The 55,870-nt window shown below is 70.3% G+C and carries 56 protein-coding genes and 1 tRNA gene (2 of these 57 running past the window's edge); 18 read left to right on the top strand and 39 right to left on the bottom strand.

The genetic code is table 11. The annotated features are described in order from the left end of the window. Together CXQ97_RS07040 and CXQ97_RS07045 are read right to left on the bottom strand one after the other, a co-directional pair. A protein-coding gene (locus CXQ97_RS07040) for a PhoH family protein (protein WP_258062390.1) crosses the window boundary here: on the bottom strand, positions 1–500 show its beginning. It extends 829 nt beyond the left edge of the window; the window shows 500 of its 1,329 coding nt (coding positions 1–500); it begins with the start codon at positions 498–500; its stop codon lies beyond the left edge, outside the window. Between the two features lie 222 nt (positions 501–722). Beyond that, positions 723–1,484, bottom strand: coding sequence for an isoprenyl transferase (locus CXQ97_RS07045; RefSeq protein WP_104180130.1), 762 nt, complete (start codon positions 1,482–1,484; stop codon positions 723–725). Positions 1,485–1,804: 320 nt separating this feature from the next. Here CXQ97_RS07045 and CXQ97_RS07050 point away from each other — a divergent pair, with 320 nt between their 5' ends. Continuing rightward, positions 1,805–2,446, top strand: a complete 642-nt coding sequence (locus tag CXQ97_RS07050; RefSeq protein ID WP_258062423.1) for a hemolysin III family protein — start codon at positions 1,805–1,807, stop codon at positions 2,444–2,446. Positions 2,447–2,517: 71 nt separating this feature from the next. Here the strand turns inward: CXQ97_RS07050 and CXQ97_RS07055 are convergent, their stop codons facing one another. Together CXQ97_RS07055 and mca are read right to left on the bottom strand one after the other, a co-directional pair. Next, on the bottom strand, positions 2,518–2,862 hold the full coding sequence (locus CXQ97_RS07055; protein WP_104180132.1) for a hypothetical protein: 345 nt from the start codon (positions 2,860–2,862) through the stop codon (positions 2,518–2,520). A gap of 83 nt (positions 2,863–2,945) precedes the next feature. Beyond that, entirely contained in the window at positions 2,946–3,881 is a 936-nt protein-coding gene (gene mca / locus CXQ97_RS07060) for a mycothiol conjugate amidase Mca (protein ID WP_104180133.1), read from the bottom strand. Positions 3,882–3,961: 80 nt separating this feature from the next. Here mca and CXQ97_RS07065 point away from each other — a divergent pair, with 80 nt between their 5' ends. Continuing rightward, positions 3,962–4,393, top strand: a complete 432-nt coding sequence (locus tag CXQ97_RS07065) for a DUF4307 domain-containing protein (RefSeq protein ID WP_258062391.1) — start codon at positions 3,962–3,964, stop codon at positions 4,391–4,393. Positions 4,394–4,596: 203 nt separating this feature from the next. Continuing rightward, the gene (greA, locus tag CXQ97_RS07070; RefSeq protein ID WP_104180134.1) at positions 4,597–5,088 is read left to right on the top strand and encodes a transcription elongation factor GreA; all 492 of its coding nucleotides are present in this window, start codon (positions 4,597–4,599) and stop codon (positions 5,086–5,088) included. 16 nt (positions 5,089–5,104) lie between these two features. Here the strand turns inward: greA and CXQ97_RS07075 are convergent, their stop codons facing one another. The 4 genes from CXQ97_RS07075 to CXQ97_RS07090 form a co-directional block, all read right to left on the bottom strand. Further along, positions 5,105–5,701 (bottom strand): rhomboid family intramembrane serine protease, encoded by a 597-nt coding sequence (locus CXQ97_RS07075; protein WP_104180135.1) that lies wholly within the window; start codon positions 5,699–5,701, stop codon positions 5,105–5,107. Positions 5,702–5,703: 2 nt separating this feature from the next. After that, entirely contained in the window at positions 5,704–6,933 is a 1,230-nt protein-coding gene (gene ilvA, locus CXQ97_RS07080; RefSeq protein WP_104180136.1) for a threonine ammonia-lyase, read from the bottom strand. Between the two features lie 95 nt (positions 6,934–7,028). Then, positions 7,029–8,231, bottom strand: coding sequence for an AI-2E family transporter (locus CXQ97_RS07085; protein ID WP_104180333.1), 1,203 nt, complete (start codon positions 8,229–8,231; stop codon positions 7,029–7,031). A gap of 178 nt (positions 8,232–8,409) precedes the next feature. Next, positions 8,410–9,324, bottom strand: coding sequence for an aldose 1-epimerase family protein (locus CXQ97_RS07090; protein ID WP_104180137.1), 915 nt, complete (start codon positions 9,322–9,324; stop codon positions 8,410–8,412). 133 nt (positions 9,325–9,457) lie between these two features. On the opposite strand from CXQ97_RS07090, the gene CXQ97_RS07095 reads away from it, so the two are divergent. Genes CXQ97_RS07095 through galK form a run of 3 tightly spaced genes read left to right on the top strand, consistent with a single transcriptional unit; the run spans position 9,458 to position 12,536 of the window. Next, positions 9,458–10,258, top strand: a complete 801-nt coding sequence (locus CXQ97_RS07095) for a DeoR/GlpR family DNA-binding transcription regulator (protein WP_104180138.1) — start codon at positions 9,458–9,460, stop codon at positions 10,256–10,258. Beyond that, positions 10,255–11,382, top strand: a complete 1,128-nt coding sequence (gene galT / locus CXQ97_RS07100) for a galactose-1-phosphate uridylyltransferase (protein WP_104180139.1) — start codon at positions 10,255–10,257, stop codon at positions 11,380–11,382. The genes CXQ97_RS07095 and galT overlap by 4 nt, the downstream gene beginning before the upstream one ends. Then, complete coding sequence (gene galK / locus CXQ97_RS07105; RefSeq protein ID WP_104180140.1) at positions 11,379–12,536, top strand: galactokinase; 1,158 nt, start codon at positions 11,379–11,381, stop codon at positions 12,534–12,536. The genes galT and galK overlap by 4 nt, the downstream gene beginning before the upstream one ends. An 86-nt stretch (positions 12,537–12,622) precedes the next feature. On the opposite strand, the gene CXQ97_RS07110 is transcribed toward galK, so the two are convergent. Then, positions 12,623–13,477, bottom strand: coding sequence for a Bax inhibitor-1/YccA family protein (locus CXQ97_RS07110; RefSeq protein ID WP_104180141.1), 855 nt, complete (start codon positions 13,475–13,477; stop codon positions 12,623–12,625). A gap of 298 nt (positions 13,478–13,775) precedes the next feature. Between CXQ97_RS07110 and CXQ97_RS07115 the strand changes: the two genes are divergently transcribed. The 5 genes from CXQ97_RS07115 to CXQ97_RS07135 all read left to right on the top strand — a co-directional run bounded on the left by CXQ97_RS07115 (position 13,776) and on the right by CXQ97_RS07135 (position 18,876). Next, the gene (locus CXQ97_RS07115; protein WP_104180334.1) at positions 13,776–15,128 is read left to right on the top strand and encodes a branched-chain amino acid ABC transporter permease; all 1,353 of its coding nucleotides are present in this window, start codon (positions 13,776–13,778) and stop codon (positions 15,126–15,128) included. A 9-nt stretch (positions 15,129–15,137) separates the two neighbouring features. After that, the gene (locus CXQ97_RS07120) at positions 15,138–16,118 is read left to right on the top strand and encodes a branched-chain amino acid ABC transporter permease (protein ID WP_104180142.1); all 981 of its coding nucleotides are present in this window, start codon (positions 15,138–15,140) and stop codon (positions 16,116–16,118) included. Between the two features lie 158 nt (positions 16,119–16,276). After that, the gene (locus tag CXQ97_RS07125) at positions 16,277–17,260 is read left to right on the top strand and encodes an ABC transporter ATP-binding protein (protein ID WP_104180335.1); all 984 of its coding nucleotides are present in this window, start codon (positions 16,277–16,279) and stop codon (positions 17,258–17,260) included. Then, positions 17,260–18,000: an ABC transporter ATP-binding protein gene (locus CXQ97_RS07130; protein WP_104180143.1), complete on the top strand. Its 741-nt coding sequence runs from the start codon at positions 17,260–17,262 to the stop codon at positions 17,998–18,000. Before CXQ97_RS07125 ends, CXQ97_RS07130 begins: the two co-directional genes overlap by 1 nt. Positions 18,001–18,165: 165 nt before the next feature. Continuing rightward, positions 18,166–18,876 (top strand): hypothetical protein, encoded by a 711-nt coding sequence (locus CXQ97_RS07135; RefSeq protein WP_258062393.1) that lies wholly within the window; start codon positions 18,166–18,168, stop codon positions 18,874–18,876. A 100-nt stretch (positions 18,877–18,976) separates the two neighbouring features. Here the strand turns inward: CXQ97_RS07135 and CXQ97_RS07140 are convergent, their stop codons facing one another. The 19 genes from CXQ97_RS07140 to CXQ97_RS07230 all read right to left on the bottom strand — a co-directional run bounded on the left by CXQ97_RS07140 (position 18,977) and on the right by CXQ97_RS07230 (position 40,636). Then, the gene (locus tag CXQ97_RS07140) at positions 18,977–20,380 is read right to left on the bottom strand and encodes an ABC transporter substrate-binding protein (RefSeq protein ID WP_104180144.1); all 1,404 of its coding nucleotides are present in this window, start codon (positions 20,378–20,380) and stop codon (positions 18,977–18,979) included. Between the two features lie 211 nt (positions 20,381–20,591). Further along, positions 20,592–20,664, bottom strand: a tRNA-Leu gene (locus CXQ97_RS07145). Between the two features lie 106 nt (positions 20,665–20,770). Further along, the gene (locus tag CXQ97_RS07150; protein WP_104180145.1) at positions 20,771–22,210 is read right to left on the bottom strand and encodes an NAD(P)/FAD-dependent oxidoreductase; all 1,440 of its coding nucleotides are present in this window, start codon (positions 22,208–22,210) and stop codon (positions 20,771–20,773) included. Between the two features lie 79 nt (positions 22,211–22,289). Next, a complete protein-coding gene (locus tag CXQ97_RS07155) occupies positions 22,290–23,729 on the bottom strand; it encodes a S8 family serine peptidase (protein ID WP_104180146.1) in 1,440 nt (479 codons plus the stop codon). A 4-nt stretch (positions 23,730–23,733) separates the two neighbouring features. Further along, positions 23,734–24,681: a Ppx/GppA phosphatase family protein gene (locus CXQ97_RS07160; RefSeq protein WP_104180337.1), complete on the bottom strand. Its 948-nt coding sequence runs from the start codon at positions 24,679–24,681 to the stop codon at positions 23,734–23,736. Further along, positions 24,678–25,334, bottom strand: coding sequence for a DUF501 domain-containing protein (locus CXQ97_RS07165; protein ID WP_258062424.1), 657 nt, complete (start codon positions 25,332–25,334; stop codon positions 24,678–24,680). Before CXQ97_RS07165 ends, CXQ97_RS07160 begins: the two co-directional genes overlap by 4 nt. Before the next feature lie 169 nt (positions 25,335–25,503). Then, positions 25,504–26,286: a septum formation initiator family protein gene (locus tag CXQ97_RS19415; RefSeq protein ID WP_146069592.1), complete on the bottom strand. Its 783-nt coding sequence runs from the start codon at positions 26,284–26,286 to the stop codon at positions 25,504–25,506. Positions 26,287–26,383: 97 nt separating this feature from the next. Then, positions 26,384–27,664: a phosphopyruvate hydratase gene (gene eno / locus CXQ97_RS07175; protein ID WP_104180148.1), complete on the bottom strand. Its 1,281-nt coding sequence runs from the start codon at positions 27,662–27,664 to the stop codon at positions 26,384–26,386. A 141-nt stretch (positions 27,665–27,805) separates the two neighbouring features. Beyond that, positions 27,806–28,474: a MazG nucleotide pyrophosphohydrolase domain-containing protein gene (locus CXQ97_RS07180; RefSeq protein WP_104180149.1), complete on the bottom strand. Its 669-nt coding sequence runs from the start codon at positions 28,472–28,474 to the stop codon at positions 27,806–27,808. 8 nt (positions 28,475–28,482) lie between these two features. Further along, complete coding sequence (locus tag CXQ97_RS07185; protein ID WP_104180150.1) at positions 28,483–29,640, bottom strand: adenosine deaminase; 1,158 nt, start codon at positions 29,638–29,640, stop codon at positions 28,483–28,485. A 23-nt stretch (positions 29,641–29,663) separates the two neighbouring features. Continuing rightward, positions 29,664–30,350: a DedA family protein gene (locus tag CXQ97_RS07190; RefSeq protein ID WP_104180339.1), complete on the bottom strand. Its 687-nt coding sequence runs from the start codon at positions 30,348–30,350 to the stop codon at positions 29,664–29,666. A 289-nt stretch (positions 30,351–30,639) separates the two neighbouring features. Further along, positions 30,640–31,926 carry a thymidine phosphorylase gene (locus CXQ97_RS07195; RefSeq protein WP_104180151.1) on the bottom strand — a complete coding sequence of 429 codons (1,287 nt, stop codon included), beginning with the start codon at positions 31,924–31,926 and terminating at the stop codon, positions 30,640–30,642. Between the two features lie 91 nt (positions 31,927–32,017). Next, the gene (locus CXQ97_RS07200) at positions 32,018–32,413 is read right to left on the bottom strand and encodes a cytidine deaminase (protein WP_104180152.1); all 396 of its coding nucleotides are present in this window, start codon (positions 32,411–32,413) and stop codon (positions 32,018–32,020) included. Positions 32,414–32,424: 11 nt separating this feature from the next. Next, positions 32,425–33,726: an ABC transporter permease gene (locus CXQ97_RS07205; RefSeq protein ID WP_104180153.1), complete on the bottom strand. Its 1,302-nt coding sequence runs from the start codon at positions 33,724–33,726 to the stop codon at positions 32,425–32,427. Next, positions 33,723–34,916 carry an ABC transporter permease gene (locus CXQ97_RS07210; protein WP_104180340.1) on the bottom strand — a complete coding sequence of 398 codons (1,194 nt, stop codon included), beginning with the start codon at positions 34,914–34,916 and terminating at the stop codon, positions 33,723–33,725. Before CXQ97_RS07210 ends, CXQ97_RS07205 begins: the two co-directional genes overlap by 4 nt. Positions 34,917–35,116: 200 nt before the next feature. Continuing rightward, the gene (locus CXQ97_RS07215; protein WP_104180154.1) at positions 35,117–36,661 is read right to left on the bottom strand and encodes an ABC transporter ATP-binding protein; all 1,545 of its coding nucleotides are present in this window, start codon (positions 36,659–36,661) and stop codon (positions 35,117–35,119) included. 176 nt (positions 36,662–36,837) lie between these two features. Then, positions 36,838–37,950, bottom strand: a complete 1,113-nt coding sequence (locus CXQ97_RS07220; RefSeq protein WP_104180155.1) for a BMP family protein — start codon at positions 37,948–37,950, stop codon at positions 36,838–36,840. Between the two features lie 248 nt (positions 37,951–38,198). After that, positions 38,199–39,404 carry an amidohydrolase gene (locus CXQ97_RS07225; protein ID WP_104180156.1) on the bottom strand — a complete coding sequence of 402 codons (1,206 nt, stop codon included), beginning with the start codon at positions 39,402–39,404 and terminating at the stop codon, positions 38,199–38,201. A gap of 92 nt (positions 39,405–39,496) precedes the next feature. After that, positions 39,497–40,636, bottom strand: a complete 1,140-nt coding sequence (locus CXQ97_RS07230) for a mannose-1-phosphate guanylyltransferase (protein WP_104180157.1) — start codon at positions 40,634–40,636, stop codon at positions 39,497–39,499. A gap of 213 nt (positions 40,637–40,849) precedes the next feature. Between CXQ97_RS07230 and sdhC the strand changes: the two genes are divergently transcribed. The 4 genes from sdhC to CXQ97_RS07250 all read left to right on the top strand — a co-directional run bounded on the left by sdhC (position 40,850) and on the right by CXQ97_RS07250 (position 44,387). Next, positions 40,850–41,233, top strand: a complete 384-nt coding sequence (gene sdhC, locus CXQ97_RS07235) for a succinate dehydrogenase, cytochrome b556 subunit (RefSeq protein ID WP_104180158.1) — start codon at positions 40,850–40,852, stop codon at positions 41,231–41,233. A gap of 5 nt (positions 41,234–41,238) precedes the next feature. Then, entirely contained in the window at positions 41,239–41,706 is a 468-nt protein-coding gene (locus tag CXQ97_RS07240) for a succinate dehydrogenase hydrophobic membrane anchor subunit (RefSeq protein ID WP_104180159.1), read from the top strand. Positions 41,707–41,820: 114 nt separating this feature from the next. After that, on the top strand, positions 41,821–43,599 hold the full coding sequence (sdhA, locus tag CXQ97_RS07245; RefSeq protein WP_104180160.1) for a succinate dehydrogenase flavoprotein subunit: 1,779 nt from the start codon (positions 41,821–41,823) through the stop codon (positions 43,597–43,599). Continuing rightward, positions 43,599–44,387: a succinate dehydrogenase iron-sulfur subunit gene (locus CXQ97_RS07250; RefSeq protein WP_104180161.1), complete on the top strand. Its 789-nt coding sequence runs from the start codon at positions 43,599–43,601 to the stop codon at positions 44,385–44,387. The genes sdhA and CXQ97_RS07250 overlap by 1 nt, the downstream gene beginning before the upstream one ends. 93 nt (positions 44,388–44,480) lie before the next feature. Here CXQ97_RS07250 and CXQ97_RS07255 read toward each other — a convergent pair whose 3' ends face one another. Genes CXQ97_RS07255 through CXQ97_RS07275 form a run of 5 tightly spaced genes read right to left on the bottom strand, consistent with a single transcriptional unit; the run spans position 44,481 to position 48,577 of the window. Beyond that, positions 44,481–45,587 carry a YihY/virulence factor BrkB family protein gene (locus tag CXQ97_RS07255; RefSeq protein ID WP_104180162.1) on the bottom strand — a complete coding sequence of 369 codons (1,107 nt, stop codon included), beginning with the start codon at positions 45,585–45,587 and terminating at the stop codon, positions 44,481–44,483. Then, positions 45,547–46,146 carry a 2'-5' RNA ligase family protein gene (locus CXQ97_RS07260; RefSeq protein WP_104180163.1) on the bottom strand — a complete coding sequence of 200 codons (600 nt, stop codon included), beginning with the start codon at positions 46,144–46,146 and terminating at the stop codon, positions 45,547–45,549. Before CXQ97_RS07260 ends, CXQ97_RS07255 begins: the two co-directional genes overlap by 41 nt. A gap of 3 nt (positions 46,147–46,149) precedes the next feature. Beyond that, positions 46,150–47,193, bottom strand: a complete 1,044-nt coding sequence (trpS, locus tag CXQ97_RS07265; RefSeq protein ID WP_104180164.1) for a tryptophan--tRNA ligase — start codon at positions 47,191–47,193, stop codon at positions 46,150–46,152. Between the two features lie 17 nt (positions 47,194–47,210). Continuing rightward, positions 47,211–48,035: an exodeoxyribonuclease III gene (locus CXQ97_RS07270; protein ID WP_104180165.1), complete on the bottom strand. Its 825-nt coding sequence runs from the start codon at positions 48,033–48,035 to the stop codon at positions 47,211–47,213. A 53-nt stretch (positions 48,036–48,088) separates the two neighbouring features. Beyond that, positions 48,089–48,577, bottom strand: coding sequence for a hypothetical protein (locus tag CXQ97_RS07275; protein WP_104180166.1), 489 nt, complete (start codon positions 48,575–48,577; stop codon positions 48,089–48,091). Between the two features lie 172 nt (positions 48,578–48,749). Between CXQ97_RS07275 and CXQ97_RS07280 the strand changes: the two genes are divergently transcribed. Further along, the gene (locus CXQ97_RS07280; protein WP_104180167.1) at positions 48,750–49,526 is read left to right on the top strand and encodes a CHRD domain-containing protein; all 777 of its coding nucleotides are present in this window, start codon (positions 48,750–48,752) and stop codon (positions 49,524–49,526) included. Between the two features lie 12 nt (positions 49,527–49,538). Further along, positions 49,539–50,219: a class F sortase gene (locus tag CXQ97_RS07285; protein WP_104180168.1), complete on the top strand. Its 681-nt coding sequence runs from the start codon at positions 49,539–49,541 to the stop codon at positions 50,217–50,219. Positions 50,220–50,250: 31 nt separating this feature from the next. On the opposite strand, the gene CXQ97_RS07290 is transcribed toward CXQ97_RS07285, so the two are convergent. The 6 genes from CXQ97_RS07290 to glyA are packed head-to-tail and all read right to left on the bottom strand — an operon-like array spanning position 50,251 to position 55,267. Further along, positions 50,251–51,081 (bottom strand): ABC transporter permease, encoded by an 831-nt coding sequence (locus CXQ97_RS07290; RefSeq protein ID WP_104180169.1) that lies wholly within the window; start codon positions 51,079–51,081, stop codon positions 50,251–50,253. Beyond that, entirely contained in the window at positions 51,078–51,947 is an 870-nt protein-coding gene (locus CXQ97_RS07295) for an ABC transporter permease (RefSeq protein ID WP_258062398.1), read from the bottom strand. Before CXQ97_RS07295 ends, CXQ97_RS07290 begins: the two co-directional genes overlap by 4 nt. Further along, a complete protein-coding gene (locus tag CXQ97_RS07300) occupies positions 51,940–52,881 on the bottom strand; it encodes an ABC transporter ATP-binding protein (protein ID WP_104180170.1) in 942 nt (313 codons plus the stop codon). The genes CXQ97_RS07295 and CXQ97_RS07300 overlap by 8 nt, the downstream gene beginning before the upstream one ends. A 19-nt stretch (positions 52,882–52,900) precedes the next feature. Further along, positions 52,901–53,794: a bifunctional methylenetetrahydrofolate dehydrogenase/methenyltetrahydrofolate cyclohydrolase gene (locus tag CXQ97_RS07305; protein ID WP_104180171.1), complete on the bottom strand. Its 894-nt coding sequence runs from the start codon at positions 53,792–53,794 to the stop codon at positions 52,901–52,903. Next, positions 53,769–53,966, bottom strand: a complete 198-nt coding sequence (locus CXQ97_RS07310; RefSeq protein WP_104180172.1) for a hypothetical protein — start codon at positions 53,964–53,966, stop codon at positions 53,769–53,771. Before CXQ97_RS07310 ends, CXQ97_RS07305 begins: the two co-directional genes overlap by 26 nt. Further along, a complete protein-coding gene (gene glyA / locus CXQ97_RS07315) occupies positions 53,960–55,267 on the bottom strand; it encodes a serine hydroxymethyltransferase (protein ID WP_306739571.1) in 1,308 nt (435 codons plus the stop codon). Before glyA ends, CXQ97_RS07310 begins: the two co-directional genes overlap by 7 nt. Positions 55,268–55,600: 333 nt before the next feature. Between glyA and CXQ97_RS07320 the strand changes: the two genes are divergently transcribed. Beyond that, positions 55,601–55,870, top strand: the 5' portion of a protein-coding gene (locus CXQ97_RS07320; protein WP_104180343.1) for an FAD-dependent oxidoreductase. It continues 867 nt past the right edge of the window; 270 of the gene's 1,137 nt are visible here — the first part of the coding sequence; its start codon is at positions 55,601–55,603; its stop codon lies beyond the right edge, outside the window.

The following is a 55,870-nucleotide window of genomic DNA, read 5'->3' on the forward strand; positions in this document are numbered from 1 at the left end:
CCCGTCCAGCCCGAGTCCTTCACGAACTCGTTGCGGTACTCGTCGGCCTGCAGGCCCATGGCCGAGGCTTTCACGCGCATCGGCAGGTCCTTGGAGACCACGGTGACGTCGCGCCCGCCGACCGCGAGGTTCTTCGCGACGGCGAGGACCCGGGAGTCGTTGTCGCCGCTGCGGAAGCCGACGGGCAGCACCTCGGGTGACACGTGGTTCAGTTCCACGCGGAGCGTCCCGCCCTCGTCCCCGAGCGGGACGTCGGTGTCGAGCCCGCCGTTCTCCACCCTGAGGTCGTCCAGCAGCCGCAGGGCCTTCCGTGCGAAGTAGCCGAGTTCCGGGTCGTGCCGCTTCCCCTCGAGTTCGGTGATGACGACGATGGGGAGGATCACTTCGTGCTCCGCGAACCGCAGGATGGCGCGGGGATCGGACAGGAGCACCGACGTGTCGATGACGTAGCTGCGTCGCCCGTCGGCGGCGTCCTGGTGGGAGGTGCTGGTTGTAGCCACGTGAACTCCGCTCCGGGGTGGGTGCACCCCGAGTTCGTAGGGGGGCGTTCCGGCCGAGAGGCCGGGCGGCCTCCCCGACTCGTACGAGGTGCCTGGCACCATCGGCGTCATCAGCGGCCTTCCGTCGGCGGATCCGGCGTCCGTCGATGGGTAGACCCTACGCCGTCGGTCCGCGGAGTGCAGGCCTCCCCGTCGTGTCGTGCATGAAGGGCGGGTGAACAGTCAGGACCCGAAGCGGCGCTGCCTGCGACCGTAGTCGCGGAGCGCGCGGAGGAAGTCGACGCGGCGGAAATCGGGCCAGAGCGCCTCGCAGAAGTAGAACTCGCTATAGGCGCTCTGCCACATGAGGAAACCGGACAGCCGCTGCTCCCCGGAGGTGCGGATGACGAGGTCCGGGTCCTGCTGCCCGCGCGTGTAGAGAAAGGAGGAGATGTGCTGGTCGGTCAGCTCCTCGGCGAGTGTCTCGAGGGACATCCCCCGCCCTGCCGCGTCCCGCATCAGCTCCTTGACGGCGTCCACGATCTCCCGCCGCCCCCCGTACCCCACCGCCACGTTGACGTGGAGGCCGTCGATCTTCTCGGTGGACGCCGCCAAGTCCTTGAGCTTCTCGCCCAGGTCGTCGGGCAGGAGGTCGAGGGCGCCGACGGGCTGGACCCTCACGCGGTTGCTCTCCCCGAGGCGGTCCAGGGTGTTGGCGATGATGTCGAGGAGCTGGTCGATCTCCTCCTGGGGCCGGCCCATGTTGTCCGTGGACAACATGTAGAGCGTGACGACGTCGACGCCGAGTTCCTCGCACCACCCGAGGAACTCGTGGATCTTGTCAGCGCCCGCCTGGTGCCCGTGGCTCGTGGGTGCGCCCGCGAGCTTGGCCCACCGCCGGTTCCCGTCGACCATGACGCCGATATGGTGCGGGATGCGCTCGGGCGCGAGGTTCCGCTGCAGCCTGCGCTCGTAGAAGCTGTAGCCGACTCCGGGGAACTTCAAGCTCACGCCCGGCTGCCCTCCCCTGGTTTCCGCTCCGGCCCGGGCCGGAGGCACTCTCGACCCGGGACGCCTGCGCCCCGGATACCTTGTCCTACCGTATTCCTACCGTACCGGCTGTCGCCGGGCAAAGGCCCCGATGCACGTCGGGACGGTCCTCGGACCCGTCGTCGCGACAGGTGGCGTCCAGGAGCGTCGGCTAGAATTCCGGCATGACCCCGCGCTATCCGGCTCCCCTTCCGGGCCCTACGGATCCCGCCGGCAGCCGCGACAGCACGTTCCAGGACGCCGTGTCCTCGGTGGCCGGACCGCTCGCGGATGCGATGGCGGCCAAGCCGCTCTGGCGGGGGTGGATCCACGCCGTGGCCACGCCGCTGGCCGTCGCCGCGGGCATCGTCCTCGTGGCCCTGGCACCGACCACGGGGCTCCGCGTCGCGTCGGCCATCTACGCCTTCACCGGCGTGCTGCTCTTCGGCGTGAGCGCGGTGTACCACAGGGGCGACTGGAGCCTGGGCGTGAAGGTCGTGCTCAAGCGCCTGGACCACACCAACATCATGCTCGTGATCGCGGGGTCCTACACGCCGCTCGCCTGGGCCCTCCTGGACCGGGGGAAGGCGGAGACCCTGCTGTGGATCATCTGGGGCGGCGCGGTCGCCGGCGTCCTCTTCCGGAACCTCTGGGTCGATGCGCCGCGCTGGCTGTACGTGCCGATCTACGTGGCGCTGGGCCTCGGCTCCGTGTTCTACATGCCGGACTTCTTCGCGGCCAGCGTGCCCGCCGCGACGCTGATCTGCGTGGGCGGCGTGCTGTACATCGCCGGCGCCGTGTTCTACGGGATCAAGAAGCCCAACTTCTCGCCGCGCGTGTTCGGCTTCCACGAACTCTTCCACGCCTTCACCGTGGCGGCCTTCGCGGCGCACTTCGTCGCGATCATGCTCGCCGTCCTGCACCCCGTCCGGACCTAGCGTCCCGCGCCCGGCCCGGCGTCCCGCACCCGGAGGGGATCCGGCGTCCTGCAGGAGGTCCGGGTCCGCGCTCAGCGGTTGTCCGGGCCGTGCTTCCCGCCCGGCAGGGGACGCCCGCCGTCATCGGCCCTGCCGCCCCTGCCCGGCAGCGGGCGCTGCCCGGCGTCGTCCGCTCCTGCCGGCGGGATCCCGTCGGCCGCACCCTGGGCGCGTGCCTGCTCCACCTCGGCGGTGTACCGGACGCGCCGGATGCGCTTGACCATGTCGCGGATCAGGAAGATGACCACCACCACCACGAAGAGGGTCGCCAGGAAGCCCAGCGTCCCCGGTGTGACCGACGAGGGGTCGAGGCCCGGTTTGAGCGTCGGGTCGCCCGACGGCGTCACTGTCGCAGCCAGGCTGAGGTCAAGGAACACGCAGGCACCACTTTCGAAGCTCGCGGCGGATCACGGTTGCCCGCCACCCACAATTCTACGCGGGATAGAAATGTCCGGCGGACCTAGGCGCCGGGCGAGATCCCGGCGAAGAAGTCGTCCTCGGGCACCGACGGATCGGTGCGGGTGTCCACGCGTGAGGTGATGAGGGAGTAGTCCTCCCACGGCCACACCTGCTGCTGCAGTTCCACCGACACGGCGAAGAAGAAGCCCTCCGGGTCCACCTGGGTACGGTGCGCCAGCAACGCCCGCTCGCGGTGACCGAAGAAGTCGCCGCAGCGGATCTGTGTGGTGGTGGCATGCGCGGGAGCGGGGGGCTGGTGGCCCTCCGCGTCCGCCTCGAACCACTGCGCGATGCGCTCCGCGTAGGGCGACGGCAGGCCGGCCTCCTCGAGGGCGTCGTGGAGGGCACGGAAGCGCTCCGGGTTGAACGCGCGGTCGTAGTACAGCTTGGAGGCGCTCCAGGCCTCACCCGTGCCCGGGTACCGCTCCGGATCGGCCGCCGCCTCGAACGCCTCGACCGCGACACGGTGCGCCATGATGTGGTCCGGGTGCGGGTAGCCCCCGTTCTCGTCGTAGCTGACGATCACGTGGGGGCGGAACTCGCGCACGAGCTTCACGAGGGGCGCCGCCGCCCGCTCGAGGGGCTGGAGCGCGAAGCAGCCGAAGGGCAGGTCAGGGAGCGGGTCGCCCTCGGGCAGCCCGGAGTCGGTGAAGCCGAGCCACCGCTGCTGCACGCCGAGCTCGGCGACGGCGCGGGCCATCTCGACCCGGCGGAGGCCCGCCAGGTCCCGTCGGGCGTGGGCATCGCCGGCCATCGCCGCGTTGAGGACGTCGCCGCGCTCCCCGCCGGTGCAGGTCGCGACCAGGACCTCGGCACCCGCTGCGACATAGCCGGCCATCGTGGCCGCGCCCTTGCTCGATTCGTCGTCCGGGTGGGCGTGGACCGCGAGGAGGCGGAAGCCCGCACTGGACGCGCGGGGAAGATCCTGGCTTGGCAACACGTGCTCCTGGCTCTGCGGGACGGCGGCCACGAGGGGCCGGCGGCGCGGACGGGGAAAGCTGACGGTAAAATGGGACGGTGAGCTCCGCCCATACGCCCTCAAGAGTAGCCAATCGCTACGGGACCCCAAAGCCCGGGAAGCGGATGGGCCGTCTGCGGATGCTGGTCATCGCGGTGCTCCTCGCCGCCGTGGCGGCCGTCGCCGCCGTGGCCCTGACCTCCGGTAGCCCTGACGTCTCGTCGAAGGACGTCGGTTTCTCCCTCATGTCGGACGGGCGCGCGAGCGTGGACTTCGAGGTGACGAAGGACCGCTCGGTCACGGCGCAGTGCGCCGTGCAGGTGCTCAGCGAGAACTATGCGGTGGTCGGCTGGACGGTCGTCACCATCGGGCCGAACAACGCCGAGGACGGCGTGAACGAGGGTTCGACGACGGCGCACCGCACGGAGGTCCGCACCGACTCGCCCGGCGTCTCCGGCGGCGTCAACGCGTGCTGGATCGCCGGGGACTGACCGCCTCCCCGGGAGGCTCTCTTGGGTTCTGGCCCCGGCCCCTCTAGACTGGGGGGATACACAGCGCCCCGCTTCACCGGCGTACCGGTCTCCCGGTCCCACGAGGCGGGGTGTTTGCTTGCCGCCGGTGGTGTCTCAGCCCTCGTCCGCTCGCCCACAAGCCCCTCCGTCCGCGGTGGCGGCCGTACCGAAGGAGTAGTCCCGTGTCCACTAACAGCGCCCCTGTCGCCTGGCTCACGCAGGAGTCCTACGATCGACTCAAGACCGAGCTCGAACACCTCTCCGGTCCCGGCCGCACGGAGATCGTCGCCCGCATCGAGCAGGCCCGTTCCGAGGGCGACCTCAAGGAGAACGGCGGCTACCACGCCGCGAAGGAGGAGCAGGGGAAGGCCGAGGCCCGGATCCGGCAGCTCACCCACCTCCTCGAGAACGCGCACGTCGGCGAGGCCGCACCGGACGACGGCGTCGTCGAGCCGGGCAAGATGGTGTCGGCGAAGATCGCCGGCGACGTCGAGAACTTCCTGCTCGGCAGCCGCGAGGTGGCCGGTGACGCGAACGTCGACGTGTACAGCGAGAAGTCCCCCCTCGGTGCCGCGATCCAGGGCAAGAAGGCGGGCGACGTCGTCACCTATTCCGCCCCCAACGGCAAGCAGATCACCGTCGAGATCCTCTCGGCCACCCCGTACGTGAGCTGACGGCGTCCCCGCCCGGCTAGACGCGGTCCGTCCCTCCGGGGGCGGGCCGCTTCCGTTTGAGCAGGTGGGCGGCCAGGACGCCGCCGAGCGCCCCGAAGAGGTGGGCCTGCCAGGAGATGCCGGAACCGAGCCGCGGCAGGATGCCCCATAGGAGGGACCCGTAGACGGCGAACAGGACGGCGGCGAGGAGGATCTGCTTCCAGTCGCGGTTGTAGAACCCGCGGGTGATCAGGTAGGCGAAGAGGCCGAACACCACCCCGGAGGCGCCGATCGTGAGCCCGCCGCCGAAGAGCCAGGTCCCCAGGCCGGATGCGAGCCAGCTGGTGCCGACGGCCACCGCGAAGCGCCGGGCGCCCTCGAGGAACGCGAGAAAGCCCAGGACGAGCAGGGGCAGGCTGTTGCCGGCTAGGTGCTCGACGCCCCCGTGCAGGAGCGGCGCGAACAGCACGCCGTCGAGCCCGTCGAGGCGGCGGGGCGCGATCCCCAGGGTGCGCACGAGGAGGTCCCCGAGGAGCAGGTTCAGCACGAACACCGCCCACATCGCGGCCACGAGGCCGCCCACGGCGACGAGGCCCGCCTGGGCCCTGCGCGCGAGCGGCGTCACGGATGGCATGGTCAGCCCCTGATGACGACCGGCTGGAAGCCCTCGGCGCGCAGGTTGCTGAGGACCTGCTCGCAGTGCTCGTCGCCCTTGGTCTCCATGTTGATGGTGATCGCGACGTCGCCCATGCTGATGGACCCGCCCACGCGCGTGTGGTCGACGCCCGTCACGTTGGCGTCGGACTCGGCGATGATCCGCGAGATGGTGGCCAGCGAGCCGGGCCGGTCGTCGAGGAGCATGCGCACCACGAGGAAGCGGCCGGCCGCGGCGAGTCCGCGCTGGATGACCTTCAGCATGAGCATCGGGTCGATGTTGCCGCCCGAGAGCACGACGACGGTGTTGCCGGGCTGCGCCCCGTTCTCCGTCAGTTTCCCGTCGAGCAGGGCCGCGACGCCCACGGCGCCGGCCGGTTCCACCACCATCTTCGAGCGTTCCAGGAGGAAGATGAGCGCGCGTGCGAGGGAATCCTCGCTGACCGTCACGACGTCGTCGACGAGTTCACGGATGATCGAGAACGGCAGCTGGCCGGGGCGTCCGACGGCGATGCCGTCCGCGATGGTGGAGACCTTCGTCAGGGGCACGAGGGCGTCGGCGGCCAGGGACGGCGGGTAGGCGGCGGCGTTCTCCGCCTGGACCCCGATGATCCGGATGGTGCGCCCGAGTTCCTTCGCGCGCGCCTTGACCGCGACGGCCACGCCGGCGAGGAGGCCGCCGCCACCCACGCCCATGAGGATCGTGTCGACGTCGGGCACCTGCTCGAGGATCTCGAGGCCGAGCGTGCCCTGGCCCGCGACCACGTCCACGTTGTCGAACGGGTGGACGAACACGGCGCCGGTCTCGTCGGCGTACTTCCGGGCCTCGGCGAGCGCCTCGTCCACGTTGTGGCCGTGGAGCACCACCTCGGCACCGTGGCCGCGGGTCGCCGCGAGCTTCGGCAGGGCCACGCCCAGCGGCATGTAGATGCGGGCGGCGATGCCGAGGCGGGCCGCGGCGACGGCGACGCCCTGCGCGTGGTTCCCGGCGGACGCCGCGACCACGCCGCGGGCACGCTCGGCCTCGCTGAGCTTCGCCATGCGGTTGTAGGCGCCTCGGACCTTGAAGGACCCGGCGCGCTGCAGGTTCTCGCACTTGAAGGACACGGGCGAGCCGGTGAGGCGGCCGAGGGCCCGCGACTGCTCGATCGGCGTGCGGGCGATCACGCCCTCGAGGGTCCGGTGGGCGGCCTCGATGTCGGCGAGGGTCACGGGGAGGGCGGCGCCGTCCGGGAAGTCGGGTACCGCGGTCGGGCTCGGGGGCGCGCTTGGGCTCGGGGTAGAGGGGTTCACGACGGTCTGCTCGGTCACTGGGAGGTCTCTCTGTGGAGGGCTGGCGCCGACGCTGCGGCGGGAGGTCCCGGGGTGCTGGCCGACGACGCGGAGTCCTGCTCCGCGATCGCCGGCCCGCTAATGGCCCGTCCCCCGGGCCAGCCCTCCTGCGCCACGACCGGATCGTATTCCCACGCCCGTTGCGCGATGTAGCGCACGGAGGTGTTGAGGACCGCGAGGAGCGGGACCGAGAAGAGGGCGCCGGGGATCCCGGCGAGCAGTGTCCCGCCCGCGACCGCGAGGACGACGGCGAGGGGGTGGAGGGCGACGGCCGGTCCCATGATGAGCGGCTGGAGGATGTGCCCCTCCACCTGCTGGACCACGAGGACGATCGCGAGCATCACGAGGGCGTTGACCCATCCGTTGGCGACGAGCGCCAGCAGGACGGCCACGGAGCCCGTGGCGAGGGCCCCCACGATGGGGATGAAGGATCCGAGGAACACGAGCACGCCCAGCGGCAGGGCGAGCGGGACACCGATGATGGCCGCCCCGACGCCGATCCCGACGGCGTCGACGGCGGCGACGAGCATCTGCACCCGGACGTAGCTGGCCATCGACATCCAGCCGCGCCGTCCCGCGCCGTCGACCGCCGCGCGCGCCCTCCGCGGCGTGAGGCCCACGAGGAAGCGCCAGATGCGGCCGCCGTCGAGCAGGAAGAAGATCAGGGCGAACACCGTGAGGAGGGTGCCGGCGGCCACGTGGCCGGCCGTCGTGCCGAAGGAGAGCGCCCCGCTGAGGATCGAGGCGCTGTTGCTCTGCACCGCGTTGCCGATGTCCCGGAGGTACTGGTCGATCTGCGACGTGGTGAGCTGCAGGGGACCCTGCGACAGCCAGTCGAGCACCTTCTGCACGCCGTCCTGCGCCTCACCGCCGAGGCTGGTCGCCCCGAGTGCGAGCTGACGGCCGACGAGGAGCAGTGCACCCGTGATGACGCCGAAGAAGCCCAGGAGCGTGATCGTGACGGCGAGCCCGTTGGGGACCCTCCGCCGCCGCAGGGCCTTCTTGAGCGGCATGAGCAGCGCGGCCACCAGGCCGGCGATCATGAGCGGGATGACGAGGAGGGAGACGCGGCTCAGCAGGTAGATCAGCACACCGCTGATGGCGAGGACGAGCCCCAGCCGCCAGGACCAGGAGGCGGCGATCCTCAGGGCGAGGGGGACGTCCGAGCGGTCCTCCATGGCGTCGTCCCCGTGCCCGCCGGTGCCGACCGGCGGGCGCCGGTCGCCGGGGTGCGGGGGCAGCGGTTCCGGCAGGGCGGCGGCGCCGCGGCTCACGACGCGCTGGATGGCGCGCTGAGGTTTCGCTCCGGGGAGACGCTGCATGGGCCAATCTTTCCATAGAAGGCCCGGGCGCCCGCTATCCGAGACGGGGCAGGATGCCCCACCTCGCCGAGAAGGAAGCACCCGGCGTCAGCCACTGCAGGCCCTCCCCCGAGTTGAGGGCATCGGCGGGAGCCGTCATCGGCTCGATCGCCACGGCCTTGCCGACCCCGGGATAGATCGTGCTGATGTACACGTGGGCGTAGGCGAAGGCCGCGTCGGCCCAGAGCGTCACCCGGCGGCCGTCCGGCGCGGAGAGCACATGCTCGTGGCGGCCGTCCACGAGGGCGAGCCCCGTGAAGGCGGAGTCGAACCGGATGTCGCCGATCCGCCGGCCGTTCCGCAGGTCGTGCTGCCCCGAGACGGCGGCCCGGCCGGTCGGGATCGACCGGTCGTCGGCCTCGAACACCTCCTCCGCCAGGAGGGTCAGGGTCAGCTCCTCGGTGGGGACGTCGGAGATCTTCAGGTAGGGGTGCGCGCCGAGGGCGAAGGGCGCGGGATCCGCCGAGAGGTTCGAGAGCTCCTGGGTCACCGTGAGCTGCTCCTCCGTGAGCTCGTACGTCGCCCGGTGCACCAGGTGGAAGGGATACCCGTGCTGCGGGAAGATCTCTGCGTCGAGGACCACGCGGGATTCCCCGACCTCCACGGCCCGGTAGCCGGTGTTCCGGAGGAGCCCGTGGATCGCGTTGCCCTTCGACGGCTCCGTGATGTCGAGGCGCTGCTCCTTGCCGTGCAGCGTCCAGCGGCCGTCGGCCACCCGGTTGGGCCAGGGCGCGAGCAGGATGCCGCCACCGCCCGCGGGGATGTCGGCATCGCCCCAGGTCTCGGTCAACGCGACGCCGCCGTACTCGTAGGACCTGAGCGCGGCCGCGAGGCTCGCCACGACGACGGTCGCCGGGCCGGCCCTCAGCGTGTAGTTGGTGCCGCTTGCCGGTCGGGTCTCCGAAGTCATGCTGCGATGCTACCGCCGCCCGGGAACCTGCCGCCCGTGGGCCTACCCGATGGCACCGGAGCATATGATAGGTTTTGTTCGTTTTGGTGCGGACTCGTTCGAATGCCGCGGCCATCCCGACGACAGGAGGATCATGCTCGCAGCAGAGCGCCATGCGGCGATCCTCGACCGCCTGACCCGTCAGCCCGCGGTCCGCGTGAGTGGCCTCGCGGTGTCCCTGGGGGTCTCCGAGATGACGGTCCGGCGCGACATCGACATCCTCGAGGCCCGGGGGGCGCTCGTCCGGGTGCACGGCGGCGCCGTCCGCCCCGGCAGCCTCAGCTCGGTGGAGGCGGGCTTCGACGCCAACCGGACGCGGGGCGGCGAGGCGAAACGCAGGATCGCGGCCGCGGCCGTGTCCCTCCTGGCACCCGGGATGACGGTGTCGATCACGGGCGGCACGACCACGTACGCGCTGGCAGCCCTCCTCCCCGGCATCGAGGGACTGACCGTCATCACCAACTCCCTCCCGCTGGCCGACGAACTGCACCGGCTGCGCTCCGCATCACCGCGCGACGCCGCACCGCAGGTCCTGCTCTCGGGCGGCCAGCTCACGCCGTCGAAAGCCCTCGTCGGCCCCCTGGCCACCGGCACCATCGCGTCGCTGCGTGCCGACCTGTGCTTCATGGGGGCGCACGGCGTGGACACCGACGCTGGCATCACCACCCCCAACCTCGCGGAGGCCGAGACGAACCAGGCGTTCGCCCGGACCTGCGGGCAGCTCGTCGTCCTTGCCGACGCCAGCAAGATCGGCGTCGTGAGCCTCGCCCGCGTCTCCCCCCTCGACGACGCCGCCGCCCTCGTCACCGACCGGCCGCCGGGCGACGACTACGCGGCCCGCACCCGCATCCTCTGCGACCCCGTCCCCGACCCCCACCTGGAAGAGCGACCATGACCCTCATCACCCCCACCCGCCTGTCCGACGGGCGCGAGCTGATCTACTTCGACGCACGGGAGGAGAGCGCCGCGCTGCACCGGGATGCCGCGGCGACGTCCGACACGCGCGGCCTGCCCGCACGGGGACCGGCGGGCACCGCACGCTACGACGCCCTGACCGGCGAGTGGATCGCCGTCGCCGCCCACCGGCAGTCGCGGACGCACCTCCCGCCCGCCGACCAGTGCCCCCTGTGCCCCACGACCCCCGCGAACCTCTCGGAGATCCCCTCCGACTACGAGGTCGTCGTCTTCGAGAACCGCTTCTCGTCCTTCGGACCGGACCTCGGCGACCTCCCGGCGGCCCCGGAGTGGGGTACGACGGCGACGGCGTTCGGACGGTGCGAGGTGGTCGCCTTCGACTCGGCGCACGAGGGCTCCTTCGGCTCGCTCAGCCCGGAGCGTGCCAGGACCGTCATCGACGCCTGGGCTCAGCGCACGGAGGCGCTGTCGGCGATGCCGGGCATCAAGCAGGTGTTCTGCTTCGAGAACCGCGGGGCGGACATCGGTGTGACCCTGCTCCACCCGCACGGGCAGATCTACGCCTACCCGTTTATCCCGCCGCGCGCCGCGACGCTCGCGGCCAGGGCGTCGGAGTTCTTCGAGTCGTCCGGGGGCACGCAGACCCTCATGGGCTCCGCGCTGGCCTCCGAGCGCGCGTCCGGGGACCGCATGGTGATCGAGGGCGAGCACTTCAGCGCCTTCGTGCCGTTCGCCGCGCGGTGGCCGCTCGAGGTGCACCTGGTACCCCACCGCCAAGTCGCCGACATCACGGGCCTCACCGGCGAGGAGCGCGACGAGCTGACCACGGTCTACCTCGATCTCCTCGGCCGGCTCGACGCCCTCTACCCGACGCCCACCCCGTACATCGCCGCCTGGCAGCAGGCACCGATCGACGACGTCCTGAGGCCCGCCGGCTACCTGCACCTCCAGCTGACCTCGCCCCGCCGCGCCGCCGACAAACTGAAGTTCCTCGCGGGCTCGGAGGCCGCGATGGGCGCCTTCATCAACGACACCACCCCGGAGAAGGTCGCGGAAGCACTCCGCGACGCGACTCCCGCTCCAGCACCTAAGGACCAGGCATGAACTCCACACCCCTCGATCTCGCGGCGGCCTTCGCCGAGCGCTTCGGCACCGAACCGGACGGCCTCTGGTCCGCTCCGGGCCGCGTCAACGTGATCGGCGAGCACACCGACTACAACGACGGCTTCGTGCTGCCCTTCGCCATCAAGCACTCGACGACGGTCGCGGCCGCCGTCCGGCCGGACCGGATCGTCCGGGTGGCATCCACCTTCGCGCCCGACGACGCGCCCGTGACCGCCGATCTCGACACCCTCGAGGAGGGTGCCGTGGAGGGGTGGGCGGCGTATCCGCTCGGCGTCCTGTGGGCTCTGGAGCAGTCGGGCTACCGCTGCCCCGGGATGGACCTCCTCGTCGACTCCTCGGTGCCCGTCGGCGCCGGGCTCTCCTCCTCCGCCGCGCTCGAGTGCTCCGTGGCGGTCGCCGCGAACGACCTCTCGGAGGCCGGTGTCTCGCGCCGGGAACTCGCGGCCATCGGGCAGCTCGCCGAGAACCGGATGGTCGGCGCCCCGACGGGCATCATGGACCAGTCCGCGTCCCTCCTCGGCGAGGTGGGCCACGCCGTCTTCCTCGACTGCCGCTCCGGGGACTCCCGGCTCGTCCCCCTCGACCTCGAGGGTGCCGGGCTCGAACTGATGGTCATCGACACGCGGGTCAGTCACTCGCACTCCACCGGCGGGTACGCAGCCCGACGACGCTCCTGCGAACTGGGCGCGGAACTGATGGCCGTACCGGCCCTCCGGGACCTCTCGGTCGAGGACCTCGCGGAGGCCGCGGGAGTGCTCGACGAGGAGACCTTCCGGCGCGTGCGCCACATCGTCACGGAGAACGCGCGGGTCCAGGACGCCGTGAAGATCCTGACCAGCACGGGACCGGCGGACCTCGGCCCGCTGCTCGTGGCCAGCCACGCCTCGATGCGGGACGACTTCGAGATCTCGTGCGCGGAACTGGACGCCGCCGTGGACGCCGCGCTCGACGCGGGCGCGCTCGGCGCCCGCATGACCGGCGGCGGCTTCGGCGGCGCGGCGATTGCCCTGGCGCGGGTCGGCGACGTCCCCGCCATCCGGTCGGCCGTCGAGCGGGCCTTCGCCGCCGCGGGCTTCCGTGCCCCGGTCGTCTTCAGCGTCCTGCCCGGCGCGGGAGCGGCACGCATCGCCTGATCCTGCCCCGGAACGAGAGAGACCCGCAACCTCCCGGTCGCGGGTCTCTCTCGTCCTACGGGGTGCCGGGCGGCACCCGGGTGATGCTAGTCGCTGCCGCGGATGATCGCGATGATGCGGAGGATCTCGACGTACAGCCAGACCAGGGTGACCGTGAGCCCGAACGCTGCGGTCCACGAGTACTTCTGCGGGGCGCCGTGGCGGACGCCCTCGCTGATCGACGTGAAGTCGATGATCAGGGAGAACGCGGCGAGGCCGATGGCCAGGATGCCGATGACGACGCCGAAGGGGATGCCCGTGCCCAGGAAGTCGGCCCCGCGCAGGCCCCAGGGGTCGTCGTTCACACCGAACACCATGAGGCCGAGGTTCAGCAGCGAGAAGGCCGCGTAGCTGATCATGGCGATCATGAAGAACTTCATGGCCCGCGGGGTCGCACGGACCTTGCCGCTCTTGAAGAGGGCGAGGGTCACACCGAACACGACCAGCGTCCCGAGGACGGCCTGGACGGCGATGCCGGGGAACATGGCCTCCAGGTACATCGTGATGCCGCCGAGGAACAGCCCCTCGAGCCCCGCGTAGGCGAGGATCAGCGCGGGCGAGGGCTCGCGCTTGAAGGAGTTGACGAGGCCGAGCACGAAGCCGCCCAGTGCGCCCACCACCATGAGGGGGAGGGCGAGTCCCGGCACGAGGAACGCCGGGACGGCCGCACCGACGAGCACGACGCCGAGGCACAGGAGCGTCTTGACGATGACGTCGTCGAAGGTCATCCGGCCGGTCTGTGCAGGCCCGGCCGACGGCTGGTTGTACATGTGCTCCAGCTGCTGCTGGTTCGCGACGGCGGTGCCGCCGTAGGTCATCGTCCCGAAGCCCGCGGTCTCGTTGCCGCGGGTAGCGGAACGGAAGTTCTTCCCGTTGAATACCGGATTGCCGCCAAGTGCCATTGTGAGTTAGTCCTCCATTAGGGGGCTGAGTGTTCGTCCAACCCTACCAATCCCAACGGCCCCGGCCGGGTTTCGTTCCCGGACGGACCGTTCGTCCCGGGCCCTACCGGACGCGGAAATTCAACTGGAAAGGTCCCTTCCCAAAACATTCGTTACCGAATCGCTACCTTGCCGGGATGCTTTTGCAGAAAGCCGAAACATGCCGCTAGTAACATGATCCCCACGTCCGTGACACTCGTCACAACTCTTGATCCCGGCGCCCGCCGCCGGGCCTGCCCCCACCGTGGAGGTTCCCATCTTGATCACCCTATCGACGCCTGCACGGATCAGGAGGTCGCTGCTCCTGGTGCTCGGCTTCCTGAGCATCGTGCTGCTCGGCGCCCCCGCGGCGCAGGCGTCCCCCGAGCTGCCCGATCCGGCACAGCACAGCACCGTGCTCCAGGCCCGGAGTGCCGGGACCATCCAGGCCTCAGAATTCGACAACCGGATCGGCGGCGTCCTCCGCGGCGCCGACGGCCCCATCGCCGACGTCACGGTCATCGTGGCGGGCAACGGCTTCGAAGGAGAAGCCACGTCCGGCCCCAACGGCGCCTGGAGCATCGGGGTCCCCGAGCAGGGCACCTACGAGGTGGCGATCGACGAGGAGACACTCCCCGAGGGGATCGCCCTGGCCGAAGGGCAGGAGAACCCGCGCCAGGTCACCTTCGCCAACACCTCCAGCGCCACCACGCTGTTCCTGTTCGGTGAGGGCATCGTCACGCAGCAGACCCCCTTCCTGGAGACCCTCGCCGAACGCGCCCTCGCGGGCTTCAGCTTCGGCCTCCTCCTGGCGCTGAGCGCCGTCGGGCTCTCCCTGATCTTCGGCACCACAGGCCTCACCAACTTCGCCCACGGCGAGATGGTCACGCTCGGCGCCGTCCTCGCGTTCGCCTTCGCCGGCGCGGGCCTCCCGATCGCCGTCGCGATCATCCTCGCGGTGATCGGCGGCGGCCTCCTCGGCTACGTGCAGGACGCCGGTCTCTGGAAGCCCCTCCGGCATCGCGGCACGGGCCTGGTGCCGATGATGATCGTCAGCATCGGGCTCGCGCTCGCCCTGCGGTACATCATCCAGCTCTTCTTCGGCGGAGCCACGCAGCAGCTGCCAGGCTCGCAGGGCGAGATCATCGACCTCGGCGCCATCTCCATCTCGCGCAACAACCTGACCTCGCTCGTCGTGAGCCTCGTGGTCATCCTGCTGGTCGCCTTCCTGCTCCTGCGCACGCGCATCGGCAAGGCCACCCGCGCGGTCGCGGACAACCCGGCGCTCGCTGCGGCCTCCGGTATCGACGTGGACCGCGTCATCCGGATCGTGTGGGTCATGGGGGGCATGCTCGCGGCGCTCGGTGGCATTCTCTGGGCCTACTACCGTCCGGGGGTGTCCTACAACATGGGCCAGCAGATCCTGCTGCTCATCTTCGCCGGGGTCACCCTCGGCGGGCTGGGCACGGTGTTCGGTGCGCTCGTCGGCTCCATCATCGTCGGGCTGTTCGTGGAGATCTCCACGATCTGGCTCGAGGCAGACCTCAAATACGTGGGGGCACTGCTGATCATGATTCTCGTGCTCCTGTTCCGGCCGCAGGGTATCCTCGGCCGCCGAGAGCGCATAGGTTAGGGGCTCCCCATGGACTTCGGAAACATCCTCATCAACGCCTTCGGTGAGCTGATCAGCCCGACGACCGCGGCCTACGCGCTCGCCGCGCTCGGCCTCGCCGTCCACTTCGGCTACTCCGGCCTGCTGAACTTCGGCCAGGCCGGCTTCATGGCCGTCGGCGCCTACGGGTACGCCATCTCCACCCTCAGCTTCAACGCACCGCTGCCCGTGGCGGTCCTGGTGGCCCTCGTGGCCTCGGTGGTCTTCGCGATCGTGCTCGGCATACCGACCCTGCGGCTCCGGGCGGACTACCTCGCCATCGTGACGATCGCGGCCGCCGAGATCATCCGCTACATCGTGACCACCAACGGCCTCACCGACGTCACGGGCTCCGCCAACGGACTCGCGGCGTTCGAGGGCGGCTTCTACGGCCTCAACCCGTTCCCTCCCGGCACCTACAACATCGGCCCGCTCGGCATGAACGAGCGCGACTTCTGGATCCGCATCGTCGGCTGGAGCGTCGTCATCATCGCCTGCATCGTGGTCTGGCTCCTCATGCGCAGCCCCTGGGGCCGCGTGCTGAAGGGCATCCGCGAGGACGAGAACGCCGTGCGCTCCCTGGGCAAGAACGTCTACGCCTACAAGATGCAGGCCCTCGTCATCGGTGGTGTCCTCGGTTCCCTCGCGGGCATCATCTTCACCCTGCCCCGCGGAGCGGTGCAGCCGGCGAACTACGCGACGGAGTTGACCTTCTTCCTCTACACCTGCCTCCTCCTCGGAGGCATGGCCACTGTCCTCGGACCGGTCATCGGGGCGATGATCTTCTGGGTGGTGCTCTCGTTGACGCAGGGGCTGCTGTACGGCGCGATCGAGGTCGGCGCCATCACGTTCCTGTCCAACTCACAGGCGGGTCAGCTCCGCTACATCCTCGTGGGTGTGGCACTGATGCTGCTCATGGTCTTCAGGCCGCAGGGCGTCCTGGGTAACAAGAAGGAGTTGGCGTTCGCATGACCGGCAGCCACAGCAACAGCAATCCCGACGCCGCCGCGACACCGGGCGGCGACGAGCGGGCGGGCGGCGCGCACGCCGTCGGTGGGGACGCGTCACCCGGATCCACCGGCCCGGCTGCCGCGTCCGGCGGGCCTGTCGCGCCCGCGGGGCACGACCACATGACGGACTCCGAGCCCATCGCCACCGGCGAATCGGGGCCCGGCTGCTCCAAGCGGGACCCCATCGTGATCGCCAAGAACGTGACGCGCAGCTTCGGCGGCATCAACGCCGTCGACGTCGAGCACCTCGAGATCCCCCGGCACAAGATCACCGCGCTGATCGGCCCCAACGGCGCCGGCAAGACGACCCTGTTCAACCTGCTGACCGGGTTCGACACCCCGAACAGCGGCGACTGGGAGTTCGACGGCAAACCCCTCGCCAAGGTCGCCTCGCACAAGGTGGCCCGCATGGGCATGGTCCGCACTTTCCAGCTGACCAAGGTCATGGGCAAGCTCACCGTCATGGAGAACATGCGCCTCGGTGCCACGGACCAGCCGGGCGAGAGCCTCGCGCGGGCCCTCTTCAAGGGCATCTGGGGTGGCCGCGAGCGCGAGATCACCGAGCAGGCGGAGGTGCTGCTGACGAAGTTCAAGCTCGACACCAAGCGGGACGACTACGCGGCATCGCTCTCCGGCGGCCAGCGCAAGCTCCTCGAGATGGCGCGGGCACTCATGGTGCGGCCCCGGCTCGTGATGCTCGACGAGCCCATGGCGGGCGTCAACCCGGCGCTGACGCAGTCGCTCCTCGACCACATCAAGAACCTCAAGGCCGAGGGCATGACTGTCCTGTTCGTCGAGCACGACATGCACATGGTCCGGCACATCGCCGACTGGGTCGTCGTCATGGCTGAGGGCAAGGTCGTCGCGGAGGGCCCGCCGGACATCGTCATGAAGGACCAGGCCGTCATCGACGCCTACCTGGGGGCCCACCACGACGTGGACCTCGGTGACTCCACGGGCATCGAACGCCTCGAGGAGGAACTGGCCCACGACGAGGACTCGGTGGTCGGTACCGAGAACGAGGGGATCCTCGGGCACGGGGTCACCGAGGTCGGCGGGCACCACGCCGCCGGTGCCGCACACAAGGATGAGGAGACGAAGTAATGGATGAATTCGAGGGCGACTCCGTCGTCAAGGTCACCGATCTCGTCGCCGGTTATCTCCCGGGCGTGAACATCCTCAACGGGTGCAGCATCGAGGCACGCCGCGGCGAGCTCATCGGGATCATCGGCCCGAACGGGGCCGGCAAGTCCACGCTCCTGAAGGCGATGTTCGGCCTGGTGAAGGTCCACTCGGGAACCGTCATGGTGCGGGGGCAGGACCTGACGGGGCTCAAGGCCAACAAGCTGGTCAGCCGGGGCGTCGGGTTCGTGCCGCAGAACAACAACGTGTTCAGCACCCTGACCATCGAGGAGAACCTCCAGATGGGCATGTACCAGCGGCCCAAGGACTTCAAGGAGCGCTTCGATTTCGTCGCGAGCCTGTTCCCCGAACTGGGCAAACGGAAGGCGCAGCGCGCCGGTTCGCTCTCCGGTGGCGAGCGGCAGATGGTCGCCATGGGCAGGGCCCTCATGATGGATCCCGCCGTGCTGCTGCTCGACGAGCCGTCGGCAGGCCTCTCCCCCGTCAAGCAGGACGAGACGTTCCTGCGCGTCCACGAGATCAACCGCGCCGGCGTCTCGGTGATCATGGTGGAGCAGAACGCCCGCCGCTGCCTGCAGATCTGCGACCGCGCCTACGTGCTGGACCAGGGCAAGGACGCATACACGGGCACGGGCCGCGAACTCATGAAGGATCCGAAGGTCATCCAGCTCTACCTGGGCACGCTCGCGGACACCGCGTGAGGTCCCGACGGTGACGGGTGAGTGACGCGCGCGTGACCCGGGAGTAGTCGGGGCGCAGAGCGCAAGGGATGGGCGGAGCCGGTAACGGGTCCGCCCATCCGTGTATCCGGCCCGCTACGTTGGCAGGAGGGACGCCGGACGGCGGACCGTGAGGAGGGACGCCCCATGGCACAACCGGCCAGCAGCGCCATCGGCAAGGGCTTCGAGGTCGTGTTCCGCGGCATCAAGCATGTCCGGCGGCATCGCCCCATCCATTCCCGCGGGCTGAGGCTGGACGGGTCCGTGGTGGTGCACCGCCACGGCCTCTCCAGCGGGATCTCCTGGATCGACCGGCCGGACGAGGGTCCCGCGACGGCGCGCCTCTCCCGGTCGGCCGGGACCCCGGACGGCCTGCCCGACGTCGTCGGGCTCGCCGTCCGGTTCCACCACCCGGAGTCCGGGCCTGCGCCGTCGACGTTCTCCGACATCCTGCTGTCCTCGACGGGCTGGGCCTTCCCGGGCCGCTTCGTGCTGGTGCCGAGGCTGAGTGTCTCGCGCGCACCGCTGAGCACGATGATGCCGTACCGCGGGGAGTCCGGACCTGTGCTGCTCGGGGCCCGGACGCTGCGCCCCACCGGGCTCCCCTCGTCCCTGCGCGGCTTCGCCCGCACGCTGGGCGACGCGCCATGGCAGCTCGGCCTCTACTTCGCGACGCCGCGCGGTCGCTGGCAGCACTTCGGCACCCTGACGCTGCGCCTCGACCCGACCGGCGAGGAGAAGGACCTGCGGTTCGACGCCGTCCTCCACCCCCTCGCGGGCGCAGGGACGTACGAGTGGGCGCGCAGGGTACGGGAGCCCTCCTACGCCCTCTCCAGGCGCGCGCCAGGCGACGCCTGACCGGGACCGCCGGCGCAGCAGGAAGGCCCCGTCCGCACCCTCCGTCAGGAAGGGCGGCCGGGGCCTTCTGCTGTTTCGCTACTGCCAGCCGGGAGGGCCGTCAGCCCTCGAGCTTTCCGACCTCGGAACGGCTCGGCTGGTGCACGTTGTTCTCGTCGTACTTGTAGATACCGATAACCGCCTCCGTGGGATCACCGTTCTCGTCGAAGGAGACAGGACCGGAGATGCCGTCGTAGTCGATGTCCTCGCCCTCACGCAGCAGCGTGACGCAGCCGGCGAAGTCGAAGCACTTGGTGCCGTCCTTCGACACTCCCGCGAGCTCCGCGGCGATCGCGGTACCCTCGACGCTGCCAGCCGCCTCGGAGGCGAGCGCGATGAGGTTCACGGCGTCGTAGCTCTCACCGGAGTAGGCGAAGTTCGATAGGTTCGGATCGACCGTGGCCAGTGCTTCCCGGAAGCCGGTCCCGACGAAGGGGCCGGGGATGGTGCCCTGGGCCCCCTCGAGGGTGCCCGGATCGAGGTCCTTGCTGTAGTCGGCGACATTACCGTCGACCATGAAGATCGAGCTGGCGTCGATGCCCTTCGCGACGAGCAGCGGGATGATGCTCTTGGCCTCGTCGAAGCTGATCAGGACGATTGCATCCGGCTTCGCGGCAGCGATGGCGTCCACCTGGCTGGAGAACTGGGAGTCGCCGGTGTTGAACATCTCGTTCCCGACGACCTGACCGCCGGCCCCCTCGACGACCTCCTGGATGGTGCCCTGCAGGCCGGTGCCGTACGCGTCGTTCAGCGTGATCATGCCGATGGTCTGCGCGCCGCACTCCATGATGTAGTTGCCGAGGATGCGTCCTTGGATCACGTCCGAAGGAGCGGTGCGGAAATACAGACCCTGGTCGTCCCACGTCGTGAACTCGGCCGCGGTGTTGGCGGGCGAGAACTGAATGACGCCGGCGCCGGTGATCTGGTTGATGACGGTCTTCGAGACACCCGAGGACGCGGCACCGACGATGGCGCTGACGTCCTGCGAGAGCAGGTCGGTCACGGACTGCGTCGCGATGTCGGTGGTGGTGTCGCCCGAGTCGCGGTGCGTGATCGAGATCTCCTGGCCGAGGACGCCGCCGGCCTCGTTGACCTCGTTGACGGCGACGTTGACGCCCGCGATCTCGGGCGGGCCGAGGAACGCGAGGGTTCCGGTGGTCGGCAGGATGGAACCGAGCTTGAGCGGCTCGGGGCTGGTGGTCTTGCTGGCGGGCACGGCGGCGGGGTCACCCTTCTCGCCCTGCTCCTCACCTGCGCCCCCTTCGCTCTCCGGGCATGCCAGCGCCGAGGTCGCAGCGGCGGCGCTGGTCTCGGCGTCACCGCCCTCGGCCTCGGAACCGGTGGAACCGCCACCGCCACAGCCGGAGGCGAAGAGCGCGATGCCCAGACCCAGGGCCGCGACCTTTGCCGCTCGCGGGGCACTCTCCCCGATGCCGAAACGCACCGAGTTGCGTGTTGCAGTCATGAATTAGTCTCCTCGACCGAAAGGCTCTCACTGCCTTTGATGCTGTCGCCAGGTATTCCTGGCCTGTAGAAAAGCTAATCCAAATTTGTGTCTGAGATAAGGGAATCCGGTTACATCCTTGTAACGCTCGTCACAGGGATCCTCTCCGACCCTTGACACCGGGCGCTGCACAGCACCCTGGGTATTCCGGCCCACGTCCGGTCGGCGCCCGTGCCCCAGCAGGGACTCGAACCCTGACTGAACAGATTTTAAGTCTGCTGCCTCTGCCATTGGGCTACTGGGGCGGTTCCGCCGGATCAGCCTACCCCGGGCGGGTCGGCCCTCCGGCGGCAGATGCAGAACGACGGCGACCCCGGGGGGTCGCCGTCGTCGCTTCTGCGGTTCCTGGTGTCAGGCCGAGGTCCTGGCCCCTGAGGCTTGCCCGGCCGGCGTGGGCGGCGCGCTCTGCAGTGCCGTGTCCTTCTTCGGCGGCGGGGTGGCCGCTTCGCGGAACTGGCGCTGCGGGGTCTGCAGGTCGGACAGCGGCGCGAGGTCGCGGCCGAACAGGAAGCTCATGCTCCAGTTGACGATCACGCGGGCCTTGCGCTCGTACATGGGCATCGCGAAGCCGTGGTAGCCGCGGTGCGCGAGCCAGGCCGGGAAGCCCTTCATGCCGAAGCCCATGATGTTCGCGACACCCTTGAACTGGCCGAAGCCCGCGACGGCTCCGAGGTTGGTGTGGCGGTACTCCTTGACCTCGCCCACGCCGTAGTTCTCGGCGAGGATGTTGGCGGCCAGGAGCTTCGCCTGGCGGACGGCGTGCTGGGCGTTGGGGACGCAGAAGCCTCCCACGCCCCCGCCGGTCAGGTCGGGCACGGCCGCGACGTCGCCGGCGGTCCAGGCGTGCTGGACGGGTCCGTCGTCGCCCGTGATCCGGAGCTCGGGGGTGGCGCGGACCCGGCCGCGCTCGTCGACCGGGAAGTCGGTGGAACGCACGACCGGGTTCGCCTGGACCCCTGCGGTCCACAGCAGCGTGTCGGTCTCGAACTCGTCGGCCGGGGTCTTGTCCGGCATGTTGATGAGCTTGAGCGTGCCCTCCACGGCGCTGGAGAGCGAGGTGTTCAGCAGGACCTCGATGTCGCGCGAGCGGAGGTGCTCGACGACCCACACGGCCTGCTCGGCGGTGACCTCGGGCATGATGCGGCCCATGGCCTCGACGAGGACGAAGCGGAGGTCGGAGCGGCTGAGGCGGCCGTTGGCCTTCACGGCGTCGCGGGCGGCGTCCTCCATCTCGGTGATGGCCTCGATGCCGGCGAATCCGCCGCCGACGACGACGAAGGTCAGCGCGCGGTCGCGCTCGGGACCCTCGGGCATGACGGAACCGGTCTCGATGCGCTCGAGCATCCTGTCTCGCAGCGCGACGGCCTCCTCGATGGTCTTCAGGCCGATGCCCTGGTCCTTGAGGCCGTCGATCGGGAAGGTGCGCGTGATGGAGCCCGCGGCGACGACGACGTCGGTGTAGCCGAGGTCGAAGGACTCCCCGCCGCCCGTGGGCTCGATGGTGGCCGTGCGGCCGGCGTGGTTGATCGAGGTGACCCTGCCCGAGATCAGTTCCGTCTTCCGCAGGTGCTTGCGGTGGGACACGATCGCGTGGCGTGCCTCGATGCTGCCGGCGGCCACCTCGGGGAGGAAGGGCTGGTAGGTCATGTAGGGCAGCGGGTCGACCAGCGTGACGATGCCGCCGTGGTCCTTGACCTGTTTCTGCAGCCCGCGCGCGACGTACAGGCCGACGTAGCCACCGCCGACGACGAGGATGCGCGGGCGGTCGGAGAAGTGTGGGTTCGATGCCATGCCCACGATGTTACCGGACTTTGTGAAAATCTTCACTAGCTCGGGGACGACCCTGGAACCCCCGGACGGCCCCGCTCGTTCAGGCCCCCGGCGGGGCAGCCCGGCCCTCCGCGGTGAGGTCTGCGGGGTCTCCGACGGGTTCCGCGGCCGTCCCGGCACGCCGGTGCACGCGCGCCACGTGCACGGCTCCGCCCAGGAGCACCGCGAGCAGGAGGCCACCGAAGCCGAGCACCACGAGCGCGGGGAGGTTGTGCACGGAGGTCAGGGGATCCTCGGCCTGCGGGGCGGCCGGCGCCGGGATGACCTCCGCGGGTGGTTCCACGGCGGCCGACGGAGCGGGGGCGGGCGTCTGCCCTCCCCGCCGGTAGAGCTGGATCCATTCGGCCATGCTGCCGAGCCGGTTCTCCTCCGGGACCGCGACGTCCCTGCCCACGGCGGAGGCGACGTCGAGGATCCCGTAGCCGTACAGGGTGTCGAAGCCGGGCGTCCCGGCATCCCTGGCCGTGCCGACGATCCGGTTCACGACCTGCGCCGCCGACAGCTCGGGGTACCGGGCACGGATCAGGGCGGCCACGCCCGACACGAGGGGGGCGGCGCCGGAGGTGCCGGACCAGTCGGCGTAGAAACCGCCGGGGAGCCCGCCGACGAGGTTCTCGGACGGCGCGGCGACGGCGATGCTGATGCCCTCGCTGGAGGCCTCCGCGCTGGCGACCCCCGACCGGTCCAGCCCGGCGACGGCCAGGACGCCGGGGATGGTCGCGGGGGCGCCGACCTGCGTCAGGCCGCCGGCGCGGTTGCCCGCCGCGGCGACGACGACGACGTCGTTCTGCTCCGCGTACAGGAAGGCGTCGTCCCAGCTCTCCGGCCATGCGGTGCTGGTGCTGCCGAGCGACATGTTGATGACCTCCGCGCCGTTGTCGACCGCCCAGCGGACGGCGTCGGGCACCTGCTGGTCGACCGAGACGCCCGCCGGGTTGGGTCCGCTGTTCTGGCCCTCGATGAAGACGGAGACGGCGAGCAGGTCGGCCTTCGGTGCGACGCCGACGATGCCGTCGGGACCCTCGCCGTACTGGCTGAGGGGCCCGTCTCCCGGGTCGGCGGGCGGCGCGGCGGGCGGCGTCGCCCTGCTGCTGCGCGCGGCGGAGGGGGCAGGGGCGGGTTCGGCGTCGTCGGTGTGACCGCGCCCGGCGAGGAGCGTGCCCACGAGGGTGCCATGGCCCGCGACCTCCCCGATGCCGCGCTGCCCGCCGGGGTCGCCGGCACCGGAGGCGTCGGTGCCGCCGACGACGGCCCCGACGAGGTCGGGGTGGGTCCCGTCGATCCCGCTGTCGATGACCGCCACGGTGACGCCCTCGCCCTGCGTGCTCTTCCAGGCCTCGGTGATCCCGTAGTCCTCGAGCCAGTACTCCTTGTCGCGGACCTCGTCCGCGGCCGCGGGCACCGCTCCGGGCAGCAGGACGGCGAGGGCGACGGCGACCCCCGCCCCCGCCCGGACCGACCGGCGCGCTCGACTGCGCATCGGTTCAGCCGACCCGGTCCGCGACGCTCAGCGCGATCCCGTCCAGGATGTCGTGCTCGCTGGCGATCGCCGTCGTGACGCGTCCGTCCGTGACCGCGGCGACCCGCTCGACGACGGACGCCCAGATCAGGGCGCCCGCGCCGATCACGTCGACGCGTCCGGGGTGCATGTAGGGCAGCGCGGCCCGGGCAGCGCGGGGCAGGTGCAGGAGGTCCGAGGCCGCCGCCGAGATCGCGGTGATGGGCAGCTCGGCGCCGTGGATGCTCTCGGGCCGGTAGCCGGGCAGGTCGAGGGCGTGGGCCGTCACGGTCGTGACGCTGCCGGCGACGCCGACGATCTTCGTGATGCGGTCGAGGGGGACCTCGGCCGCGGCCTCGTCGACGAGGCGCCCCACCTCCGCCGTCATCGCCGTGATCTGGGCTTCGGTGGGCGGATCGTCCTGGAGGAAGCGCTCGGTGTAGCGGACGCAGCCCATGTTCGTGCTGCGGGCCGCGATCAGCCCTGCCGTCGTGCCCGCGACGAACTCGGTGCTGCCGCCGCCGACGTCGACCACCAGGACGGTCTCGTCCCCGGCGGTCGCCAGGACGCTCACGGCCCCGTCGAAGGAGAGGCGCGCCTCCTCGTCCCCGGAGACGACCTCCGGCTCCACGCCGAGGCGCGCCCGGATGCCGTCGACGAAGACCTGGCGGTTCTCCGCGTCACGCGACGCGGAGGTCGCGACGAACCGCAGGGGCGGGTTGCCGTGCGCCTCGATGAGCGCCGCGTACTCCTCGGCGGCGGCGAAGGTGCGTGCGAGGGCCGCCTCGGACAGGCGCCCTGTCGCGTCGACGCCCTCGCCGAGGCGCACGACGCGCATGAGCCGGACGACGTCGGTCAGGGCACCGTCCTCGCGGTCGGCGATCAGGAGGCGGATGGAGTTGGTGCCGCAGTCGATGGCAGCTGTGCGCATCAGGTCTCCTCGGTGGGTACGGCGGAGCGGGTCGCGCCGGCGGGGCCGGTGGGTCCGTCCGCGGTCGGTGGTTCCAGGGCGGCGTCGCGGCGGGCCGCGCGTTTGGCGTCGAGTTCCTCCGCGCTGAGCCCCTGCGTCCGGGTGTGCCTGCTGAGATCGGCGGAGGGCGCCTGCCCCGTGGTGTCCCACGCACCCTCACAGGAGCAGCGGTCGGGCGTCCACCACGGGGCTATCCGGGCGATCGCCTCGTCGCCCAGTGGATTGACGCCGGGACCCGCCGCGAGGGAGTGGCCCACGAGGACGTGGAGGCACTTGACGCGCGTCGGCATCCCGCCGGCCGACACGCCGGCGATCTCGGGGACGTCCCCCGTCCCTGCACGCTCCCCGACCGCGGCACGTGCGGCGAGGTAGGCCTCGTGCGCCGCACGGTAGTGGCCGGCCAGGGCGGGGTCGCCCGCGAGCCGGTCGGTCATCTCGGTCATGACCCCCTCGGCCTCGAGGCGGGACACCGCCGCCGTGACCACGGGGTGGCTGAGGTAGTACGTGGTGGGGAACGGGATGCCGTTGGACAGCCGCGGGGCGGTGGTGGCGACGAGCGGGTTCCCGCAGACGCAGCGGGCCCCGATCTCGACGACGTCGCGGACGGGGCGGTTCAGCTGGCGGCTGAGGACGTCGAGGTCCCGCTCGCTCGGGGTCCTCGGGTCGCCTCCCGGGTGCCGGGGATGGTCGTGGTGGTCCTGCTGGGTCACGCTGTTCCTTCCTGGGACACCGCTCCGGGTGTCCTGGTCGCGGCGGGCGCCCTGCCGGCTGCCGGCCGCCGCTCGCTCAATCCGTTGCCGCGCGCACGACCGAGCTCCAGAGGGAGTCGACCCAGGGCAGGTCGGCGGGTTCGGCGGCCGAGCCCTCGCCGGTGCTGTCCTCGATGCCCTCCCCGCCCTTCACCAGGTAGCGGGTCTCCCCCGGCATCACCAGGAAGATGCGCTCGCGCGCCTGCTGCTTGACGAAGGCCGGGTCGTCCCAGCGCGCCAGTTCGGACTGGTAGTCCGCCTGTTCCTGCTGCTGGCGGGCGATGTCCGCGCGCAGCGCGTCGAGTTCGCCCTGCTGCTGCAGGTACCGGCTGACGGACGGCGCGAGGAGCACGATCACCGCGACGAGGACGACGGCGAGGGCCAGCAGCCGCCCGGAGAAGGTCTTCGCCGGGATGGGGGTGGCTTCCTCGGCCGGCTGGATCGGGGACTCGGCGCGCTTCGAGCCGAGCCGTCCCCGCCGGATGCTCCCGGCCAGCTGGGACCGCTCGGCGGCCCGCGCCTCCGACGGGGAGGTCGCGGCCGTGGTCCGGGACGCGTCGGACCGGTGGGTCCCGGCGGCGGTGCGTGGGTCCTTCGTGGCGGACGGACCGGCGGCCCGCGGCGCGGAGGGCTTCCGCGGGGCCGTCGCGGCAACGCGCGCCGGGGACGGGATCGGACCGGACCGGGAGGGAGCCGGCGTGTGGCCGGCCCCCCTCCCGTGGTCGGGGGTCGGGCCCTTGGCCGGTCCGGGGGCCGGCCGTTCCTCCGCCGCAGGCGTCGGACGGCCGGCTCGCGGCACGTTAGGGCGGCGGGCAGTCATGGAGCTCCTCGTCAACGCTTTCGCGTGTTGTCGCGTCGGGTCCCTCGCGGGGCCCGTTTAACGAGGGTAGCCGCCCTCCTGATCAACTATCGATCAACTACGCCGTGAAACGCGGGAAGGCGCTGCGGCCGGCGTAGCGTGCGGCGTCGTCGAGCTCCTCCTCGATGCGCAGCAGCTGGTTGTACTTCGCCACGCGCTCGCTGCGGGCGGGCGCACCGGTCTTGATCTGGCCGGCGTTGGTGGCCACGCAGATGTCGGCGATCGTGGTGTCCTCGGTCTCGCCGGAGCGGTGCGAGGTGATCGTCGTGTAGCCCGCGCGCTGTGCCATCGAGATGGCGTCGAGCGTCTCGGTCAGGGTGCCGATCTGGTTGACCTTGACGAGCAGCGAGTTCGCCGTCCCGGTCGAGATGCCCTTCGCCAGGCGCGTGGGGTTGGTGACGAACAGGTCGTCGCCCACGATCTGCACCTTGTCGCCGATCGATTCGGTGAGGTGCTTCCAGCCCTCCCAGTCGTCCTCGTCGAGGGGGTCCTCGATGGAGACCAGCGGGTAGTCGCGGACGAGCTCCTCGAAGTAGGCGCTCATCTCCTGCGTGCTGAGGGACTTGCCCTCGAACTGGTAGGCGCCGTCCTTGTAGAACTCGGAGGCGGCGACGTCGAGGGCGAACGCGATGTCCGTCCCGGGCGTGTAGCCGGCGCGCTCGACGGCGGTGGTGATGAGGTCCAGCGCGTCGCGGTTGGACGGCAGGTTCGGGGCGAAGCCGCCCTCGTCGCCGAGGCCCGTGGCGAGGCCCTTCTCCTTCAGCACGGACTTGAGCTCGTGGTAGACCTCGACGCCCCAGCGGAGGCCCTCGGAGTAGGACTGCGCCCCGAGCGGGACGATCATGAACTCCTGGATGTCGACGTCGGAGTCGGCGTGCGAGCCGCCGTTGAGGATGTTCATGAGGGGTACGGGCAGCACGTGCGCGTTCGGGCCGCCGAGGTAGCGGTAGAGCGGCAGCGCCGAGGACTCGGCGGCGGCGCGGGCGATGGCGAGGGAGACGCCGAGCATCGCGTTGGCGCCCAGGTTGGACTTGTTCTCGGTGCCGTCCAGGTCGATCATCGCCTGGTCGATGGCGCGCTGGTCCGCGGCGTCGAACCCGAGCAGGGCCGGCTGGATCTGCTCGATGACGGCCTCGACGGCCTGCAGGACGCCCTTGCCGAGGTAGCGGTCCTTGTCGCCGTCGCGGCGCTCGTTGGCCTCGAACGCACCCGTGGAGGCGCCGGAGGGGACGGCCGCGCGGCCGAAGGTGTCGTCGTCGAGCAGTACCTCGACCTCGACCGTCGGGTTGCCGCGGGAATCGAGGATTTCCCTCGCGTGGATGGCATCGATGATGGCCATGGATTTGCTCCTCTTCGTTGGAGTGTAGGTATTCACATCGTGTTGGGACGTCTTTGTCAGAGCAACGGAGGTGTTGCTCCCAGCCTAGTTCACGCGCGTCCTGGCGTGGGCTGGATCACCGGCCGGAGTGCGCCGGACGGGTCAGGGACCGCCCGCGGCGTCGCGCTGGTAGTCCAGCACGGCGCGGCGGAGGGCATGCTCCGGGTCGATCCCGGACGCGAGGGCCCGTCGCGTCAGGGCCAGCAGGTCGCGGCCGAGCTGCTCCTCGTCCGTCGGCCCGTCCGTCGCCGTGCCGGTGGGCTCCCCCGCCCGCCGGAGGGTCTTCGCCGCGAGGGCGAGCGCGGGCAGGGAGTGCGGGATGCCGTCGAAGGGCGAGGTACGCGCCGGCCGTTCCTGCTGCTTGACGGCCTGCCAGGTCGCGACGATCTCCTCGACCGTCGCCGGGAAGCTGTCGCGCAGCGCGCCGTCGGCCGTGAAGACGTGCGGGTTGCGCCGGACGAGCTTGGCCGTCAGCCCGTCCGCCACGTCCGCGAACCCGAAGGCCCCGTCCTCGGCCTGCAGCTGTGCGTGGAGGACCACCTGGAACAGGACGTCGCCGAGTTCGCCCCGGAGGTCGTCCAGGAGCGCCGGGGGCGGGCTGTCCGAGCGGACGACGTCGTCGACGGCCTCGTAGAGCTCGTACGTCTCCTCCACGAGGTACTCGAGCAGCGACGCGGGATCCAGCGCGGCCGTCCATGGGCAGTGGCGGCGGAGGAGGTCCACCACCTCGACGAGCCGCTCGACCGCCGCGCCCGGCCTCGCGTCGGTCACGCGGTCGGTCAGGCCGACGCCTGCCGGGCGGCCGCGTCGAAGCTCTCCGCGACGTACTGGGCCAGCGCCTCGCGGTCCTCGAGGGGCAGGAACGCGGCGTCGACGGCGTTGAGCGTGAACTCGAGCAGGTCGCCGAGGTCGTACCCGAACGTCTCGACGAGCAGCTCGAACTCGCCCGTCAGGGTCACGCCGCTCATCAGGCGGTTGTCGGTGTTCACCGTGACCTTGAACCCGAGCTGGTAGAGCAGGTCGAAGGGGTGCGCGTCGATGGTGTCGCCGAAGGCCCCGATGGCGCCGGTCTGCAGGTTCGAGGACGGGCACAGCTCGAGCGGGATGCCGCGGTCCCGGACCCAGGACGCGATGCGCCCGAGGTTCGCGATGCCGACCTCCTCGCCGTCGGCGACCTCCTCGTCCTCGGATTCCTCGATCTCGATGTCCTCGGCGATGCGCACGCCGTGGCCGAGGCGCAGGGCGCGCCCTGCGACGAGCGCGTCCTGGATGCTCTCGAGGCCTGCCGCCTCGCCCGCGTGGACAGTCACCGGGAACTGCTCGCCGGCGAGGAAGGTGAAGGCGTCGGCGAAGCGCGAGGGCAGGAAGCCGTTCTCGGCGCCGGCGATGTCGAAGCCGACGGCGCCCCTGTCGCGGTGGCGGACGGCGAGCTCGGCGATCTCCTGGCCGCGGTCGGCGTGCCGCATGGCGGTGATGAGCTGGCCGACCTGGATGACGCGGCCCGTGGCGATGGCCGCGGCGGCGCCGGCCTCGAGGCCCTCCTGGACGGCCTCGACGGCCTCGTCGAGGGTGAGGCCCTGCTGCGTGTGCTGCTCGGGGGCCCAGCGCACCTCCGCGTACACGACGCCGTCGAGCGCGAGGTCCTCGACGAACTCACGGGCGACCCGGATGAGGCCCTCGCGGGTCTGCATGACGGCAATGGTGTGGTCGAAGGTCTCCAGATACCGCTCGAGCGAGCCCGAGTCCGCCGATTCCCGGAACCATGCACCGAGCGACGCGGCGTCGGACGCCGGTAGCTCGTGCCCGATCCCGGCGGCGAGTTCGAGGATGGTGGCCGGCCGGAGCCCGCCGTCCAGGTGGTCGTGGAGGGAGATCTTCGGGAGGGTCAGGATGTCGATGGCGGCGTCGGGGACGGCGTCGTTCTGGGTCTGGGTCACGGTGCCAGCCTACGCGATCGGCCTCACGGCGGGCTCGTCTCGCGGGCCGGTTCCGGCTCGCCCCGGGACTCCGGGAGGGAGTGGTCGAGGGAGTCGTCGACGGTGGCCCGGAGCGGGGTGGAGCCCCGGACGAGGGCGATCACGCGGTCCACGAGGAACCCGAGGACGACGGCAATGGTGACGGCCACAGCGACGCCGAGCAGGTGGTTGTGCTGGAACCAGGTCCCGGCGAGGGCGCCGATGCCCACCGAGTACGCGGCCCACACGACCCCGGAGAGCGCGGTGAGGGCGACGAAGCGCCGCTGCGAGTAGCCCGTGGCGCCGGCGGTGAGGTTCACGGCGACGCGGCCGATCGGGATGAAGCGCGCCACGAGGATCAGCGAGGCGGCGCGCTTGGCGAGTTCGGTGCCCGCCCAGGCGAAGGAGCGCTGCATCCGGGGACGGCGCATCCAGCGGAAGCGCGTGGTGCCGATGCCCCTGCCGAGGAGGTAGGCGATGTTGTCGCCCAGGAACGCGCCGAGAGCCGCGACGAGGACGAGCAGCCACGGGCTGGGCACGCCCTGCGTGAGGATGAGGGACGCGAGCCCGACGACGACGGACTCGCTGGGGAACGGCGGGAAGAAGCCGTCCACGATGCAGCACACGAGGACCAGCAGGTACACCCAGGGCTGCTCGGCGGCAGCGAGCACGAAGTCGCTGATGCCGTTCAGTGCAGTGATGATCGCGTCCATGCCGGGCTCCTCCGTCGCGCCCGCGCGACGGCCCACCGGGTGCGTGGTGGCTGTCGACACGGGATCCGACGCCGGGTGCCGCTGGTCCGGTCGGACCGCGATGCGCTGCCGTGCGTCTGCCTACGACGCTACCGGCGCGAACCATCGTAGGTCGTCGGCCTTCCGGGCGACAGGGGCGGCGGCCGGTCTCACCCCGAAGGATGAGGCCGGCCGCCGATCCCCTAGGGGGAAACCCCGGGTCGCGGCAGGATCGGGGGCCGGGCTCCGCCTAGGCGATCCGGTCGATGATGAGCTGCTGCGCGGGGCGGGACCCCTCGGGAGCGATCACGACGGCGTCGGCGAGGGCCTCCCGGGCGCGGTCGAACTTGTCGGGGGTGTCGGTCAGGAGCGTCAGCAGCGGCTCACCTGCACGCACCAGGGCGCCCGGCTTGGCGTGCAGGCGCACGCCGGCCCCTGCCTGCACCCGGTCCTCCTTGCGGGCACGGCCCGCGCCGAGGCGCCAGGCGGCGACGCCCACCGCGAGTGCGTCGAGGCCCACGAGGACGCCGTCGGCCGGTGCGAGGACGACCTCGGACTCCTTCGCGACGGGGAGCTCCGCGCGGGGGTCGCCGCCCTGGGCCTCGATCATCCTGTTCCAGACGTCCATCGCGCGGCCGTCCTTCAGCGCGGCCGCCGGGTCGGCGTCGTGCACGCCCGCGCAGGCGAGCATCTCCTCGGCCAGGCGGACCGTGAGCTCGACGACGTCGGACGGGCCGCCGCCCGCGAGGACCTCCACCGACTCCTCCACCTCGATGGCGTTGCCCGCGGTCAGGCCGAGCGGGGTGCTCATGTCGGTCAGGAGCGCCACGGTGTCGACCCCGGCGTCCTTGCCGAGGGCCACCATGGTCTCGGCGAGCTCGCGGGCCTGGGCCACGTCCTTCATGAAGGCACCGCTGCCCACCTTGACGTCCAGGACGAGGGAGCCGGTGCCCTCGGCGATCTTCTTGCTCATGATCGAGGACGCGATGAGCGGGATGGCCTCGACGGTGCCGGTGACGTCGCGGAGGGCGTAGAGCTTCTTGTCCGCGGGCGCGAGGCCCGTGCCGGCCGCGCAGATGACGGCGCCGACGTCGGCGAGCTGGCGCAGCATGTGCTCGTTGCTGAGGTGCGCCTGCCAGCCGGGGATGGACTCGAGCTTGTCGAGGGTCCCGCCCGTGTGGCCGAGGCCGCGGCCGGAGAGCTGGGGCACGGCGACGCCGAAGACGGCGACGAGCGGCGCCAGCGGCAGGGTGATCTTGTCCCCCACGCCGCCGGTCGAGTGCTTGTCGCTCGTGGGGCGGCCGAGCGAGGAGAAGTCCATGCGCTCGCCCGAGGCGATCATGGCGGCGGTCCACCGGGAGATCTCTGCGCGGTCCATCCCGTTGAGCAGGATCGCCATGTTGAGGGCGGCCATCTGCTCGTCGGCGATGACGCCGCGCGTGTAGGCGTCGATGGTCCAGTCGATCTGCTCGGGGGTGAGCGTGCCGCGGTCGCGCTTGGTCCGGATGATGTCGACGGCGTCGAAGGATTCGGTCATGGGGGGGTCCTCGGGTTGTTCGGATGATGGTCGCGCTCCCGGCGGGGTCCCGGGAGCGGCAGGGGCGCGGCCTGCGGGCCGCGCCCCGGGGTCAGGCGAGGTGCTGCGGCCCGAAGGCGTCCGGCAGGACCTCGTCCATGGTGCGGATGCCGCTGACGGTCAGGAGCACCATGTCGGGTGCCCGGAACTCGTACAGCAGCTGGCGGCAGCGCCCGCACGGCATGAGCGTGTTGCCGTCGCCGTCCACGCAGCTGAAGGCCCGGATGCGGCCGCCGCCGCTCATGGCGAGCGCGCTGACGAGGGCGCACTCGGCGCACAGCGTCAGTCCGTAGGAGGCGTTCTCCACGTTGCAGCCGGAGATGATCCGGCCGTCGTCGAGCAGGGCCGCCGCGCCCACGGGGAACTTCGAGTACGGGACGTAGGCGTTCCTCATGGCCTCCGTGGCCGTGGCGGTGAGGCGGTCCCAGGGGATCTCCGGATCGGTCATGTCCTGTTCTCCTAGCCCTTGATGTAGGGGATGCCGCTGGCTCCCGGCGCCCTCGAGCGGCCCACGAGGCCGGCGACGGCGAAGACCGTCACCACGTAGGGCAGCATGCGCAGGAACTGGTCCGGCACCGGGGTGCCGAGCAGGCTCAGGACGTTGGACAGGTTGGTCGCGAAGCCGAAGAGCAGGGCGGCGAAGAACGCGCCGATCGGGTTCCAGCGGCCGAAGATGAGGGCCGCGAGGGCGATGTAGCCCTGGCCCGCCGTCATGTCGCGGCCGAAGCCCGAGACGGCGACGAGCGTGAAGAAGGATCCACCGACACCCGCCACGACGCCGGCGAGCAGCACGTTCATGAAACGCATCCGGTTGACGTTGACGCCGAGGGTGTCGGCGGCCTTCGGGTGCTCGCCGACCGCGCGGGTGCGCAGGCCCCAGCGCGAGTGGTACAGGGCCACGTAGACGACGGCGACCGCGATGTACATGAGGTAGCCGACGATGGTCTGCTGGAAGAGGATCGGGCCGATCACGGGGATGTCCGCGAGCAGCGGGATGTCGATCACGGGCAGGCGCGGGGGCGAGTTCCACCGCTCCGAGTCCTCGCTGAGGACGGCGGAGAACAGGAACCCGGTGAGCCCGGAGACGAGCACGTTCAGCACGACGCCGACGATCACCTGGTTGACGACGTACCGGATGCTGAAGACGGCCAGGACCAGCGACACGAGGACACCGGCGACGGCCGCGGCGAGGAGGCCGACGAGCGCGCTGCCGGAGAGCGACGCGGCGACGGCGGCCGCGAAGGCACCGAACAGGAGCTGGCCCTCGATGGCGATGTTGACGACGCCGGACCGTTCGCAGAGGACACCGGAGAGCGAGCCGAAGATCAGCGGCACCGCGAGGGTCACCGACCCCGCCAGGAGGCCGTAGAGGGCGACGTTGGGCGTGCGGGCGCTGCCCACGACCCAGGTCAGGAAGGCGACGAGGAACAGCACGGCGAAGACGGCCAGCACCCAGGTGGGGATCCTCCGCCCGGACCGCGTGCGGAGGATCGCGAGGACGGCGAGGGCGAGCATCGCGAGGGCCGCGATCCACCCGACCACGGGCGCGGACACGACGATCGAGGGCAGGACGATCGGGTCGTTCTCCTCCGAGAGCCGGAAGGTGACGTCGTTGCCCGGGGCGCCGAGGGCGAAGACCAGGAGGGCGAACAGCGCGACGACGGCGAGGATGACCGGGTTCTTCCAGCTGCGCACGCCGGCGTCGCCGGTGCCGCGGGCGGGACTGCTGCTCTGGTCGCGAGCTGTGGTTGCTGTGCTCATGCTGCTGCTCCGGTCGAGGCTGGCGTGCGGGTCGTGGAGCCGCCCTTGCCGGCGCGCGGGGCGCCGGGTGCGGGGAGGCGGAACAGCGCGCGGACGAGCGGCGGCGCTGCGATGAAGAGGACGATGAGCGACTGCACTACGAGCACGATGTCGATGCTCGTCCCCGTGGAGGCCTGCATGGCGACTCCCCCGGCGCGGAACGCACCGAAGAGGATGCCCGCGGCGAAGGTGCCCCACGGCGACGAGCGGCCGAGCAGCGCGACGGTGATCGCGTCGAAGCCGAAGCTCGCGGCGACGCCCGAGGTGAGGACCTTCTCCGTGCCCGATACCTGCGCCACCCCGGCGAGGCCGGCGAGGGCTCCGGCGATGGCCATGGCGAGGATGTAGCCCTTGCTGACGTTGACGCCGGCCGTGCGGGCGGCGCTCGCGTTGGCGCCGACGGCCCGCAGCTCGAAGCCGACGGTCGAGCGGTTCAGGAGCCACCACACGAAGACGGTGGCCAGTACGGCGACGACGAAGCCCCAGTGCAGGCGGAAGGCCGGGCCGAGCAGCGGCGGGTAGAGCGCCGTCGCGTCGAGCTGGGGACTGATGGGGTTCGTGGATCCCGGTCGCTGGAACGCGGGGGTGCTGAGGAAGTAGAGCACCAGGTTCGTCGCGATGTAGTTGAACATGATGGTGAGGATGACCTCGTGCGCGCCGGTGCGGGCCTTGAGGAGTCCCACGAGCCCGGCCCAGACGGCGCCGCCGACCATGCCCGCGAGGATCACGAGCAGCAGGTGGATACCGGCCGGGAGGTGCAGGGTGAAGCCGATCCAGCCGGCGAACGTCGCGCCGATCAGGATCTGCCCCTGCGCGCCGATGTTGAAGAGGCCGGCCCGGAAGGCCAGGGCCACGCCGAGCCCCGCGCAGATCAGCGGCGTCGCGACGGTGAGGGTCTGGGTCAGCGGGTAGATCACCCGGGTGAACGTCTCCCCCTCGAAGTTGAGCACCGAGCCCTGGAAGAGCGCGAGGTACGCACCGGACGCGGCGGTCCACGCCGCGGCCAGGGTGTCCTGGGGGCGGCTGAAGAAGTACGACGACGCGCGTGCCACGTTCTGGTCCGTCACGGCGATGAGCAGGCCGCCGAGGATCAGGGAGAGCACCACGGACAGGAACGCGACGAGCGCGTTCCCCGTCATGATGCGCTGCATGAGGGTCGAGTCAGGGGCGGGGCCGGTACCGAGGGCGGCGGCGGTCCCGGGCACGACCGGTGGCGGCAGCTCCCCTCCGGCCGTCTCGGCGGCGTTCTCGAGGCGCACCTCCTCCTGGCGGGCGGCGTCCTTCGCTTCCCGCCGTGTGTGCGGTGCACCGTCACCGGTCGCCGGGGATGCCGGCCTGTCGTCCTGCGGGGTCACAGGTTTCCTCCTTGAACGTGGTGTGCCTGCGCCAGCGCCTCGTCGGCGGGCATGCCGGCCATCATGAGGCCGAGGACATCGCGTGAGACCGCGCCGGGGACGATGCCCATGAGGCGGCCCCGGTACAGCACCGCGATGCGGTCGGCGAGCTCCAGGACCTCGTCGAGCTCCGTGGAGACGATGATGACCGGCGTGCCGCCGTCGCGCTCGGCGACGATGCGGCGGTGCAGGAATTCGATGGATCCGACGTCGACTCCGCGGGTGGGCTGCGAGGCGATGAACAGTTTGAGTGGCCGCGAGAACTCGCGGGCCATGACGACCTTCTGCTGGTTGCCGCCGGACAGGGTGCCCGCGGCGGCCGACGCCGACTGCGTGCGGACGTCGTATTCGGCGATCTTCTCGTTCGCGTTCTGCTCGATGGCCGACGGCGACATGGACAGGCCCTTCGCGAAGGGGGCGTCGTCGTACCGGTTGAGGATGAGGTTCTCGGCCACGGAGAACGTGCCGACGAGTCCCTCGACGCTGCGGTCCTCGGGGACGAACCCGACGCCGGCGCGGATGATGTCCTTGACGCTGCGGCCCACGAGTTCGTTCCCGCCGAGCGTGATCGATCCCGTGACGTGGTCCTGCAGGCCCATGATCGCCTCGGTGAGCTCGGTCTGGCCGTTGCCCTGCACGCCCGCGACCGCGAGGATCTCCCCCTCCGCGACGTCGAAGCTGAGGCCGTCGACGACGCGCTGGCCGTTGGCGGCCTGGACCGTGAGGTCGCGGACCCGGAAGGTCACCTCGCCCGGGGTGGCGGGCTTCTTGTCGAGCGTCAGGCTGACGGACCGTCCGACCATGAGGGACGCGAGCTCCGTGGTGGGGGCGCTCGGGTCGGCGGTCCCGACCACCTTGCCGCGGCGGACCACGGTGATGACGTCGGACACGGCCTTGACCTCGCGCAGCTTGTGCGAGATGAAGACGATCGACTTCCCGTCCGCCTTCAGCTGCGCCATGATGCCGAGCAGTTCGTCGGTCTCCTTGGGCGTCAGGACAGCGGTCGGTTCGTCGAGGATCAGCACCTCGGCGTTGCGGACGAGGGCCTTGATGATCTCGACGCGCTGCTGCACACCGACCGGGAGGTCCTCGACCACGGCATCGGGATCGACGTCGAACCCGTACTGGTCGGAGATCTGCCGGATGCGCGTGCGCGTCTCCTGCAGGTTGAGCATGCCGCCGGCCTTCGTGGCCTCGTTGCCGAGCGCGACGTTCTCCGCGACGGTGAAGACCGGCACGAGCATGAAGTGCTGGTGCACCATGCCGATGCCGGCGGCCATGGCGTCCCCGGGACCCTTGAAGGTCACGGGCCTGTCGTCGACGCGGATCTCCCCCTCGGTGGGGTCGTAGAGACCGTAGAGCACGTTCATGAGGGTGGACTTGCCGGCCCCGTTCTCACCGAGCAGGCTGTGCACCTGTCCGGGTTCCACGACGAGGTCGATGGAGTCGTTGGCCACGAGCGATCCGAAGCGCTTCGTGATGCCGATCAGTTCGAGTTTCACAACTCAACCAGCCTGTTCTGTTGTGGTGTCTGTCTGTCGTCTTGTCCGGGTCGTGCGGAAGCCACCGGAAAGGATACCGGGTGCGGCTCCGGGGCACGCACGCGGGACCAACGCAGACCGCCTTCCTCCCTGCGGGGATCCGCAGGGGGGAAGGCGGTCTGGATGCGGTGCTGGTGCTACTTGGGGCTGGCGGCCGAGTCGACCGTGATGTCGCCCGAGATGATCTGTTCCTTCAGCTCGTCGAGCTTGGTCTGCAGATCGGCGGGGACGTTGGCCTCCTGGTCGTGGAACGGCGCGAGCGCCACTCCGCCGTTCTCCAGCGTGCCCACGTACGGGGTGTTGTCGAAGTTGCCCTCGACGTCGGTGCTGATGACGTCCTCGACGGCGTCGCCCATGAGCTTCATGACCGAGGTGAGGATGAACTCCTCGCCCTTGCCGGCGGTCTCGTAACCGTCGGAGTCGACCCAGATCGCCTTGACGTCCTTGCCCGCACCGTTCGCCTCGATGACGGCGTCGAGCGTGCCCGAGCCGACCGGACCCGCGACCGGCATGATGATGTCGGCGCCCTCGTTGATGAAGTTCTGGGTGTTGGTCTTGCCGGCGGCCGCGTCCTCGAAGTTACCGACGAAGGTGCCGTTCTGGCTCTCCTTGTCCCAGCCGAGGAGCTGCACGTCGCCGCCCGTCTCCTCGTTGAAGTAGTCGACGCCCTCGGCGAAGCCGTCCATGAAGATGGTCACGGTGGGGATGTTGATGCCGCCGTAGGTGGCCACCTTGCCGGACTCGCTCGTGGCCGCTGCCGCGTACCCGGCCAGGAAGGCCGCCTGCGCCGTGTCGTAGATGATCGGCTTGACGTTCGGCAGGTCGATCGAGTTGTCGTCGACGATCGCGAAGTTGGAGTCGACGTTGGCCTCGGCCGCGGCCTTGGTGGTGTCGGCGAGCAGGAAGCCCACGGTGACCGTGAGGTTGCAGCCGGCCTGGACCATCTGGTCGACGTTCGGGCCGAAGTCGGTCTCGGCCTGCGACTCGGCCTGGTTGATCTTGATCCCGAGGTCGGTCTCCGCCTTCTTCAGTCCCTCGTAGCTGGACTGGTTGAAGGAGCGGTCGTCGAATCCGCCGGAGTCGGAGACGATGCAGCCGAGGTAGTCGGTGGTCGCCTCGGCGCCGGTGCCGCCGCTGGGCGACTCCTCGGCCGGCGGCGCACCGCAGCCGGAGAGGACGAGGGCCGATACGCCGAGAACGGCGGCGGACAGGCCGGTTCCGCGCGAAAACTTGCGCAGTGAGTTCTTCAAAATGCCTCCAGGAGAGAAATGCGCCACGGGACGAGTACCAGTGAGTGACCATCCCGGGTCTCATCCGATCCGGGGCTCTGTTGTCACTGGACGACCGTGGCGCCGCGACACCGTCGGTGCAGCACGTATGCGAACATCCTAAGGGCCAAGTGACGGAGAGCACTACACGGGCGGGCCGGCGGCGGGGATCGTTCGGGTTTCGTTATGCGCGGCGCGCCCGGCCCCCGCGGGGGAGGCGGGCCGGGACGTCAGGCGTCCTCGCCGAACATGACCTGGAGCGCGGCCGCGGCCATCACCCGGATGCCGCAGCCGATGGCCCGCTCGTCGGGTGCGTAGTCGCCCCGGTGCAGGTCGAACGTCTCGCCGCCCGGGGTCCTCGTCCCGAGCCGCATCATCGCGCCGGGGACCTCCTGCGTCATCCACGCGAAGTCCTCGCCGCCCATGGACTGCGGCGTCAGGACGACGGCGTGGGAGCCGAGTTCGGCGCGTGCCGCGGCCTCCAGGATCCCGGTCTCGACCTCCTGGTTCACCACCGGCGGCACCCCGCGGATGTGCTCGAGCTTCACGTCCACGCCGAACGGGGCCGCCACCTCGCGCACGGCCCGGTCGAGCAGCTCGCCCGCCGAGTGCCAGGCCTCCCCCTCGAGGCAGCGGAGGGTGCCGGACATGAAGCCGTGGGCCGGGATGGCGTTGGGGGCGGATCCCGCGTGGATCTGCCCCCAGACCACGGACACCGCGCTGCGGACGTCGATCCGGCGCGACAGGACGGCGGGCACGTTCACGGCGATGGAGGCGAGCGCGAAGACGAGGTCCTCGGTCAGGTGGGGGCGCGACGTGTGACCGCCACGGCCGCTGAGCTCCACCCGGATGGTGTCGGACGCCGACGTGATGGCCCCGATCCGGGTGCCCACGAGGCCGACGTCGATCCTCGGGTCGCAGTGCAGCGCCAGGATGCGCGGGACGCCGATGAGGACCCCCTGGGCGATCACGTCGAGTGCGCCGCCGGGCATCAGCTCCTCCGCGGGCTGGAAGATGATCCGCACCGTGCCGGGCAGCGCGGCCCCTGCGTCGAGGTCGGCGAGGACGAGGGCGACGCCGAGCATGACGGTGGTGTGGATGTCGTGCCCGCAGGCGTGCGTGACGCCCGGGGACGCGGACTCGAAGTCGAGGCCCGTCTCCTCGATGATCGGCAGGGCGTCGATGTCGGCGCGCAGCGCCAGCCGGATCGGCCCCCGCCCGACGTCGACGAACACACCGGTGCCCTCGAGCCGCTGGGGTTCGAGCCCGGCCTGCTCGAGCCGGGCCACGAGGACGTCCGTGGTGCGGTGCTCCTTGTAGGACAGTTCCGGGTGGCGGTGCAGATCGCGGCGGACCTGGACCAGCTCGTCGAGGAGCTCCCCGAGGGAGGCTCCTACCTGGGAGGTCGGCGAACTCTGCGTGATGAACGTTTCCACTCCCTCAGCCTACCGACCGGCGGGCGGGCGGCCCCACCCGGGGGCCGGGACGCGTTCGGGTTCGACAGATCGCCCTCCTGCAGGGCCCCGCCCTAGAGGACGTCGGTGTCGCCGCTGGCGCGGAGCCGCTCGACGGCCTTCTTGACCTCCTGGGCGTGCTCCTTCGTGGTGACGAGCAGGGCGTCGGGGGTGTCCACGATGACGACGTCGTCGATCCCGATCAGCGCGATCACCCGCTTGGTGTCGGACACCACGATGCCGGAGGCGTTCTCGGAGAAGACGCGCGCGCCCTCCCCCATCACGGTGAGCTCGCTGTTCTCGTCCGCGGGATTCAGCCGGCCGATCGCGGCGAAGTCGCCGACGTCGTCCCAGTTGAACTCCCCGGGGATCATGGCGACGTCGCCCGCGGCGGCGGCGGGCTCCGCGACGGCGTAGTCGATGGCGATCTTCGGGAGGGTCGGCCAGACGCGGCGGGCCACCTCGACGCGCTGCGGCGTGTCCCACGCCTGGGCGATCTCCATCAGCCCGGCGTAGAGGGTGGGCTCGTTGGCGGACAGGTGCTTGAGCATCAGGTCCACCGGTGCCACGAACATGCCCGCGTTCCACGAGTAGTTGCCGCTGTCGATGTATCCGTCCGCGACCTCCTGCGAGGGCTTCTCGACGAACTCGATGACCGCGCGGGCGCTCGGCGCGCCCTCGGCCGCGAGCGAATCCCCGGCACGGATGTAGCCGAACCCGGTGGAGGCGTGGGTCGGCTTGATGCCGATCGTGACGATGTACCCCCGGGCCGCCGTGTGGATGGCCTCGCGGACGGCGTCCTGGAAGACCTCCACCGGCGCGATGACCTGGTCCGCGGCGAAGGACCCCATGATGATGGCCGGGTCCCGCTGGTGGAGGATCGCGGCGGCGAGCCCGATCGCGGCACCGGAATCCTTCGGCTCCGACTCGAGGACGAGGTTCATGTCCTCGATCTCGGGCAGCTGCGCGAGGACGGCCCGCCGGTGCACGATCCCGGTGACCACCATGATGCGGCCGTCGCACAGGGGGCGGAGGCGGTCGTAGGTCGCGCGGATCAGGGTGCTTCCGGAACCGGTGAGGTCATGCAGGAACTTCGGTGCGGCAGCGCGGGAGAGGGGCCACAGGCGCGTGCCGGTGCCTCCCGCGGGAATGACGCCGTGGAAGCGGTCCAGCGCGTTGTCAGGGGTCTGGGCGGCGGCCCTCTCGGTATTCATCGCTTCCACGGTAACCGACGTGCACCCGGGGTCCCGGCTGCGTGGCGCCGCAGGTCACCCCCCCGGTGTTAACAAGGTCACAGGTGAGGGACACCTAAATTGAACCGAGAGTGTCACCGGCCTAGATTATTCTTATCTGAAGAGTGCTGTCGCACCGGCGTAATCCCTGCGTATATCGCGCTAACGCCCATGCGATGCAGGGAGGTAATTTCAATGCCGAAGACACTGACACCAGCAGGCACCCTCTACCGTGGCCGAGAAGGTCAATGGTCCTGGGTGGCCCACCGCATCACAGGGGTCGTGATTTTCTTCTTCCTCCTCGTGCACGTGCTGGACACGTCGCTCGTCCGCGTGTCGCCCGAAGCGTATGACGCGGTCATCGCCTCCTACAAGAACCCCATCATGGGCCTCGGGGAACTGGGCCTCGTCGCGGCCATCGTGTTCCACGCCTTCAACGGCATCCGGCTCATCCTCGTGGACTTCTGGAAGCAGGGCCCCAAGTACCACCGCCAGATGCTCTGGGGCGTCGTCGGCCTCTGGGCCCTCGTCATGATCGCCTTCTCGATCCGCCATCTCACGCACGTCTTCGGAGGTTAGTACTAATGGCTACCCCAATCATCGAAAGCCCCCGCTCGGGACGCGTCGCACCCGGCTACTCGCGGTCCACACCGTCGCGCAGCAACTTCGAGATGATCGCGTGGCTGTTCATGCGGATCTCGGGCGCGATCCTCGTCGTGCTGATCTTCGTCCACCTGTACGTGAACCTCGTGGCCGGTGACGGCATCAGCGGCATCGACTTCGGCTTCGTGGCCGGCAAGTGGGCCAGTCCCTTCTGGCAGATCTGGGATCTGACGATGCTGTGGCTGGCCATGCTGCACGGCACCAACGGCATCCGCGTAATCATCAACGACTACGCGGACAAGAACAGCACGCGGATGTGGCTCAAGGGGGTCCTCTACACGTCGACCGTCGTGATCGTCGTCCTCGGTACCCTGGTGATCTTCACCTTCGATCCCTGCCCCGTGATCGACGGCGTGGCGCACGTCGCGGACTACTGCCCGACACCGTAGCCCCCGCGCCGTAGTATCCACTCCGCAGCATCCGCTCGGTAGTACCTGCCGGTCCCCGGCAGCCCCCGCGTGGCGGGCCCGCCCCGCCCGGTTCCAACAGAAAGAGCGACCAGCATGCAGGTCCACAAGTACGACGTCGTCATCGTCGGCGCCGGTGGCGCAGGGATGCGCGCAGCCATCGAATCGGGGCAGCGAGCCCGCACGGCCGTCCTGACGAAGCTCTACCCCACCCGCTCCCACACGGGTGCGGCGCAGGGCGGCATGTGCGCGGCCCTCGCCAACGTCGAAGAGGACAATTGGGAGTGGCATACCTTCGACACCGTCAAGGGCGGCGACTACCTCGTCGACCAGGACGCGGCCGAGGTCATGGCCAAGGAGGCCATCGAGGCCGTCCTCGACCTCGAGAAGATGGGGCTCCCCTTCAACCGCACCCCCGAGGGGCGCATCGACCAGCGTCGCTTCGGCGGCCACACCCGCGACCACGGCAAGGCACCCGTCCGCAGGTCCTGCTACGCGGCGGACCGCACCGGTCACATGATCCTGCAGACGCTGTACCAGAACTGCGTGAAGCACAACGTCGAGTTCTACAACGAGTACTACGTGCTGGACCTGCTGATGGTCGACCAGGAGGTGACGGTCGACGGCGTGACCCGGATCGAGAAGCGTGTGGCGGGCGTCGTCTCCTACGACCTGGCATCGGGAGAGCTGCACATCTTCCAGGCGAAGTCGATCGTCTTCGCCTCCGGTGGTGTCGGCAAGGTGTACAAGACCACCTCCAACGCCCACACCCTGACTGGTGACGGCATGGGCATCGCGTTCCGCCGCGGCATCCCGCTCGAGGACATGGAGTTCTTCCAGTTCCATCCGACCGGCCTCGCCGGGCTCGGGATCCTCCTGTCCGAGGCGGCCCGCGGCGAGGGTGCGATCCTCCGCAACTCGGAGGGAGAGCGTTTCATGGAGCGCTACGCCCCCACCATCAAGGACCTCGCCCCCCGCGACATCGTCGCGCGATCGATGGCCAACGAGGTGCGCGAGGGCCGTGGCGCCGGCCCGAACAAGGACTACGTCCTCCTGGACCTGACCCACCTGGAACCCGCGCACATCGACGCGAAGCTCCCCGACATCACCGAGTTCGCCCGCACCTACCTCGGTGTGGAGCCCTACACGGAACCGGTCCCGGTCTTCCCCACGGCGCACTACGCGATGGGCGGCATCCCGACGAACATCAAGGCCGAGGTGCTGGCGGACAACGACACGGTGGTCCCCGGGCTGTACGCGGCCGGCGAGGTCGCCTGCGTGTCCGTCCACGGGTCCAACCGGCTCGGGACGAACTCGCTGCTCGACATCAACGTGTTCGGCAAGCGTGCCGGCATCGCGGCCGCCGAGTACGCCCTCACCGCCGATTTCGTCGAGATCCCCGAGAACCCGACGGTCGAGACCGAGGAACTCCTCAACCGGGCACGCAGCTCCGAGGGCGGGGAGCGCGTCGCGCTGATCCGCAAGGAACTGCAGGACATCATGGACGCCAATGTCCAGGTGTTCCGCACCGAGGAGACACTGCTCGAGGCGCTCCGCGTCATCGATACGCTGGAGGAGCGCTACACGCGCATCACGGTGCAGGACAAGGGCAAGCGGTTCAACCTGGACCTGCTCGAGGCCGTGGAGCTCGGATTCCTCCTCGACATGGCGAAGGTCATGACCGCGGCGGCACTGCATCGCAAGGAATCCCGTGGCGGACACTTCCGAGAGGACTATCCTGAACGTGACGACGAGAACTTCATGACCCATTCCATGGCCTACAAGGACCCGAGCGCCACGGCCACCAGCGGCGTCCGCCTTGAGACCAAACCGGTGATCTTCACCCGATACCAGCCCATGGAGCGAAAGTACTGATGAGCACCGAAACGATGGAAAAGGAGCCGGCCTCCAAGGTCGAGCTCGCGCCCGGCGTCGGCGGCGGCGGAGAGATCCCCACGTTCGACATCACCCTCAAGGTGCGCCGCTACAACCCGGAGGTCTCGGACGAGGCGCACTGGGACGAATGGCAGCTGACCATGTACGGCACGGACCGCGTGCTGGACGCCCTGCACAAGGTCAAGTGGGAGCACGACGGCTCGGTGTCGTTCCGGCGCTCCTGCGCGCACGGAGTGTGCGGCTCGGACGCGATGCGGATCAACGGCCGCAACCGGCTGGCCTGCAAGACCCTGCTGAAGGACCTCGACACGTCCAAGCCCATCCTCGTGGAGCCCATCAAGGGCCTGCCGGTGGAGAAGGACCTGATCGTCGACATGGAGCCGTTCTTCCAGTCCTACCGGGAGATCATGCCGTTCCTGATCAGCAAGGGCCACGAGCCCGCGAAGGAGCGCCTGCAGTCCGCCGAGGAGCGCGACCGCTACGACGACACGACCAAGTGCATCCTCTGCGCGGCGTGCACGTCCTCGTGCCCCGTGTTCTGGACCGACGGGCAGTACTTCGGCCCGGCGGCGATCGTGAACGCGCACCGCTTCATCTTCGACTCGCGCGACGACGCCGGGGACATGCGCCTCGAGATCCTGAACGACAAGGAGGGCGTGTGGCGCTGCAGGACCACCTTCAACTGCTCGGAGGCCTGCCCCCGCGGCATCCAGGTCACGAAGGCCATCTCCGAGGTCAAGCAGGCCATCCTGACCCGCAAGATTTGATCGACACGACGAACTCCCGCCGGTGATACCGGTGGAAGGGCGGCCCGCCATCCGGGGGGCCGCCCTTCTCGCGTTCCCGGGGGCGTCGGCGGGTCAGGAGCCGCTGGTCCGCTGGGCGCGGCCCTTGCGACGGCTGCGCTGCCACAGTGTCCCGGCCTTCGCCTGCAGGTCGCGATCGGAGGCGACGCCGGCGTCCGCCGTCCCGATGGCGCACCAGGCGGTGGCCAGCAGGTAGACCTGGCTGAGCAGGAAGAACCAGATGAACAGCGCGAGGATCACCGCGAAGGACAGCAGGAGCGGGTTGTTGCCGAAGCCGGCCAGGATCTGTGCCGAGAACGTGCGGAGCAGGGTGGTGCCGAGCCCGGCGATGATCGCGCCCTGGAACAGGATCCGCCGCGGCATCTCGATGGCGGACGTCGTGCGGAACAGGACCACGGCCACGAGGATGTCCAGCAGGATCATCGCCGCGAAGCCTGCCGCCTGCGTCATGAACTGGCTCGCGGCGTTCAGCTTCAGGACGGTGAGGAGCGCTCCGACGGTGTTGTTGGCGACCACCCCGAGCGCGGTCGTCACCACCATGATGACCCCGAGCAGCGCGAGCGTCCCGAGATCCTTCACCCAGAGGACCACAGGGGGGACCGGTACCGGATCGAGCGCGAAGATGCCGCGCATGGCCTGCCTCATGCCACCGATCCAGCCGAGGGCGGTCACGACCATCACCGCCGAGGAGACGACGATCGCCCAGCCGAGCCCGCTGGTGACCTCGAAGAGCCGCTCGGCGGTCACCAGGCCGTTCTCGCCGCCCTCCTCGCCGATCAGTCCGGGCACCGCCCGGTCGATGGCGTCCGCCGCGAGTTCGCGCAGGTCCACGTCGCCCGCGATGACGATGCCGAGGGCGGCGAACGCGACGACGAGGAGCGCGGCGATGGCGAAGAACAGCCGGTAGGCCAGTCCCGCGGCCATGAGGGGCCCGCGCCGCTCGTTGTACAGCAGGACCACACGGACGACGCGCAGCGTGAAGAACCGGCACAGGAACAGGTCCACGCGCGCCAGGAGGAGCTCGGTACCCCCGACTCCGGAACGGGTCAGCCGACCGACCTTGACCTGCGCCTCGATGGCCCTGCGCTGCAGGTCGGGCAGGTTCGCCGGGGACGGCTGCTCAACCCGCGGCGGCTTCGGAGCCGTCAGCGTCCTCGCCAAAGCGCAGCTCCTCCCTGAGTTTCCACAATCCGGACGGCACGTGCTCGTACAGTCCCATGGTGCGTACCTCGAAGGACGCCTCGAACCCGTGGAGCACGTCGGCCGCGGCATCCAGCCCGGCCTCCGAGACGTCGTGGGCCACCGTGACGTGCGGGTGGAACGGGAATTCGAGGTCGCGGTCGAGCGGCCCGGCCTGGAGTCTCGCGTGCAGATCCACGCACTCGTCGAAGCCCTCCACGAGGTTCAGGAACACCACCGGAGAGACCGGTCGGAAGGATCCGGTGCCCACCAGCCGGACCGTGAAGGGATGCTGCCGGCGGGCCACGGCCCGCACGTGCTCGATGGTCTCGTCCCAGTCCGTCGCCGGCGTGGTGGTGATGAGCGTGATGTGGGGCGGCACGACCGCCGCCATGGGATCGCCGAAGGACGCACGCCAGGATTCCAGGTCGCCGGCGAGCGGTTCGGGGATGGGGATGGTGACGCCCACGCAGCTACCGCTCGGTCGTGGACGGGTCAGGGCTGTCACCGCTCCGTGGGGTCGCCCGGTCGAGGTGCACATGGATCAGGGGGCCCCCGCGCCGGGGAGGAAACCCACCCTGGCGTAGACGTCGGCGAGCGTGGGGGCGGCGAGGTCGCGGGCCTTGGCGGCGCCCTTGGCCAGCAGCCGGTCGAGCTCGGCGGGGTCGGACAGCAGCTCCTCGGCGCGTGTCCGTACGGGCGTGAGGGCCTCGACGACGACCTCCGCGAGGTCCACCTTGAGGTGCCCGTACATGCGCCCCTCGTAGTCGGCCTCGAGGTCCGCGAAGGTGCGGCCGGACAGGGCCGAGTAGATGGTCAGCAGGTTCGAGATCCCCGGCTTCTCCGTCGGGTCGAACCGGATCTCGGTGCCGGCGTCGGTGACGGCGGACCGGATGCGCTTGGCCGTGGTCTTCGGGTCGTCGAGCAGGTTCACGAGACCGGCGGGTGACGGTCCGGACTTGGACATCTTCGCCGTCGGGTTCTGCAGGTCGTAGATCTTCGCCGATTCCTTCTGGATGAAGGGCTTCGGGAGCACGAACGTCTCGCCGTACCGCGTGTTGAACCGCTGCGCCAGGTCGCGGCTGAGTTCCACGTGCTGGCGCTGGTCCTCGCCGACGGGGACGCCGTCCGGCTGGTACAGCAGGATATCGGCGGCCTGGAGGATCGGATAGGTGAAGAGGCCCACGCTGGACAGGTCGGTGCCCTGCTTGGAGGCCTTGTCCTTGAACTGGGTCATGCGGGACGCCTCGCCGAAACCGGTGAAGCAGTTGAGCACCCAGGCGAGCTGCGCGTGCTCCGGGACGTGGGACTGCACGAAGAGCGTGGCCCGGTCCGGATCGACGCCGCCGGCGATGTACTGCGCGGCCGTCAGCCGGGTCCGCTGCGCCAGTTCCTGCGGGTCCTGGGGGACGGTGATGGCATGGAGGTCGGGGATGAAGAAGACGGCGTCGTAGGTCTCCTGGAGGCGCACCCAGTGCACGAGTGCGCCGAGGTAGTTGCCGAGGTGCAGCGAACCGGCGGACGGCTGCATGCCGGAGAGGATGCGCTGGCGCCGGCCGGTGGCCGACGCGGGCGGAGGAAGTGTCATGGGGGCTGTCCTGGGTGCTAGATCTGGTAGTCGACGACGAGCGGGGCGTGGTCCGAGAACCTCGTGTCCCAGCTCGGCGCCCGGTCGACCTCGGCGGTCACGGCGCTCTTCGCCAGGGCCTGCGTGGCCAGCTGGTAGTCGATGCGCCAGCCCGTGTCGTTGTCGAAGGCCTTGCCCCGCCAGGACCACCACGTGTACGGCCCGTCGACGTCCCCCGCGAGAAGCCGGGCGACGTCGAGGAAGCCGCACTCGTCGGAGAAGAAACGGTCGAAGTAGGCGCGTTCCTCGGGCAGGAAGCCGGCGTTCCTGACGTTGCCCTTCCAGTTCCTGATGTCGAGCTGGGTGTGGCCCACGTTCAAATCGCCCATGACCACGGCATGGTCGGCGCCGTCCCTGAGCTCGGGCAGCCGGGCCGTCATCGCGTCGAGGAAGCGGAACTTGTCGTCCTGCTTCTGTGTGCCGACCTCGCCCGAGTGGACGTAGGCGCTCACCACGGTGAGGCTCGCGCCGTCGATGTCGAAGTCGGCCTCGACCCACCGGCCGGCGGTGTCGAAGTAGCTGTCGCCGATGGATGTCCGCGTCGCGACGGGTGCCTTGCGCGAGGCGACGGCCACGCCCGCCCGGCCCTTGGCCTCGGCCTCGGTGTGGAGGATGTGCCAGTCCTCTCCGAGGAGGCCGCGGACGACGGCGTCGGGCGCCCGGACCTCCTGCAGGCAGAGGATGTCGACGTCGCGCCCGTCCAGCCATTCCTGCATGCCGCGCTTGTAGGCGGCGCGGATCCCGTTGACGTTCACGGAGGCTATGCGCAGGCTCTCCTGCGGAGGGTTCGGTGCCGGATTCACCCGATCAACCTTACCCCGGAGGCTGTCCCCCGGACCTCCCGGCGAGACGCCGCTCACTCGACGACTGTCCCCTCGACGGGACCCTCGGCCGACCCCTTCATGAGGGAGCGGGCGTTGTGCGAGGTGATCTCGATCGTCTCGAGTGCGCGCTCGACCATCCCCTCGTCCCTGCCGAGGTATTCGCGCACGACCCCGACCTGAACCTGCACGATCTTGAAGCTGTGGTCGAGTTTCAGGTCCCGTGCGCGGTCGGCTGCGGCGGGACCGGCGGGTGACTGACCGGTCGGCCCGAAGGCGGCATGGCCCTGCAGGCGCACCGCCGCCTTCCGCGCCGCGGAGCGTAGGCTGAAGACCACGAAGCTGAAGATCAGGAGCCACCCCAGCGAGATGATCACCACCAGCCAGCCGATGACGTCGTTCTGGTTCGCCGCGAAGACCACGGCGACCAGGAACACGACCAGCATCACGGCCATCCCTGCGCTCCCCATGCGCATGCTCAGCCCCCGGCCAGCCGGCCGGTCATTGCTCCCTAGTGTCTGCATAGGGTCCATTCTTCCGTATGCCCGGGCCCTCCCCCCTGCCTTCCACCGCTGGCGAACTGTCAGGATTCTCGAAGTTCTCTCCCAACTCCTCCCATCCGTGACGCCCATCACCGCGAAGTACTGACATGCGCGCCCCACAGCGCGCCTCACTCGCACTACGGAGGAACTACCCATGAACAAGAAGATGCGTTTCCTGGCTGTACCCGCACTGGCTATCAGCGCCGTCGCCCTGGTCGGCTCCCCCGCGATGGCGGCCGACGCCAGCTACTCCTCGACCCTCGGTCAGCTGAACGGCACCACCGGCACCGGCACCATCACCGTCGACGTCGTCGGTGACCAGGCCATGGTCAACCTCCAGGTCTCCGGTCTCGCCCAGACCTTCATGGACGCGCCGTACCCGCACGTCCAGCACATCCACGGTGGCTCCAAGGGCGTCTGCCCGACTCCGGCCAATGACGCCAACGGTGACGGCATCGTGAACGTCGCCGAAGGTGCCCCGGGCTACGGTGACATCCAGACGACCCTCACCACCTCCGGTGCCACCACGCCGGCCGAGGGCCTGAACCTGGCACTCGGTGGCCAGGGCGGAACCTACTCCATCCAGCGCACCATCACCCTCGACGCCGCGACCCAGAAGTCCCTCGAGGACGGCGTCGCTGTCGTCGTCGTGCACGGCCTGGATCCCGCGACCGCCGGCGTCCCCGCGGAGGTCTTCAACAGCCCCTCGGAGCTCAACCCGGATCTGCCCCTGGGCGCCACCTCCCCCGCCCTGTGCGGAACCCTCGTCAAGACCCAGATGGGCGCCATGCCCTCCGGCGGAGCGGACACCGGTGTCGCCACCGAGTCCACCAGCTCGACCGGCATGATGGCCCTCGGTGGCGGGCTCGTCCTTGCAGCAGCAGCCGGCGGAACCTTCGCCGTCCGTCGCCGCGTAGCGCAGAACGCCTGATCCTGGTCGCTCGTGACCAGTAGAGCAACCGACCACCGCTGGGGCCTCACGGCCCCGGCGGTGGTCGCCCTTTTCCTCCTCGCCGGCTGCGGTTCCGCGGACGGCACCTCCACCACGTCGCCGTCGCCGGCCGCGAGTTCCTCGGCTGCGGCCCCGAGCGCTTCGGCTGCACCCTCGGCCGCACCCTCGGCCGCTCCGCCGGCAGCGGCGCCGACCGCTCCTGCCCAGCCGGCCGTCCTTCCCGCCTCCGCCCCGGTGACCCTCGAGATCCCGACGATCGGAGTGAGGACGGACCTGCTCCGCCTCGGCCTCCGCGAGAACCAGAGCCTCGAAGTGCCGCCCGACGGCCCCGGCGCCCCCGCGAGCTGGTACGACCAGTCCCCCACCCCGGGCGATCGGGGACCCTCGGTGATGCTCGGCCACGTCAACGCGACCGACGGCGGCAAGGGTGTCTTCGCCGATCTCCGGGCACTGAAGGCCGGCGACCGGATCAGCGTCGCGCGTGAGGACGGTACGACGGCTGTCTTCGAGTTCCAGCGCGGTGAGGCCTACCAGAAGGACGAGTTCCCGACCGTCCGGGTGTACGGCAACACCGCGGGCTCCGAGCTGCGGCTCATCACGTGTGACGGCTACAACCCGGACACCGGGGAGTTCGACGACAACTACGTCGTGTACGCCACCCTCGTCCTCTAGGAGGACGTCCCGCACGCGGGCTCGGGCCGTCCTACCGCAGGAACAGCTTCCGGAGGCGCAGGGTGGTGAGGAGCATCCCGACGGCGATCATCGCGAGGAAGTAGCCGAGGTGGATCGTCGTCGCCGGTGTGAACGTCGCGACGGTGATCTGGCGCAGGAGTTCGACGCCGTGCCACAGGGGCAGCGCCTGGATGAACCACTGGATGCCCTGCGGGTACACACCGAGCGGGTAGAACGTGGCCGAGAACAGGAACATCGGGAGCATCACGAAGTTGATCCACTCCATCTGCTGGAACGTCTTCATGAAGCTGGTGATCCCCATGCCGAAGGACGCGAACCCGAACGCGATCAGCACGGATGCGGGGATCACCAGCAGCGCCACGGGTGTGGTGAGGAGACCCATCAGGGCCATGACCACGGTGAACCCAGTGGCGTACAGGGCCCCCCGCAGCAGGGCCAGGAAGATCTCCCCGATCGCGACGTCGAGCGGGCCGAGCGAGGTGTACAGCATCCCCTGGTACAGCTTGGCGAAGTTCATCTTGAAGAAGACGTTCCACGTGCTGTCGTAGACGGCGCCGTTCATCGCCGAGACGGCGAGCAGTGCGGGCGCGATGTACGCCGCGTAGCTGATCTCCTGCCCGCCCGGCCCCTCGACCGTGCCCACCAGTGCGCCGAGGCCCACGCCCATGGACACGAGGTAGAGCACGGGCTCGAAGAAACCGGACACCATGATCAGCCAGTTGCTGCTGCGGGTGGCCAGGAGTCCGCGCGCGATGACGGCCTTCGCGTTGCGCGAGTAGAGCGCGGCCAGGGGCCGTGTGGACCCGGAGAGCACGTAGTCCCCTGCTGCGACCCGGCTCACGCGCCGAGCCTCCTCGCGTAGACCGACCGTGCCCGACGGAGACCGACGACGGCGAGGACCACGAGGAACAGCACGTGGACGGCGGCGAGCCAGAGGGGCACGTGGTGCCCGTACGTGAGGGCGCGGCCGAGTTCCGTCCCGTGCCAGAGCGGGGAGATCCAGCCGATCCACCGCAGGAACACCGGGAGGGTGTCGAGCGGGAAGAACGTCCCGGAGAAGAGGAACAGCGGCGTGACCACGAACCGCATCACGAGGGCGAACTGCCCCTTGTCCTCCTCGATGCTCGCCGAGTAGGCCAGGAGCGGCAGGCCGAAGGCGAGGCCGCTCAGGACCGCGACCGGGATGACCGCGATGCCCGTGGCGGACGGCGCGGCGCCGAACAGGGCCACGATGAGGAAGTACACGACGGTCGTCGCCGTCAGGCGGGCCGTGATGGCCAGGACGTGGCCGTCGACGATCTGGTGCGTACCGAGGGGCGAGGCGTGCGGGCCGTAGTACACCCTCCTCCACTTGAACCCATCCATCACGGGGTAGGTGAACTCGGTGGCGGCCGTCATGATCGTCGCGGAGGCGAGCAGGGCCGGTGCGATGAACGCGAGGTAGCTGACGCCGCCGAGCGCACCTGCTGCGTTCCGGTCGACGAGCGTCGCGAGGCCCACACCCATCGCGAAGAGGTACATGACCGGCGTACCGACGCTCGAGGCGAGCAGGGTCCAGCGGTAGCTGTTCATGGCGCGGAGGACGTGTTCGGCGTAGTACCAGGACCCGAACTTCCGGGCCCGCGCCGCCGATACCTCCGGCGGATGGGCGTGCAGCCGGTACGGCGGTGCGACGGCCTGCCCGCCCGCGGGGACGGGCTCAGTCAACGAGGCTCCTCCCGGTCAGACGCAGGAACACGTCCTCGAGGGAGGATCGCCGGACGAGGGAGGTCAGGGGCCGCAGCCCGCGGGAGACCACCTGCTCGAGCGCCGCCTCGCCGTCCCGCGCGTAGATGAGCACGCGGTCCGGCAACGGTTCGAGTCGCTCGCCGATCCCCTGCAGCTCCCCGGCCACCGTGGTGTTGCGCTCCGACCCGAAGCGCAGTTCGAGGACCTCGCGCGTCGAGTGCTCGCGGATGAGCTGGGCCGGCGCCCCCTCCGCCATGATCCTGCCCTTGTCGACCACGACGAGCCGGTCGCACAGTTGCTCGGCCTCGTCCATGTAGTGCGTGGTGAGGATCAGCGTCACCCCGGACTCCTTGAGCCGGAACAGGCGGTCCCACAGGATGTGGCGGGCCTGCGGATCGAGGCCCGTGGTCGGTTCGTCGAGCAGGAGGATCCTCGGTTCGTTGATCAGCGAGCGGGCGATCGTCAGGCGCCGTTTCATGCCTCCCGAGAGCGCGTCGACCTTCGCGCCGGCCTTGTCCGTGAGCTGGGCGAACTCCAGCAGCTCGTCGGCCTTCGGCCGCAGGTAGCTCATCGGGAGTCCGAAGTAGCGGCCGTAGACGAGCAGGTTGTCGCGGACGCGCAGTTCCTCGTCGAGGTTGTCCTGCTGGGGGACGACGCCCAGGTGCGCGCGCACCTCGGGGCCGTGCTCCTGCGGGTCGAGGCCCATGATGGTGAGCTGCCCCGACGTGCGCTGGGAGACACCGCCGATCATGCGCATGGTCGTGGACTTCCCCGCGCCGTTCGGCCCGAGCAGGCCGAACGACTCGCCCGCGGGGACGTCGAAGGAGATCCCGTCCACGGCCCTGAAATCACCGTAGTGCTTGCTGAGCCGGTGTGCGGAGATGACCGGCGGAGCGGGAGGGGTCGTAGGCACCCGCCCAGCCTAGGTGATGCTAGGCGGAGGCGGACCGACGCTCGGCCGCGTCGACGACGTTGGTCAGGAGCATCGCCCGGGTCATGGGGCCCACGCCCCCGGGGTTCGGCGACAGCCAGCCGGCCACGGACGCCGCGGCGGGGTCGACGTCGCCCGTCAGCCTCGCCTTGCCCGTCGCCGGGTCCTCGACGCGGCTGACCCCGACGTCGAGCACGATCGCTCCGGGCTTGAGCTGCTCCGCCGTGATCATGTGCGGGATCCCCGCCGCGGCGACGACGACGTCGGCGCGGCCGAGGTGATCGGCGAGGTCGACGGTGCCGGTGTGCGCGAGGGTCACGGTCGCGTTGACCTGCTTGCGCGTGAGCAGCAGTCCCAGCGGGCGCCCGACCGTCACCCCTCGCCCGACCACGAGCACGTCGAGCCCCTTGAGGGCGACGTCGTGCCGGAGCAGGAGCTCCACGATCCCGTGCGGCGTGCAGGGCAGCGGCGACTCCATGGGCCCGTTGACGTTGAGGACCAGCTTGCCCAGGTTGGTGGGGTGCAGGCCGTCGGCGTCCTTGGCCGGGTCGATGCGCTCGAGGATCGCGTTGGTGTCGATGTGCGCGGGCAGGGGGAGCTGCACGATGTAGCCGGTCGTGGCGTCGTCGCCGTTCAGGTCGTCGAGGACCGCCTCGAGCTCCTCCTGCGTGATGGTGTCGGGCAGGTCCCGCCGGACCGAGGTGATGCCGACCTCCGCGCAGTCGCGGTGCTTGCCGGCGACGTAGGAGGCGCTGCCGGGATCGTCCCCCACGAGGACCGTCCCGAGCCCGGGCGTGACGCCGCGCTCGCGCAGCGCCGTCACACGCTCGGCGAGTTCGGCCTTGATCCGGGCTGCGGTCGCCTTGCCGTCAAGGATGCGGGCTGTAGTGCTCATGGGAATCGTCCTCGTCCAGTTGCTGGTCCGGCTGCTTGTCCAGTTGCTCGAGCAGGAATGCCTTGCCGCGGTCGCAGCAGCCGGTGAAGCAGCACTCCGGAGCGGGGATGTCGAAGTCCGTCGACGCGGCGGCCTGCGAGGTGAGGGCGCCGGGCGGGAGCTGGACTACCACTCCTCCTGGCCCGGGTAGAGCGGGAAGTCGGCGGCGAGCGCCGACACGCGGGCACGGAGCGCCTCGACGTCGGGGGCGGGCTTCAGCGCGGCGGCGATGATCTCGCCGACCTCGGTGAACTCGGCGGCTCCGAAGCCCCGGGTGGCGAGCGCGGGGGTGCCGATCCGGAGGCCGGAGGTGACCATCGGCGGGCGTGGGTCGAACGGGACGGCGTTGCGGTTGACCGTGATGCCCACGGAGTGCAGCACGTCCTCCGCCTGCTGGCCGTCCAGCGACGAGTTGCGCAGGTCCACCAGGACGAGGTGGACGTCGGTCCCTCCGGTGAGTACCGACACGCCGTGCTCGGTGACGTCGGACGCGGTGAGGCGGTCCGCGATGATGCGCGCACCCTCCAGCACGCGGTCCTGGCGTTCCTTGAACTCGGCCGAGCCGGCGATCTTGAAGGCCGTGGCCTTGCCCGCGATGACGTGCATGAGCGGCCCGCCCTGCTGGCCGGGGAAGACGTTCGAATTGATCTTCTTGGCCCACTCCTGCTTGGCGAGGATCACCCCGGAGCGGGGCCCGGCGAGCGTCTTGTGCACCGTGGAGGTGACGACGTCGGAGTACGGGACGGGGCTGGGGTGCACGCCCGCGGCGACCAGGCCGGCGAAGTGCGCCATGTCGGTCCACAGGAGCGCGCCGACCTCGTCGGCGATGGACCGGAAGGCGGCGAAGTCGAGCTGGCGCGGATAGGCCGACCAGCCGGCGATGATCACCTGGGGCTTCTCGGCGAGGGCCTGCTCGCGGACGCGCTCCATGTCGAGGCGGTGGGTGTCCTCCTCGACACCGTAGGCCGCGACCTCGTAGAGCTTCCCGGAGAAGTTGAGCTTCATGCCGTGGGTGAGGTGCCCGCCGTGCGCGAGCGACAGGCCCATGATCTTGTCGCCCGGCTTGATCATGGCGGAGAGGGCCGCGGCGTTGGCCTGCGCGCCGGAGTGCGGCTGGACGTTCGCGAACTCCGCCCCGAACAGCGCCTTGACGCGCTCGATGGCGAGGTTCTCCGCCACGTCGACGTGCTCGCAGCCGCCGTAGTAGCGGCGGCCGGGGTAGCCCTCGGCGTACTTGTTGGTGAGGACGCTGCCCTGGGCCTCGAGGACCGCGCGGGGCGCGAAGTTCTCGGAGGCGATCATCTCGAGCGTGTCGCGCTGTCGCGCGAGCTCGTCGCGGAGGACGGCGGCGATCTCCGGGTCCACCTCGGACAGGGGCGCATTGGTGACTGAATCGGCGGCAGCGTGGGACGGGGCCATGGGCGAGGTGGTCATCGGTCGATCCTTCTCTGGGTTCCGCAAGGGGTCAGCGTGTCGCGGACCGGCGGATCGATGTCCGCCCGGCCGCTCATGGAACGTGACCCGCGGCCCAGGCGTGCGATCCGTGGTCTGCACTGGAGGCCAGGCTCTCCCGGGGGACCCTGGTTCCGCGCCGCTTCCTGGTGGTTGCCCACCCTACGCCAGTCGCAACGCTCCCATGCTAGCTGCACTGCGCGTCGCGTCGCCACCGGCGCCCGTGCCGCCCGGAATACGGCGGAACCGGTGGCGGTTCTCGGTGAGGAGAGCGGCATGCCTGCAGGCGGGCGCCGCAGTGAGGAGTCGGACGGCATGCGCGGGACGGAGCAGCGGGAAGCGGCGGGGTCCCTGGTCCGCCAGGTGCGTGTCGTCGTGATCGGCGCCGGCCAGGCGGGGCTGAGCAGCGCCTACCACCTGGCCCGGCGGGGCCTCGCACCGCACCGCGACGTCGTGGTGCTCGACGCCAATCCGGCCCCGGGCGGAGCGTGGCTGCACCGCTGGCCCTCCCTGACCTTCGATGCCGCCCATGCGCTGCACAGCCTTCCGGGCTTCCCCCTCGGGACGCCGGATCCGCAGGAGCCC

This window comes from Arthrobacter sp. B0490 (assembly GCF_002929355.1).
Taxonomy (GTDB): domain Bacteria; phylum Actinomycetota; class Actinomycetes; order Actinomycetales; family Micrococcaceae; genus Arthrobacter_D.

What these genes read in the sequence shown, in the direction of transcription:
- CXQ97_RS07050 (WP_258062423.1), top strand. Translation starts at nt 1,805, where the DNA reads ATGGCGGCCAAGCCGCTCTGGCGGGGGTGGATCCACGCCGTGGCCACG.
- CXQ97_RS07075 (WP_104180135.1), bottom strand. Translation starts at nt 5,701, where the DNA reads ATGCCATCCGTGACGCCGCTCGCGCGCAGGGCCCAGGCGGGCCTCGTC.
- CXQ97_RS07085 (WP_104180333.1), bottom strand. Translation starts at nt 8,231, where the DNA reads ATGGAGGACCGCTCGGACGTCCCCCTCGCCCTGAGGATCGCCGCCTCC.
- CXQ97_RS07090 (WP_104180137.1), bottom strand. Translation starts at nt 9,324, where the DNA reads ATGACTTCGGAGACCCGACCGGCAAGCGGCACCAACTACACGCTGAGG.
- CXQ97_RS07095 (WP_104180138.1), top strand. Translation starts at nt 9,458, where the DNA reads ATGCTCGCAGCAGAGCGCCATGCGGCGATCCTCGACCGCCTGACCCGT.
- galT (WP_104180139.1), top strand. Translation starts at nt 10,255, where the DNA reads ATGACCCTCATCACCCCCACCCGCCTGTCCGACGGGCGCGAGCTGATC.
- galK (WP_104180140.1), top strand. Translation starts at nt 11,379, where the DNA reads ATGAACTCCACACCCCTCGATCTCGCGGCGGCCTTCGCCGAGCGCTTC.
- CXQ97_RS07110 (WP_104180141.1), bottom strand. Translation starts at nt 13,477, where the DNA reads ATGGCACTTGGCGGCAATCCGGTATTCAACGGGAAGAACTTCCGTTCC.
- CXQ97_RS07120 (WP_104180142.1), top strand. Translation starts at nt 15,138, where the DNA reads ATGGACTTCGGAAACATCCTCATCAACGCCTTCGGTGAGCTGATCAGC.
- CXQ97_RS07125 (WP_104180335.1), top strand. Translation starts at nt 16,277, where the DNA reads ATGACGGACTCCGAGCCCATCGCCACCGGCGAATCGGGGCCCGGCTGC.
- CXQ97_RS07130 (WP_104180143.1), top strand. Translation starts at nt 17,260, where the DNA reads ATGGATGAATTCGAGGGCGACTCCGTCGTCAAGGTCACCGATCTCGTC.
- CXQ97_RS07135 (WP_258062393.1), top strand. Translation starts at nt 18,166, where the DNA reads ATGGCACAACCGGCCAGCAGCGCCATCGGCAAGGGCTTCGAGGTCGTG.
- CXQ97_RS07140 (WP_104180144.1), bottom strand. Translation starts at nt 20,380, where the DNA reads ATGACTGCAACACGCAACTCGGTGCGTTTCGGCATCGGGGAGAGTGCC.
- CXQ97_RS07150 (WP_104180145.1), bottom strand. Translation starts at nt 22,210, where the DNA reads ATGGCATCGAACCCACACTTCTCCGACCGCCCGCGCATCCTCGTCGTC.
- CXQ97_RS07155 (WP_104180146.1), bottom strand. Translation starts at nt 23,729, where the DNA reads ATGCGCAGTCGAGCGCGCCGGTCGGTCCGGGCGGGGGCGGGGGTCGCC.
- CXQ97_RS19415 (WP_146069592.1), bottom strand. Translation starts at nt 26,286, where the DNA reads ATGACTGCCCGCCGCCCTAACGTGCCGCGAGCCGGCCGTCCGACGCCT.
- eno (WP_104180148.1), bottom strand. Translation starts at nt 27,664, where the DNA reads ATGGCCATCATCGATGCCATCCACGCGAGGGAAATCCTCGATTCCCGC.
- CXQ97_RS07195 (WP_104180151.1), bottom strand. Translation starts at nt 31,926, where the DNA reads ATGACCGAATCCTTCGACGCCGTCGACATCATCCGGACCAAGCGCGAC.
- CXQ97_RS07200 (WP_104180152.1), bottom strand. Translation starts at nt 32,413, where the DNA reads ATGACCGATCCGGAGATCCCCTGGGACCGCCTCACCGCCACGGCCACG.
- CXQ97_RS07205 (WP_104180153.1), bottom strand. Translation starts at nt 33,726, where the DNA reads ATGAGCACAGCAACCACAGCTCGCGACCAGAGCAGCAGTCCCGCCCGC.
- CXQ97_RS07210 (WP_104180340.1), bottom strand. Translation starts at nt 34,916, where the DNA reads ATGCAGCGCATCATGACGGGGAACGCGCTCGTCGCGTTCCTGTCCGTG.
- CXQ97_RS07230 (WP_104180157.1), bottom strand. Translation starts at nt 40,636, where the DNA reads ATGAATACCGAGAGGGCCGCCGCCCAGACCCCTGACAACGCGCTGGAC.
- sdhC (WP_104180158.1), top strand. Translation starts at nt 40,850, where the DNA reads ATGCCGAAGACACTGACACCAGCAGGCACCCTCTACCGTGGCCGAGAA.
- CXQ97_RS07240 (WP_104180159.1), top strand. Translation starts at nt 41,239, where the DNA reads ATGGCTACCCCAATCATCGAAAGCCCCCGCTCGGGACGCGTCGCACCC.
- sdhA (WP_104180160.1), top strand. Translation starts at nt 41,821, where the DNA reads ATGCAGGTCCACAAGTACGACGTCGTCATCGTCGGCGCCGGTGGCGCA.
- CXQ97_RS07250 (WP_104180161.1), top strand. Translation starts at nt 43,599, where the DNA reads ATGAGCACCGAAACGATGGAAAAGGAGCCGGCCTCCAAGGTCGAGCTC.
- CXQ97_RS07260 (WP_104180163.1), bottom strand. Translation starts at nt 46,146, where the DNA reads ATGTGCACCTCGACCGGGCGACCCCACGGAGCGGTGACAGCCCTGACC.
- trpS (WP_104180164.1), bottom strand. Translation starts at nt 47,193, where the DNA reads ATGACACTTCCTCCGCCCGCGTCGGCCACCGGCCGGCGCCAGCGCATC.
- CXQ97_RS07275 (WP_104180166.1), bottom strand. Translation starts at nt 48,577, where the DNA reads ATGCAGACACTAGGGAGCAATGACCGGCCGGCTGGCCGGGGGCTGAGC.
- CXQ97_RS07280 (WP_104180167.1), top strand. Translation starts at nt 48,750, where the DNA reads ATGAACAAGAAGATGCGTTTCCTGGCTGTACCCGCACTGGCTATCAGC.
- CXQ97_RS07305 (WP_104180171.1), bottom strand. Translation starts at nt 53,794, where the DNA reads ATGAGCACTACAGCCCGCATCCTTGACGGCAAGGCGACCGCAGCCCGG.
- glyA (WP_306739571.1), bottom strand. Translation starts at nt 55,267, where the DNA reads ATGACCACCTCGCCCATGGCCCCGTCCCACGCTGCCGCCGATTCAGTC.